We start from the raw sequence: 55,957 nt of genomic DNA, 5'->3' as shown, positions 1-55,957 counted from the left end.
GCCGGTGGGTTTCGCCCGGCACCAGAATCCCGACAGCGCCGAGCAATATCTCGACATCACTTGCGCGGCCTGCCACACCGGTGAACTGCACTTCAATGGCCAGGCAATACGCATCGACGGTGGCTCGGCTCAGCATGTGTTGCCTTCCAGCGTTCCTACATTGCGCGGCGGCAGTTTCGGACAGGCATTGGTCGCCAGTCTCACCTCCACTTACTACAACCCTTGGAAATTCGAACGGTTTGCCCGCACAGTTCTCGGCGAGGATTACGACGCGCGCCACGACCAACTGCGCAAAGACTTCAAAGACTCGTTGAACACCTTTATCAAAGTGGCGTGGAACGACACCCATCGCGGCCTCTACCCCACCGAAGAAGGTCCCGGCCGCACCGATGCGTTCGGGCGTATCGCCAACGCGACCTTCGGCGATGCGATCTCCGCGAGCAACTACCGCGTGGCCAACGCCCCGGTGGATTACCCGCAGCTGTGGGATATGTGGACCTTCGACTGGGTACAGTGGAACGGTTCGGCGCAGCAACCGATGGCACGCAATATCGGCGAGGCGCTGGGTGTCGGCGCCACCCTGAACTTCTTCGACGCCAACGGCCAGCCGTTGCAGGGTGATGACCGCTATGCCTCCAGCGTACGCGTACGTGATCTGCACAAGATCGAAGAAACCCTGCAAAAACTGCGACCGCCGGCATGGCCTGAAGAAGTCCTGGGCGTGGTCGACAAACCCTTGGCAGCCAAGGGGCGAGCCCTGTTCGCCGAGAATTGCGCCGGATGCCACGTACCGCGCCAGACCCAGGAAAGCGAGCGCTGGGTGCAGCACCTGCACATGCTCCCGGTGGACGTCATCGGCACCGACCCGAATGCTGCCAACAACATTGCCAATCACCGCTTCGACCTGACAGCGCTGCAATGGAACCCGGCAGAGCTTGAACAAATGGACGTTAAGTTGCATCCCACACCCAAGGAGCCGCTGGATCTCAGCCAACTGTCAGTGGCCAAGGGACTGGCTTACGTCACCGCCTTCGTGGAAAACCGTGCATACCGTGAAGCGGGCGTCACCGCCGCCGAAAAACCACAGCTCGATGGCTTCGGTCTGCCGATCGGCGTTCGCGAAAAAGTCGCCTACAAGGCGCGTCCGCTTGCCGGCGTATGGGCCACGGCCCCGTTCCTGCACAACGGCTCGGTGCCGAGCCTTTATCAGTTGCTGTCGCCTCAGGACGAGCGCGCCACCACCTTCTATAAAGGCACCTTCGAATACGACCCGCGCCATCTGGGCTACCGCACCGAAGCCTTCACCAACGGTTTCCTGTTCGACACCCGCATCACCGGCAACCACAACAGCGGCCACGAATTCCGCGCCGGCGAGCGCGGCAATGGCGTCATCGGCCGACTGCTGCAGCCTGAAGAACGTTGGGCGCTGCTCGAATACCTGAAAGTGCTGGGCGGCCCGCTGGAGGCGCAACTGCCATGATCTTCAATTCTTTCAAAAGACCTTCGATGCTGGCGCGTTTCTGGCTTTGGCTGGGACGGTTACTGGGCAAAACCCTGCTGATTCTGCTGGTGATCGGCCTGGTCAGCTGGGCCCTGACGACCGCGTGGTTCGCCTGGCAGCACCGTGGCCCGGTGTCGGCGCTGGAGCAGATTCCGGACGGCGAAGCCGCCATGACACAGGACGTGATCCAGACCGCCGTGCGTATCGTCGATCAGCACCGCGAAAGCACCCGCTACCTGCGCGATGCCCATGCCAAGGCCCATGGCTGCGTGAAGGCCGACGTGCAGGTGTTGCCGGATCTGGCTCAGGAACTGCGCCAGGGCGTTTTCAGCGAACCGGGCAGGCTGTGGAAAGCGACGATGCGCCTGTCCAACGGCAACGCCTATCCGCAGTTCGACAGCATCCGTGATGCCCGTGGCATGGCAATCAAATTGCACGGTGTACCGGGCAAACAGTTGCTGGGTGACCGTCAGGGACTGCACGAACAGGATTTCGTGATGTTCAGCCATCCGAATTTCTTCGTCAGCGATGTCGCTGAATATCGTCAGAATGTGGCGGCGCAGGCTGACGGCAAGAAGGTCATGGCTTTCTTTCCGGGCTGGGACCCGCGTGGCTGGCAGATCAGGCATCTGTTCATTGCACTGGCAACCCTGTCGCCACCGCCGGAGAGTCCGACACGTACGACCTACTTTTCGGTTTCGCCCTACAAATTTGGTGAGGCCAATGCGAAGTTTCGGGTGATGCCGGATCCGGACAACTGCCCGGCGTACACGCTGCCGAAGCAAAATCAGGATCTGCCGAATTTCTTGCGCAATGCGCTGAATCAGCAACTGTCCACGGACCGGGTACCCGCGTGTTTTGTGTTGCAGATACAACGCCAGGACGCGAACAAATACATGCCGATCGAAGACACCAGCATCGAATGGCGCGAACAGGACAGTCCATTTCAGACCGTAGCCAAAATCACCCTGCCCCCGCAGGACTTCGACACCCCGGCGCTAAATCTGCAATGCGACGACCTGTCGTTCAATCCGTGGTTCGGCATCGAGGCCCACCGCCCGATTGGCGGGATCAATCGCCTGCGCAAAGCAGTGTATGAAGCGGTGAGCGACTACCGGCACAGCCGCAACGCCAGCCAGTAACAAACCGCAGAAATAAAAAAAGCGACCCGCAGGTCGCTTTTTTCATGCCCGGACGAGCCAAACGCCAATCGCCAGACAGCAAAAAGCCCGCACTAGGCGGGCTTTCTGTGGTGACCTGGCGTTCAGTGTTCCAGGTTACCGAATATGGCGCAGCGGACGGGACTCGAACCCGCGACCCCCGGCGTGACAGGCCGGTATTCTAACCGACTGAACTACCGCTGCGCGAAACGCTTGAAACGAATGGTGGGTGATGACGGGATCGAACCGCCGACATTCTGCTTGTAAGGCAGACGCTCTCCCAGCTGAGCTAATCACCCTTCGCTTCGTTACGGGACGCATTATGCCACAAGTTTTCGTAAAGTGTTGATTTAATTGAAGTTTTTTTTCAAATAAATCCGAAAACCGGTGAAACGACACATTCCGCATGTACAACTCGAGGCAGAAAAAAACCCGCCTTGGCGGGTTTTTCCGTGGTGACCTGGCGTTCAGTGTTCCAGGTTACCGAATATGGCGCAGCGGACGGGACTCGAACCCGCGACCCCCGGCGTGACAGGCCGGTATTCTAACCGACTGAACTACCGCTGCGCTAAACACTTGAAACGAATGGTGGGTGATGACGGGATCGAACCGCCGACATTCTGCTTGTAAGGCAGACGCTCTCCCAGCTGAGCTAATCACCCTTCGCTTCGGTGTGGCGCGCATTCTACGGAGCGACCAAACCTCTGGCAAGCACTTTTTTAAATAATTTTCTCAGGCCTTCCAAAGGCTTAGAGAAGGGTTGGCCTATGGGGCGGCGAAGACAATAATGCCCCCCTTTGTATAAAGGAGAGACTCACCCCATGTGGTTCAAGAACCTGCTTATCTATCGCCTGACCCAAGACCTGCCTGTCGATGCCGAGGCGCTGGAAACTGCACTGGCCACCAAACTGGCGCGTCCATGTGCAAGCCAGGAGTTGACCACCTACGGTTTCGTCGCGCCGTTCGGCAAAGGCGAAGATGCACCACTGGTGCACGTCAGCGGTGATTTCCTGCTGATCTCCGCCCGCAAAGAAGAACGCATTCTGCCGGGCAGCGTCGTGCGCGATGCGGTCAAGGAAAAGGTCGAAGAGATCGAAGCCGAGCAGATGCGCAAGGTCTATAAGAAGGAACGCGACCAGATCAAGGATGAAATCATCCAGGCCTTCCTGCCGCGCGCCTTCATCCGCCGCTCGTCGACCTTCGCCGCCATCGCGCCGAAACAGGGCCTGATCCTGGTCAACTCGGCCAGCCCGAAACGCGCCGAAGACCTGCTTTCCACCCTGCGTGAAGTGATCGGTACCCTGCCGGTTCGTCCGCTGACCGTGAAGACCGCGCCGACCGCAGTGATGACCGAATGGGTCACCACCCAGCAAGCCGCCGCGGACTTCTTCGTCCTGGACGAGTGCGAACTGCGCGACACCCATGAAGATGGCGGTATCGTCCGCTGCAAGCGTCAGGACCTGACCAGCGAAGAAATCCAGCTGCACCTGAGCACGGGCAAAGTGGTGACTCAACTGTCGCTGGCCTGGCAGGACAAGCTGTCCTTCATGCTCGACGACAAAATGACCGTCAAGCGCCTGAAGTTCGAAGATCTGTTGCAGGATCAGGCAGAACAGGACGGCGGCGACGAAGCCCTCGGCCAACTGGACGCCAGCTTCACCCTGATGATGCTGACGTTCGGCGACTTCCTGCCGGCGCTGGTTGAAGCACTGGGCGGTGAAGAGACGCCGCAGGGGATCTAAGCCTCTGCGCAGTCTTTGAGTTATCTTCAAACGCCACCGCTTCGGTGGCGTTTTCACATAATAAGGAACAGGCCATGCGCGCACTGGCTGCACTGAGTCGTTTTGTCGGCAACACCTTCGCTTACTGGGTTCTGATTTTCGCCGTGGTCGCGTTCCTGCAACCCGCCTGGTTCCTCGGCCTCAAAGGCGCGATCGTACCGCTGCTCGGGCTGGTGATGTTCGGCATGGGCCTGACACTCAAACTCGACGACTTCGCCGCCGTCGCCCGCCATCCGTGGCGTGTGGCCCTGGGTGTGGTCGCGCATTTCGTGATCATGCCGGGGATGGCGTGGTTGCTGTGCCAGATCTTTCATCTGCCGCCGGAAATTGCCGTCGGGGTGATTCTGGTCGGCTGCTGCCCGAGCGGCACCTCATCGAACGTCATGACCTGGCTGGCCCGTGGCGACCTGGCGCTGTCGGTGGCCATCGCCGCCGTCACCACCCTCCTCGCCCCACTGCTGACGCCGGCGTTGATCTGGCTGCTGGCCTCGGCGTGGTTACCGGTTTCGTTCATGGAACTGTTCTGGTCGATCCTGCAAGTGGTGCTACTGCCGATCGTCCTCGGCGTGGTGGCGCAACGTGTGCTGGGGGACAAGGTTCGCCACGCAGTGGAAGTGTTGCCTCTGGTGTCGGTGGTCAGCATCGTGATCATCGTCGCCGCCGTGGTGGCCGCCAGTCAGGCGAAAATCGCCGAATCCGGCCTGCTGATCATGGCGGTTGTGATGCTGCACAACAGCTTCGGTTATCTGCTGGGTTACTTCACCGGGCGCCTGTTCGGCCTGCCGCTGCCTCAGCGCAAGTCTTTGGCGCTGGAAGTCGGCATGCAGAACTCGGGGTTGGGTGCCGCGCTGGCCAGTGCGCACTTCTCGCCGCTGGCGGCGGTGCCGAGCGCGTTGTTCAGTGTGTGGCACAACATTTCCGGGGCGCTGCTTTCGACGTACTTCCGCCGCATGAGTGAAAAGGAAGATCGTGAGGCTCTTGCTCAGCAGGCCGCCGACTGACTCATCCCCATTGATCCCCGGCGCACATTTTTAGGTACTATGTGCGCCACGCAGGGACGACCCTGCGGCTCAATCGAGTTTTCAATCTGGGGACGGCCCCGTCAATCGATGGAGGTCTTTCATGTCCTGGATCATTCTGTTTTTCGCCGGCCTGTTCGAAGTCGGCTGGGCCGTCGGTCTCAAATACACCGATGGCTTCAGCCGTCCGCTGCCCACCGTTCTTACCGTCGCCGCCATGGCAGTCAGCCTTGGTTTGCTGGGGCTGGCGATGAAGGAACTGCCGCTGGGTACGGCTTATGCGATCTGGACTGGCGTCGGTGCCGTGGGCACGGTGATTGCCGGGATCATTCTGTTTGGCGAGTCGATGGCGTTGATTCGGCTGGCCAGCGTTGCACTGATCATCACCGGATTGATCGGGCTCAAGGTCAGCGCCTGAGCCGTTGCCGCCATCCGTCAGGGATGGCGGCTTTCTAAACAACTACCTGACAGTCCCGCGCAACTCCCCTACCAGCGCCTGCAATTCGGCAGGCTGCGCCGCCTCAACTGCCACCGGCGAACCCGCCACCAACGTCACTCGCGACCACAAGCGGTGAAACAACCCTTTATTCGGATCGCGACTGAAGAAACTCCCCCACAACCCCTGCAACGCCAGCGGAATAACCGGCACCGGCGTCTCTTCGAGAATCCGCGTCAGCCCGCTCTTGAACTCGTTGATCTCACCGTCAGCGGTCAACTTGCCTTCCGGGAAGATGCACACCAGTTCACCGTCCTTCAGATACTGGGCAATCCGGGTGAAGGCCTTTTCGTAGATCTGGATGTCTTCCTGGCGTCCGGCGATAGGAATGGTCCCCGCCGTGCGGAAGATAAAGTTCAGCACCGGCAGGTTGTAGATCTTGTAGTACATGACAAAGCGAATCGGCCGACGCACCGCGCCACCAATCAGCAAGGCATCGACGAACGATACGTGGTTGCACACCAGCAACGCCGCGCCCTCATCGGGAATCGCTTCAAGGTTGCGATGCTCGACACGGTACATGGAATGGCTGAGCAGCCAGATCATGAAACGCATGCTGAACTCGGGGACGATCTTGAAGATGTAGGCGTTGACGCCGATGTTCAGCAGCGACACCGCCAGGAACAGCTGTGGAATCGACAGTTTGACCACGCTCAGCAACACGATGGAGACGATGGCCGAAATCACCATGAACAGCGCGTTGAGAATGTTGTTGGCGGCGATAACCCGCGCCCGCTCGTTCTCGGCGGTGCGCGACTGGATCAACGCATACAGCGGCACAATGTAGAAACCGCCAAAGATGCCGAGGCCGAGGATGTCGACCAGTACAGCCCAGGCGTGTCCGAAGCCCAGCACCTCAGTCCAGCTATGGCCAACGGCACTCTCCGGAATTCCGCCGGAGTGCCACCATAGCAATAGCCCGAAAACCGTCAGACCGAACGAGCCGAACGGTACCAGACCGATCTCGACCTTGCGCCCGGAAAGCTTCTCGCAAAGCATCGAACCCACGGCGATGCCGACCGAAAACACCGTGAGAATGAGGGTGACCACGGTTTCATCGCCGTGCATCCACTCCTTCGCATAAGCCGGGATCTGCGTCAGATAAATCGCCCCGACGAACCAGAACCACGAGTTGCCGACAATCGAACGCGACACCGCTGGCGTCTGCCCCAGCCCGAGTTTCAGCGTGGCCCAGGACTGGCTGAAGATGTTCCAGTTCAAGCGCATTTCCGGTGAGGCGGCCGCCGCCCGGGGAATGCCGCGACTGGCGAGGTAACCCAGAACCGCGATGCCGACAATCGCACCGGATACCAGCGGCGCATAGTGCGACGAGGACATGATGACCCCGGCGCCGATGGTGCCGGCCAGGATCGCCAGGAACGTGCCCATTTCCACCAGTCCATTACCACCGACCAGTTCATCCTCGTGCAAGGCCTGCGGCAGGATCGAGTACTTCACCGGCCCGAACAGCGCCGAGTGCGTGCCCATGGCGAACAGTGCCACCAGCATCAACGACAGGTGATCGAACAGGAAACCGACGGATCCCACGGCCATGATGGCGATTTCTGCCAGCTTGATCAGACGGATCAGCGCATCCTTGGCGAACTTTTCCCCGAACTGCCCGGCCAGCGCCGAAAACAGGAAGAACGGCAGAATAAACAGTAGCGCACACAGGTTGACCCAGATCGAGCGGTCACCTTCGATGGTCAGCCGATAGAGAATGGCGAGGATCAGCGATTGCTTGAACACGTTGTCGTTGAACGCGCCCAGCGACTGGGTGATGAAGAACGGCAGGAAGCGCCGGGTACGCAGCAGGTTGAACTGTGAGGGGTGACTCATCTTCCGTGTGTCCCTGATGTTGGGTAACGAGTGGCCTGGATACGTTTATTGGAGTGTCGATCCACGATCCAGGCCACACCTTACCTAAACTTTTCAGGTTATTTCTTCAAACCTGCAATGCACGGTGAAACAAACAGCTCGCCGCGCCATGCGCCTTGCAGTGTGCGCTTGCCGACGATCAGCCACATCACCGCCAGCAACGTCACCAGCACACAACCGGCCAAGCTGAAGAATGTCAGGTTCAACGTGCTGCCCAGTTTCAGGGTCGCCAGCGAATACACGCCCAACGGGAAGGTAAATCCCCACCAGCCAAGGTTGAACGGGATGCCGTCGCGCAGGTAGCGCACGGTGATCAACAGCGCCATCAACATCCACCACAAGCCAAAGCCCCAGAGCGTGATCCCCGCTATCAAGCCCAGGCCCGACGCGATTTCACCGATGCCCGGCAGACCATTGGCCGCGAAGATCGCTGGCGCATCACCGCCCAGCAACAACATGCCCAAGGCACCGGTGCCGATCGGCCCCAGAGCGAGCCAGCTCGAAGCCGCCATGTTTTCGTGGGGCAGTTTGTGCAGGGCCATGCGCAACAACAGGATGGTCAGAATGCTGAACGCCACCGGCAGGGAAAACGCCCAGAGCACGTAGCTGGTCGTCAGCACCACCAGTTGCGAGTGCGCGTCAGCCAGATGCGGCGCGAGCAGTCCACCGCTGGCCGCCGCCACTTCCGCCGCCACCACCGGCAACAGCCAGACGGCGGTCATCTGATCGATGCTGTGTTCCTGACGGGTAAACATCATGTAGGGAATCAGCACACCGCAGGCCAGCGACATCGCCACGTCCAGCCACCACAGCACTTCAGCCAGATGAATGACACCCTCGCCCCAGCGCGGCAGACCGAACAGCAGAAAGCCGTTGATGATGGTTGCCAGCCCCATGGGAATGGTGCCGAAGAACATCGAAACCGTAGAGTGGCCGAAGATCCGCCGCGCTTCGTCGAAGAACAGAATCCAGCGCGCGGCGTAGGCCGCGGTAAACAGCACGAACAACAGAATGTTGAACATCCACAGCCCTTCGGCCACGGTGTGCAGTCCCGGGATGGCGACGGGCAATTGCGCCAACGCCAACGCCAGCACACCGGTACCCATGGTCGCGGCGAACCAGTTCGGTGTGAATTGACGGATCACTTCACGCGGATGCTGAAGCTGGCTGAAAGGCTTGATGCCGGGTTTGACACTGTTGGGGCAAATCATCATGAACTCCTGTCCTCAGGTGAGGTTGAGTCCATGGTAGAACTGAATCGAATATCTATATAACGGGTAATTTCTCTAACTGTTATCTGTTTTGTAGATATGCAGTCAGACGCTGCCTTCGGTTTCAATCACCAGAATCCGCGCAGCACCTTGCGGATGAGCAACATGCTCCGTGCCGACGGACGCGTAGAAGATATCACCGACATCGAGCTGCACCTGCTTTTCCTCGCCTTCTTCGCGATAGTGCATGAGCACCTGCCCGTCGAGCACCACGAACACTTCCTCACCGTCGTTGACATGCCATTTATAAGGCTGATCGGTCCAGTGCAGGCGCGTGGTGATGCCGTTCATGTTCGCGATGTCGAGCGCGTCCCAGGCACGCTCGGCGGTGAAGGACTTACTGCGGATAATCTTCATGAGTCGATCCGTGAGAAGAATGGGCTGGCCAAGGCTAACCGAATCCACAGGCTTATGGCGCGCTGCAGGTCTTGGCCGCTTGCGCACGGAAACTCATCAACAGCGCGCAGACCGCCAACACGATCAGTACCGCGCCATACACATCGGTGGTCGCAAGCAAGCCAAGGCTGTGAGTGAAGTGCCCGGCCAGCAACGCCGGCAGGCAGAACGCCAGGTAACTCAGTACATAGAATGCCGACATCAATCCAGCCCGTTCATGGGGCAACGCCAGCGGCACCAGACTGCGCACCGCACCGAGAAAGCCGGAGCCAAATCCACACCCGGCGACCAGCGTGCCGAAGAAGAACAACGACAGACTGGCGCTGTGCACGCCCAGCAGCATCAACACGATGCCGGCCGGCAACAGGCTTGCGCCAAGTTGCAGCGCCCGGGAGGCTGGACGATTACGCAGTGTGAAAATCATCAGCGCACCGGTCACGGTCAACGCTGCCACGGTCGCGCCGCCGATCAGATTCGAAGTCGAACCGGTCGCCGTGCGTACCAGCGACGGAGCGAGCGAGGCATAGAAACCGCCGAGCGCCCAGGTCGCGGTGTTCAACGGCAACACGCGCCACAGTGTGGAACGCGCCTGAACCGGCACATGCAGGGTCGGCCGCAGCGACGCCCACGCTCCGGCCTGCGGCGAGACACTTTCCGGCAGGCGCCAGACATAAACGCCTTGCAACACAAACAGCACGAGCAGCAGCCAATAGGTCAGTTGCAGTGGCGCGGGCGCGAATTCCGCCAGCAAACCGCAGCCCATCGCACCGAGCGCCATGCCGAGCAGCGGCGCCACACTGTTGATCAGCGGCCCTTGCTGGCGATCGGTGTCCAGCAGCGTCGCGCTCAACACGGCAGTGGCCATGCCGGTAGCAAAACCCTGCAACACCCGCGCGCCGATCAACCAGCTCACGCTGTCGGCGTAGATAAACAGCAGCATCGCCACGGCGTTCAGGACAACGGCGGTGAAGATCACCGGTTTGCGGCCCAGATGATCCGACAGCGAACCGACCGTCAGCAGCGCGGTCAGCAGACTCAGCGCGTAAACGCCGAAAATCAGAGTCAGCACCGCTGCCGAGAAATGCAGGTGATCCTGGTACAGGTGATACAACGGCGTCGGCGCGGTGGAAGCGGCGAGAAAACTGAGTAAGGTGATCGCCAGAAACCACAGGCTGGAACGGTTGGAAGCAAGGCGGGTCATGGATACACTCCTTAAAAGCTATTTTTTTGCTTTTGCGGAGTGTGCTCCCGACTTGCGCTTAAAGCAAATTCTTTGTGTTAAGGTCTGGCACATGCCTATTAAAGAAAGTAGCCGGCCCGGCGGCCGAAGCGCCCGGGTACAGGAATCGATTCACGGCGCCGTGCGCGCCCTCCTCGAAGAGCAGGAGCGCTCCACCGTGACTGTCCCGCAAATTGCCGCACGGGCCGGGGTCACGCCCTCGACCATTTATCGGCGCTGGGGTGATCTGTCGGCGCTGCTCGCCGACGTCGCCCTCGCCCGCTTGCGCCCTGAAAGCGATCCCTTGGAAACCGGCAGCCTGCGCGGCGATATCCGCGCCTGGGCCGAGCAGTATCTGGACGAAATGAGCTCCGAACCGGGGCGCAATGTCATGCGCGATGTGCAGGCCAGTGCCACACCGGGATTCTGCATCGCGATCATTGCCGATCAGTTGCAGACCATCGTCGACCGCTTCCCGGACGAGTCACCACCGAGCGTGGATCACCTGATCAACCTGGTGGTTTCGCCAACGGTGTTCCGCATCCTGTTTGCCGTGGCACCGCTGGAAGTCGAAGAACTGCACCGGCTGATAGACATCGCGCTGCGTCAGGACTGACAGCGCAGAACCGCCCGGTTCTGCGCCTGCGACACACCGCCACGCCACGACCTTGGTCGACACTGACTAACCGCCGCGCACATGCGAGACTGTCTGGCCGGGCGCGAGTCCGGTCGTATTTTGTCGGGAGTGCTCCATGTCGTTGTCCACCGGGCTGATCGCCGCCGTCGCCCTGGCCTATATGGCCATCATGTTCGCCATCGCCTTCTACGGCGACCGTCGCAGCGCGCCATTGCCGCCGCGGATGCGTGCCTGGGTGTACAGCCTGTCGCTGGCGGTCTACTGCACCAGCTGGACATTCTTCGGCGCAGTCGGGCAAGCGGCCGAACAGCTATGGTCATTCCTGCCGATCTACCTGGGGCCGATCCTGCTGTTGCTGGGCGCGCCGTGGGTCCTGCAAAAAATGGTGATGATCAGCAAGCAGGAGAACATCACCTCCATTGCTGACTTCATCGCCGCCCGTTACGGCAAATCCCAATCGCTGGCGGTGGTGGTTGCACTGATCTGTCTGGTCGGCGTTCTGCCTTATATAGCCTTGCAACTCAAGGGCATCGTCCTCGGCGTGAACCTGCTGATCGGCGCTGGCGCCGACGCCATGGGCACCCGCGCCCAGGACACGGCGCTGATCGTGTCACTGGTGCTGGCCTTGTTCACCATCGTTTTCGGCACGCGCAACCTCGACGCCACCGAGCACCACCGGGGCATGGTGCTGGCGATTGCGTTCGAGTCGCTGGTGAAGCTGTTCGCCTTCCTCGCCGTCGGCGCCTTCGTCACCTATGGCCTGTATGACGGCTTCGACGACCTGTTCAATCAGGCAATGCTCGCCCCGCGTCTTGAGGAATACTGGAAAGAAACCATCAACTGGCCGTCGATGGTCGTGCAGACCGGCGTAGCGATGATGGCGATCATCTGCCTGCCCCGTCAGTTCCACGTCACCGTGGTGGAAAACATCGACCCGCAGGATCTGCGCCTGGCCAAGTGGGTGTTTCCGACCTATCTGGCCTTGGCCGCGCTGTTCGTAGTCCCGATCGCGCTGGCCGGTCAGATGATGTTGCCCAGCTCCGTTCTCCCGGATTCTTTCGTCATCAGCCTGCCGCTGGCCCAGGCCCACCCGGCGCTGGCGATGCTGGCATTCATTGGCGGCGCGTCGGCGGCCACCGGTATGGTGATCGTGGCGAGTGTGGCGCTGTCGACCATGGTGTCCAACGACATGCTGTTGCCGTGGCTGCTACGGCGCAACAATGCCGAGCGGCCGTTCGAAGTGTTCCGCCAGTGGATGCTCTCGGTACGCCGGGTCAGCATCGTGGTCATTCTGTTGCTGGCTTACGTCAGCTACCGCTTGCTCGGTTCTACCGCGAGCCTGGCGACCATCGGCCAGATCGCTTTCGCCGCCGTGACTCAACTGGCACCGGCAATGCTCGGTGCGCTGTACTGGAAACAGGCCAACCGCCGTGGCGTGTTCGCCGGTCTCGCCGCCGGCACGTTCCTGTGGTTCTACACTTTGATCCTGCCGATTGCGGCTCGCAGCCTCGGTGTGCCGCTGGAGACGTTCCCGGGACTTGCCTGGCTGCACAGCAACCCGCTGAATCTGCCGATCACCCCGCTGACCCAAGGCGTGGTGCTGTCGCTGGCGGGCAACTTCACCCTGTTCGCCTGGGTCTCGGTACTGTCGCGCACCCGGGTGTCGGAACACTGGCAGGCCGGACGTTTTATCGGCCAGGAAATCAGCGCCCGCCCCAGCGCACGTTCGATGCTGGCGGTGCAGATTGACGATCTGCTGCAGCTGGCGGCACGGTTTGTCGGTGAAGAGCGTGCGCGCCAGAGCTTTATCCGCTTCGCCTATCGCCAAGGCAAAGGCTTCAACCCGAACCAGAACGCCGACGGCGAATGGATCGCCCACACCGAACGATTGCTGGCCGGTGTCCTCGGTGCTTCTTCGACGCGAGCTGTAGTAAAAGCCGCCATCGAAGGTCGGGAAATGCAGTTGGAGGACGTCGTCCGGATCGCCGACGAAGCCTCGGAAGTATTGCAGTTCAACCGTGCGCTGCTGCAAGGCGCCATCGAGAACATCACACAGGGCATCAGCGTGGTAGACCAGTCGCTGAAACTGGTGGCCTGGAACCGGCGTTATCTGGAGCTGTTCAACTACCCGGACGGCTTGATCAGCGTTGGTCGGCCGATCGCCGACATCATTCGCTACAACGCCGAACGCGGCTTGTGTGGCCCCGGCGAAGCAGAGGTCCACGTCGCCCGGCGCCTGCACTGGATGCGTCAGGGCCGCGCCCATACCTCCGAGCGGCTGTTCCCCAACGGCCGGGTGATCGAGCTGATCGGCAACCCGATGCCCGGCGGCGGTTTCGTCATGAGCTTCACTGACATCACCGCATTCCGCGAGGCTGAACAGGCATTGACCGAGGCCAACGAAGGCCTGGAGCAACGGGTCAGCGAACGGACGCAAGAACTGTCGCAACTCAACGTCGCGCTGACCGAAGCCAAGGGCAATGCCGAGGCGGCCAACCAGTCGAAAACCCGCTTCCTCGCGGCGGTCAGTCACGACTTGATGCAACCCTTGAACGCCGCACGGCTGTTCTCCGCCGCCCTCTCCCATCAGGACGATGGCTTGAGCGGCGAGGCACAGAAACTGGTGCAGCATCTCGACAGCTCGTTGCGTTCAGCTGAAGACCTGATCAGCGACCTGCTGGACATTTCCCGCCTGGAAAACGGCAAGATCAACCCGGATCGCAAGCCGTTCGCGGTCAATGAGCTGTTCGACACCCTCGGTGCCGAATTCAAGGTTCTGGCACAGGAACAGGGTTTGAACTTCCGGGTGCGCGGCAGTCACCTGCGCATCGACAGCGACATCAAGTTGCTGCGACGGATCCTGCAGAACTTCCTGACCAATGCCTTCCGCTATGCAAAAGGCCCGGTCTTGCTGGGAGTGCGCCGGCGACAGGGTGAAATCTGCCTGGAAGTATGGGATCGCGGGCCGGGGATTCCGGAAGACAAGCAGCAAGTGATTTTCGAAGAGTTCAAACGCCTCGACAGCCACCAGACCCGCGCCGAGAAAGGCCTGGGCCTGGGTCTGGCGATTGCCGACGGCTTGTGCCGGGTGCTCGGGCATACCTTGAGCGTGCGTTCATGGCCGGGGCACGGCAGTGTGTTCAGTGTGCGGGTGCCGCTGGCGCGGACGCAGACTGCACAGCCGAGCGCGGCGGTCGAACTCAACGGCAAGCTGCACAGCGGCGCGCAGGTGCTGTGCATCGACAACGAAGACAGCATTCTGATCGGCATGAACAGCCTGCTCACGCGTTGGGGTTGCCAGGTGTGGACGGCGCGCAACCGCGAGGAGTGCGCGGCGCTGCTCAACGATGGCGTGCGGCCGCAACTGGCGCTGGTGGACTTCCATCTTGATCACGGCGAGACCGGCACTGATCTGATGGCCTGGTTGCGCACTCGCCTGGGCGAGCCGGTGCCGGGGGTGGTGATCAGCGCCGACGGGCATCCAGAAACCGTGGCGCAGGTGCACGCGGCGGGGCTGGATTATCTGGCCAAACCGGTGAAACCGGCGGCCTTGCGGGCCTTGTTGAGTCGCTATTTGCCGCTCTAGAAGAGCGGCTTATTCGGGCAACTCAACCAAGCCGTCGGCGTCAGTCATCGCGCGCTCCAGCAGGTCTGAGGGCAGGCTCTTGCTGGCTCGCGCGCCGAGCAGTTTGAGCTGCTCGCTGCGGCTGACAAGGTTGCCGCGCCCTTCTGTCAGTTTGTTTCGCGCTGCACTGTAGGCTTTGTCCAGTTGCTGCAGACGATTGCCGACCTCGTCCAGATCCTGAATGAACAACACGAACTTGTCGTACAGCCATCCGGCACGCTCGGCGATTTCCCGGGCGTTCTGGCTCTGGCGCTCTTGCTTCCACAGGCTGTCGATGACGCGCAGTGTGGCGAGCAGCGTGGTCGGGCTGACGATCACGATGTTGCGATCGAAAGCTTCCTGGAACAACGTCGGCTCGGCTTGCAACGCCGCGGAAAACGCCGCTTCGATCGGCACGAACAGCAAGACGAAATCGAGGCTGTGCAGGCCTTCCAGTCGCTTGTAGTCCTTACCGGCCAAGCCTTTGACGTGACTGCGCAGCGACAGCACATGCTGTTTCATGGCGATCTGGCCGATGGCATCGTCGTCGGCCGCCACGTATTGCTGATACGCCGTGAGGCTGACCTTGGAGTCGACCACCACCTGCTTGTCGCCCGGCAGGTAAATGATCACGTCCGGCTGGAAGCGCTCGCCGTCCGGGCCCTTGAGGTTGACTTGGGTCTGGTACTCGCGGCCCTTCTCCAGACCGGCATGTTCGAGGACTCGTTCGAGGATCAGTTCGCCCCAGTTGCCCTGGGTTTTCTGGCCTTTCAGGGCGCGGGTCAGGTTGGTTGCTTCATCGCTCAGACGCAGGTTCAGTTGCTGCAGGCGCTCCAGTTCCTTGGCCAGCGAGAAGCGCTCGCGGGCTTCGGCCTGATAGCTTTCCTCGACCCGTTTTTCGAAGGACTGGATGCGTTCTTTCAGCGGATCAAGCAACTGACCGAGGCGTAGCTGGCTGGTTTCGGCGAAACGCTGTTCTCTTTCATCGAAGATCTTGCCAGCCAGTTCGGCGAACTGGGCGCGCAACTCGTCTCGGGATCCTTGCAGGTCATCGAGACGCTGTTGATGGCTTTCCTGCTGCTCACGCAATTCGGCATTCAGTGAAGCGGCCTGAGCGTCCAGACGCCGCAATTCGGCTTCCTTGCTGGCGCGTTCGAGGTTCCAGGCGTGGGCGGCGTCACGGGCATCGTCGCGTTCGATCTGCAACAGTTCGACTTCCCGGCGCACGGCCGCGAGATCGGCTTGTTTAGAAGCATTGGCCTGGCCGAGATCGGCGATTTCGTCACGACAGGCTTCGAGCTGGGCATTGAGGCCGTCCTGGGCCATCTGCGCCATGGCCAGGCGCTCTTCGAGCAACGCAACTTCGGACTCGCCATGACTGGCCCGGCGCTGCAGTTGCCAGGCCAGCGCCAGCAGCGGTAACGCCGCGCCTGCCAAGCCGAGCAAGATGCTGGTCAAGTCCATCGCCATAGTGATTCCCGCCGATCCGATAAAACCTGAAGGTTAACCAAGGCATCAGGTCTTGGACAGCTCAGTCTTCGATCAGGCCGAGTTCCTGTTGCGCACGTCGATCACCCGCGCGGGCGGCCTGACGCAGCAGGTCCTGGCCGATACGGCGATCCCGGGCGTTGCCGCACTCCCGGCACATCAACTGGCCAAGGCGGCTTTGAGCCGCGACCACGCCTTCCCGGGCCGGTTGCTTGAGCAGGCGGCCGGCGAGGTGTTTGGCATTCTGGCTGTCGCCCAGGCGCGGGCTGTCGAGCAGCCATTCGGCCACGCGCACGGAAAATCGCTTGGGAGCGGTAACACGAGGGGGTAGAGAGGTAACAGAATCTGGAGCTGAGCGAAACTTCATAAAGCACTGTGGGACAGATCGGAGGGCGCGCCACTCTACTCTTTTTTTCGCACAGGTAAAGTCGAAAAAAACCCGGCACGCCCGTGCTAGAGCAAGCGCTCGGGACAATCCACAGAAGCTGTGGATAACTCAGTGGACAACCGCCCTCCACACGCCGCAAAGCCTTGTGGAATGGGGCCCGCAGTCAAACTGACGATTTTTTCACCAGTAAAAAAAAGCGATGTTTTTCATTGACTTAAACTTTCGTTACAGGCAGCCACCGGGGTCAGGATCGATGTGACAGCGTGGTTACCGTCCGCGCAACTAATGTGCACAAGTACCTGTTACTCGGTTATATCGGTGCGCTTTTTCGGGTCGTTTTGGCAGCCGGGCTGGGGATAAGCCCTTGCGCTGCGCTGGTTCGGCTTGCCCTTTGCGACGACCAGCGGTCGGAATGTGAGCCAAATCAGTGCTGGGCCGGGGCTTGAGGGACAATCTGTTGGTCCTTTTTAAAAATCAGGTTTGCCTTCCTCGAAGTGTTCCGTTAGTATCCGCGGCGTTAGTACCAAGCTGAAAGTCAATTCCGGTCGAACAAACCCCACGGTCAGCCTTCTTCCAAAGAAGCCTCCTCCGACAAAGCGGGACCGACCCCTCGATGGTTTCCAGGTAAATCTTGCGACGACACAGCCTTTGAATCGAATGCAAAGGGTGTTGCGAAGAGCACTTACTCTGACCGAACCAACCTGCAAATTGATCAGGATCTTCACCCCGGGCCCAGAACCTTTGCCCTCGATGTGTTGCCTGCCCTCCTAAGTACCTACCTGCCAGCCCAAGCGCGCCAACTTATCAGCGCTTCAAACTGGCTGCTTTGTTCCAGTCGGGTTCTTCGTTCGACCAATGGTGGTCGGCGTTACTGGAACGTTTTAACGTTGCACGGTTCTTATCCGTGTCATTTGTAGGAACACCTAATAACTATGTCTACTCAAATCCAGACTCAGGATGCCATTCGCACCCTAACCAACGCTTTTGCTCCAATGAACTGCCTGATCATGGCCGCTCGCAAAGGCTGTTTCAGCTTCACCGTGGTCAATGAACACGGGATCGCCCGCCACAGCGAGCGTCTGTACCCTGATCAGTACTCCAGCGCCGAACCGCTGCAGGCCGTGATTGATCGCACCCGTCAGGCATTGATCGCCTGAGAGGCCGAAATGGCTGCAAAAGCAAAAGCCCCGCCTGAAACGCGGGGCTTTTTATTGCCCGATGTTTCTCTTTTTACCCTCCGCGGTTAAGCACCAACCGATATAACGGTTATAACTGCCCGCCGGAAATATTTTAAAAACAGGCCTTTACGTCGCGAATATGACACTACACTTCAACTCAAGCGGCGTGATCCGCTTCCGGCGGGCCTGAGTCGATTCACAGCTGCCAAGCTCCCCTTCAGGTCTCGCCGCCCAATAACAAGATCCGAGGGTTTTATGGGTATCGCTGCCAGCGAACTGTGCCGCTATGTGATCCGTCCCACGCTGATTTATCTGGGACGTCACTGCGCCACCGCCGAATCCCTGCTGCTGGGCATCGCCGCCAGCCAGTCCGCCCTTGGTTCCGCCTTGCATGACCGCCGTGGCCACGGCCTGTACCGGATTGCCGAGCATCGCCACCAGGCGCTCTGGGATCATTATCTGGCGCTCGATCCGGAGCGCGCCAGCCTGGTTCGCGGCCTTGCCAGCCAGCATGCCTTTCTCAGCGGCCCGCACCTCGAACTGACCGTCAATCTGCGTTATGCCACAGCCATCGCCTGGCTGCTGGTGGAAGAACAAAACCCCACCCTCCCCGACCCTGACGATCTGCTGGGAATGGCGCGCATCTGGCGTCAGACCTTTCAGCCCCAGGGTCGGCTGCGTGATTTCACCTGTGCATGGCAGACCTGTGTTTCACCACTGAATCAAGTCGCGTGCTGACTTACCAGTTTCGCAAGATCGTCCAACGGGTCGCGAATCTGGTCTGATTGTCCTACAAAACCGCTCTAACTCAAGCCATACGGACTATAGCGCTGGGACGAAAATGTTGGTAATTTTCGCCCCGGTGATCACCAGGAGTTCTAATAATGAAAAAAGTAATGCTCAAAACCACCCTTAGCCTCGCCGTTTCCTTGGCATCCACGCAGATTTTCGCAGCTGGCTTTGCCATCAACGAACACAGCATCAGCGGGATGGGAACTGGGTACGCCGGGCGATCTTCTTCTGCCGACGACGCAAGCACTGTTTATGGCAACCCTGCCGGCATGTCGCGCATCACGCGCGAACAAGTGACCGGTGGTGTTGCATTCCTCGATGCCAAAACCGATATCAGCGACGCCAGCTCCAGCCCTAACGGCGGCAGCAACAAAGGCGACATGGTGCCCTTCACCTCCGTACCTATGGGCTACTACGTCAAGCCGATCGACGAGCATTGGGCATTCGGCCTGGGTGTGTACGTACCCTTCGGCCTCATCACCGACTATGAAAACGGCTTTGCCGGCCGCTACTTCGGCAGCAAGTCCGAAGTCAAGGTCATTACCTTCCAGCCGACTGTCAGCTACAAATTCAACGACGTGGTGTCGATCGGTTTCGGTCCGACCATCAACCGCATCGACGGCTCGCTGGAATCCAACCTGTCGATCACTCAGGCTGCGCCGGACGGCAAGGTCAAGATCAAGGGTGACGACACCGCACTGGGCTACAACATCGGCGTTCTGGTACAGGCTACCGACACCACTCGCCTGGGTCTGACCTACCACTCGAAAGTCGACTACAAGCTCGAAGGCAACACCAAGGTCAACTACGGTGTGCTGGGCGCGATCGGCCTGGGTGCGAACCAGAAATACGACGCTTCGCTGAAGATCACCACGCCTGAATCCGTGGACTTCTCGGTCACTCAGACGATCAACGACCGCTGGAACGTCTACGCCGGTACCACCTGGACCCGCTGGAGCCAGCTGGAAAAGATCACCGTCAAGAACTCCGGTGTACAGCCTTTGCTGGCTGGCCAGTTCGGCGAGATCACTGAAGAGCAGAACTGGCATGACACCTGGGCTTACGCCATCGGTACGTCCTACCAGCTGAACAAGGAATGGGTACTGCGTACCGGTCTGACTTTCGACCAGGCGCCGACCAACAACGTCGACCGTTCGCCACGCATCCCTACCGGCGACCGTACGATCTTCAGCATCGGTGCCGGCTGGAGCCCGACCGAAGACCTGACCATCGACGTTGCTTACTCGTACCTGCAGGAAGAAAAAGTCAGCATCCGCAACGAGAACGATCGCGGTCAGACCTACAATTCCAAGTATGAAAACTCGGCAAACGGTTTCGGTGTTGGCGCAACCTACCGCTTCTGATGCCACGCGGCGAGGCTAACCCCTCGCCCACTAAAAAGCCCCGCTCTCTCGACAGAGGCGGGGCTTTTTAGTGGGCGTCGATCAGGGTTTCAGAGGCTTCGACGCGATGGCTTTTTCAATCGCAGCCAAAAACTCCGGATCGTCAGGCTTGGTCAGGCTGGAGAAATTGGCGATCACCTTGCCTTGGCGGTCGACCACGTATTTGTAGAAATTCCACTTCGGCGCGCTGCTTTGCGCGGCCAGTACCTGGAACAGGTGGGTGGCTCCGTCACCGCGGACCTTCTGCGGTTCGGTCATGGTGAACGTCACGCCGTAGTTGGCATAGCAGACCTTGGCGGTCTCGGCGCTGTCCTTGGACTCTTGCTTGAAGTCATTGGACGGCACACCAAGCATCTCCAGCCCTTGCGCCTTGTAGCGCTGATTGAGCGCTTCGAGACCTTCGAACTGCGGGGCGAAACCACAGAAGCTGGCGGTGTTGATCACCACCAGGGGTTTGTCGGCGTAGCGCTGGCACAGGTCGATGGATTCCTTGGCCCGCAACTTGGGTAACGAGCCTTGCAGCAGTTCCGGACAGTCCGCGGCCTGGGCCAGTCCGGTCAACGCCATCAGCAACGCGGGAACAGCACACCAGCGCTTGAGCATGTCGGGCATCCTTGAGCAGTCGTCAGAACCCGACGTTACTCGCCCTCAAAGCCTACAGGCAAGCGCCCATGCCCAACTGCATCAGCGCCAGGCCGCCCTGATGCCAGCCCCACCACACCAGCGCCAGCAAGACAGCGCCGAGTGCGGTGATGGCGATTCGTGGCCAGATTCGCTTCATGCCGCGCTCGTACGGGCCTGCAGACGCTCGACCGGACGCTCGCGCACCGGCCAGTTCAGCGCGGCCGCCAACAGGCTCAAGAGAATCGCCACTTGCCAGATCAAGTCATAACTCCCGGTCCGGTCATACACCACCCCACCCAGCCAGCCGCCGAGGAATGAGCCGAGCTGGTGGAACAGGAACACGATCCCGCCGAGCATGGACAGGTTTCGCACGCCAAACAAGGTTGCCACCGTACCGTTGGTCAACGGCACCGTCGACAGCCACAGGAAACCCATCGCCATACCGAACAGATACGCCGTAGTCGTCGTCACCGGCAGCCACAGGAACAGCACGATCACCACCGCCCGCAGCAGGTACAGCCCGGTCAGCAAACGCGGCTTGGACATGCGTCCGCCGAGCCAGCCGGCGGTGTAGGTGCCGAAGATGTTGAACAGCCCGATCAACGCCAGCACGGTAGTGCCGACGGTGGCCGGCAGATGCTGGTCGACCAGATAGGCCGGCAGGTGCACACCGATGAACACCACCTGGAAACCACAGACGAAGAAACCAAACGCCAGCAGCCAGAACCCGGAGTGCGAGCAGGCTTCGCGCAGGGCTTCAGACAGCGTTTGCTCATGGCCGAGCACCGGCAGCGGCTTGTCCTTGAGCATGCTCACCAGCGGCACGATCAGCGCCACCAGCAGACCCAGCACCAGCAATGCCGCCGACCAGCCCAGCCAGCCAATCAGTCCGAGGGTGCCCGGCAGCATCGCAAATTGGCCGAAAGAACCAGCGGCGCTGGCGATACCCATGCCCATACTGCGTTTTTCCGGCGGAACGGCACGACCGACCACGCCGAGAATCACCGAGAAAGAAGTGCCGGACAGCCCGATGCCGATCAGCAAACCGGCACTCAGGGACAGGCCCAACGCCGTTTCCGACAGCCCCATGAACACCAGGCCCAAAGCGTAAAGCACACCGCCGATCAGCACCACTTTCGCTGCACCAAAACGGTCAGCCAGTGCGCCAGTGAACGGTTGCGCCAGGCCCCAGATCAGGTTCTGCAAGGCAATGGCGAAGGCGAATACCTCACGGCCCCAACCGAACTGGGCGCTCATTGGTGACAGGAAAAGCCCGAAACCGTGCCGCACGCCCAATGACAACGCCAGAATCAGCGCACTCCCCAGCAACACCCAACCGCACGTTCGCCACATTGAACTCATTGTTATTCTCCAGTCGCGGGTATATACCCGCTTAGATTCGGAAAAAACCGGCCCTCAGGCCAGTTCATCCAACAGCCGCAGCAAGGTTTCACGCTTCTCGGCACCCAGTCGGTCGATCAACCGCTGTTGCGCCGCTTCCCAGGCCGGCAAGGCTGCTTCCAGGCGTTGTGCGCCGGTTTCGGTGAGCCGGACGATGCGGTTGCGCATGTCTTCGCCCTCCGCCAGCGCCACCAGCCCTTCGCCTTCCAGCACCCGCAGATTACGCCCGAGAGTGCTGCGATCCAGCCCCATGGCCTCGGCCAGTTCGGAAATGCTCGGTTGATCCAGGCGCTGCAGATTGCACAGCAAAGAATACTGGGCGACGTTGATCCCGAAGCCGTCGAGAGCGCCGTCGTAATGCCTGCTGACGCCACGCGCGGCACGACGCAGGTTGGTGCACAAACACTGAGAAGGAAGCATGATGCGTGTATATACCCGCGAGTCCGTTAAATCAAGTTACAGATCAAAACAAGGCCAGCCCGACCAGCACTGCCGTCTCCAACAATTCCAGCAGTCCGCCCGCCGTATCGCCCGTGGTTCCGCCCAGTCGCCGCACCATCAAATGCCGCAGCCAGATGAACACCACGACCGACAGCAGCAGTGCCACAACAGCGTTGAACCCGGCGATCAGCACGCACACCGCCGCACTCACCACCAGCACCTGCCAACCCGTCTTGCGCGGTAGATGATCGGCCAGCGCCTGCCCCAACCCGCCGGCCCGTACATAGGTTGTGGTAAGGAACAGTCCGAGCAGCGCTGCCCGGCCAAGCAACGGCACGATGATCAACACCAAGCCTTGTTTTTGCTCGATCAACGCTAGCAACGCGGCGAACTTGAGCAGTAACACCAACACCAGCGTCACCACTGCTATAGGCCCGCTGCGCGGGTCTTTCATGATCGTCAGTGTGCGCTCACGATCACCGAAACCACCGAGCCAGGCATCGGCGCTGTCAGCCAGGCCATCAAGGTGCAGCGCGCCGCTTAACAGCACCCACACTGTCAGCAACAACGCTGCATGCAACAGCAATGGCGCGCCGGCCAAAGCGATGTTCAGCGCCCAGAGAATCACGCCGAACAACAAGCCCACCAGCGGATAAAACAGCAGCGAACGTCCAAGCTGTTCAGGCGCCGGCATGCCCGGCAGACGAATCGGCAGGCTGCTGAGAAATTGCAGGGCGATCCACAGGGGCAGCATGTCAGCACACTTCCTTGAGCGAACCATCGGCCTTGACGATCAGCGAAAACAGCGCGCCGTGAGCGACTTCGACATTCAGCAGTTGTTCACGGGGCAAACCACGAGCCCGCGCCAGCAACAGACGCATGACGCCACCATGACTGACCAGCAACACCCGTTCCCCCGCATGTGCCGCGTGCAAGCGCATGACCGCCGCCAGCACCCGCGCTGAAAAATCGCTGACCGCCTCACCCTGCGGCGGAGTAAACGCATAGGGATCAGCCCAGAACAGCCCAAGCGCTTCGGCATCGGTTTCCATCAACGCCGCCGCGCTCTGTCCTTCCCAGGCACCGAAATGCAGCTCTTGCAGATCCTTGTCCAGAGACACCGACAGATCCCGCTGCGCGCCCAACTCATCAGCGAATCGCGCGCAACGCTGCAACGGCGAACTGACCAGCCGATCCCACGGCCCCTGCCCGATCACAGCCTCGCGCATCTGCGCCCAGCCCTTTTCGGTCAGTGCATCGTCGAGACTGCCGCGCAGGCCGCCGCCGAGTTCGGTTTCACCGTGGCGCAGCAGGTCCAGACGCAAGATCATGCGGGGCGGTCCGCCACCGCCGCTTCGGCGAAGGTCGCCATCTGCCCGTGCAGGTCGCAGGCCAGACGCAGCAACGGCACCGCCAGCGCAGCGCCACTGCCCTCGCCCAGGCGCAGGCCCAGTTCAAGAAGCGGTTCGGCGCCCAGGGTTTCCAGCACATGGCGATGGCCCGGCTCCGCGCCGCGATGCCCGAACAGCAGCCATTCACGGCAGGCCGGATTCAGACGCACGGCCACCAACGCCGCGACCGTGCAGATGAAACCGTCCACCAGCACCGCCACACCTTCCTGAGCGCACGCCAGATACGCGCCAACCAACGCTGCAATCTCGAAGCCGCCGAGATTGAACAGGGTCTGCAACGCATCACCGCGTTGTGCCGCATGCAGCGCCAGCGCCCGCTCGATCACCTGCGCCTTGTGGCTGACGCCTTCGGCATTCAACCCCGTACCGGGGCCGGTCAGATGGGCTACCGGGCAATCGAGCAGCGCACAGGCCAGCGCACTGGCAGCCGTGGTGTTGCCGATACCCATTTCACCGCCGATGAACAATTGCGCACCCGCCGCCTTCGCGCGCAGCACGCTGTCGCGACCGCCCTGCAAGGCAAGTTCACCTTGAGCCGAAGTCATCGCCGGCCCCTTGGCGAAATTCGCCGTGCCCGGGCCTATGTTCAGGTGACGCACACCCGGCAGGTTCAACGACGGGTTCACAGTGCCCAGATCTACCACTTCAAGCTGCGCACCGAGTTGCCGCGCCAGCACACTGATCGCCGCGCCGCCGCTGACGAAGTTCAGCAGCATCTGCCCGGTAACTTCCTGCGGAAAAGCCGAAACGCCTTCGGCGACAACGCCGTGGTCACCAGCAAAAATCGTGATCCAGACCTGATCGAGTGTCGGCTTGATCCGGCCCTGCAATCCGGCCAGTTGCACCGCTACCGATTCGAGCTGCCCAAGGGAGCCGGCAGGTTTGGTCAATTGCTGCTGACGCGCCGCCGCGTTTTCAACGGCGTCCGTATCCACCGGTTTGCACGGGTTCAGCCACCAGGTTTGGGTCATAACGCAGGTCCTTTCAGAGTCAGGGGCAGGCCGGCGACCGTCAGGACGACTCGCTGACAACGCTCGGCCAGAGCTTGATGCAGCCAACCGGCTTCATCGACGTAGCGGCGAGTCAATTCGCCCAGCGGCACGACACCCATTCCGGTCTCGTTGCTGACAAAAATGATTTCACCCGGCAGCGAAGCCAGGCATTCCAGCAACGCTTCGCGTTCGGCGGCGAGACGTTCGGCGTCATCGAGCATCAGCAGATTGGTCAGCCACAGCGTCAGGCAATCCACCAACAGGCAACGCTGGGCGCTGGCGGTTTCGCGCAGCACACGGGCCAGTTCCAGCGGCTCTTCAATCAACGCCCATTCAGCGGGACGGCGGGCGCGATGATGGGCGACACGCTCATTCATTTCGCCGTCCAGCGGCTGACTGGTGGCGATGTACGTCACCGCCAGCGCGCCGTCAGCGGCGAGTTTTTCGGCCAGGCGACTTTTGCCGGAGCGGGCACCGCCGAGGATCAACTGGAGCATGGGGACATTCCACAGAGTTCACGTAACAGCCCGGTATCCAGGTGCTTCTCCACCAGATCCGCCAACCGCTCGATGTCGCGTTCGCGCAAGCCGTGGTAATCCACCTCCTGCACATCGTTCAAACCGGCCCAGCGCAACAGCGCCGCACTGGCCGCCGGCGATTCGAACAGGCCGTGCAGGTAGGTGCCGAATATCTGCCCATCGAGACTTTGTGCACCATCGCAGCGACCGTCGGCCAGATGCACAGCGGCGTTTTCCAGCGCAGCCCCGGTCGTCACACCGGCATGAATTTCATAACCGCTGACCTCGGCATCTTCCAGCGCCAGACGCCCCCGCACATTGCGCAACTGCTTCTCGGCTTCGAGCTGCGTTTCGAACGCCAGCAGGCCCAGACCGGCGCTGGAACCCGGCGCGCCTTCAAGGCCTAGCGGATCATGGACCTGCTCGCCGAGCATTTGCAGACCACCGCAGATTCCCAGTAGCTTGCCGCCGTAACGCAGATGGCGGTTGATGGCGAACTCCCAGCCATTGGCGCGCAGATACGCCAAATCGCTACGGACGCTTTTCGAGCCCGGCAGGATGATCAGGTCGGCCGGCGGAATCGCCTGCCCCGGGCCGATGAATTGCAGATCCACCTGCGGATGTAGACGCAACGGATCGAAATCGGTGTGGTTGCTGATGCGTGGCAGTACCGGCACCACCACTTTCAAGACTTGCTCGGCCTTGTCAGTCTGACGCTGGTCGATACCGTCCTCGGCCTCCAGATGCAGATCCATCACGTACGGCAACACACCCACGACGGGTTTGCCGGTGCGCTGCTCCAGCCAGTCGAGGCCCGGTTGCAGCAAGGCGATGTCGCCACGAAAACGGTTGATGATAAAGCCCTTCACCCGTGCCTGCTCGCTCGGTGACAGCAGTTCCAGCGTGCCCACAAGATGGGCAAACACGCCGCCACGATTGATGTCGGCGATCAACAGCACCGGGCAGTCCACCGCTTCGGCGAAGCCCATGTTGGCGATGTCACCGGCGCGCAGGTTGATCTCCGCCGGCGAGCCCGCGCCTTCGACCATCACCAGCGGATACGCGGCACTCAAGCGCTCATGGGAAGCGAGAACCGCCTGCATGGCGATGGCTTTGTAGTCGTGATAGGCAACGGCGTTCATGCTGGTGACCGCACGCCCGTGGATGATGACCTGGGCGCCGGTGTCGCTGTTGGGCTTGAGCAGTACCGGGTTCATGTCGGTGTGCGGTTCAAGATGCGAGGCCTGCGCCTGCACCGCTTGCGCCCGGCCGATCTCGCCGCCGTCGGCAGTCACCGCACTGTTAAGCGCCATGTTCTGCGGTTTGAATGGCACCACGGCAAGACCCTGACGGGTCGCCCAGCGGCACAGCGCTGTTACCAGCGTACTTTTGCCGGCATCGGAGGTGGTGCCTTGCACCATTAAAGTGGTCATGCGGGTGTCTTTTCCATAGAGCGGTGCACGGCGAACGCTTGCAGGGCCTGCTCAAGACGCGCCTCATCGGCCGCATTGGCCGGCAGACCGAAACGCAGGCTGCTGTTGTGCGTGAAGAGACGCAGGAGGATGCCGCGACGAGCCATGAATTCGTGAAGTGCGTGAGCATGCTCGGTGATCAGCCACTGGAACAGCGCACAGCCACCCTGAGGCTTGAAGCCGTAGCGTTCGAGCAACGCAGCCAGACGCTCGCTGGCTTCATCACTGCGGATTCGCTGACGAGTGTGGCCTTCGGTGTCTTGCAGGCAGGCCTGCCCCAGCACGCGGGTCGGCCCGCTGACAGCCCAGGGCCCCACCTGCTCGGCCAGTAAACGGAGCAACTTGCGCTCGGCCAGTACGAACCCGAGCCGCACACCGGCCAGACCGAAAAACTTGCCGAACGAACGCAACACGATCAGTCCGACCTGATGGGCATGCGGCGCCAGGCTCAATTGCGGGGTGTTGTCCATGAACGCTTCATCGACCACCAGCCAGCCGCCGCGCTGGGCCAGCCGTGCGTGCCAGTCGAGCAACTTCGCCGGAGTCAGGTTCAGGCCAGAGGGATTGTTCGGGTTGACCACCACCAGCACGTCGAGGCTGTCGAGGAAGAAATCGACTTCCTGCTCCAGCACTTCGCGGACGATGTAACCACTGCGCCGCCAGGCCTCGGCATGCTCGGCATAACACGGCGACAGCACACCGACCTTGCCGGCCCGGCGCAGTCGCGGCAGCAACTGAATGGCCATCTGCGAACCGGCTACCGGCAGCACTTGCGCGGCGCCGTAGTAGTCGCACGCTGCCTGCTCCAGGCCGTCATCGGTTTCCGGCAAGCGCGCCCACGCCCGCAGCGGGATGTCCGGGACCGGGAACGGCCACGGCGCGAGGCCGGTGGACAGGTCGAGCCAGTCTTCTTCCGCGATACCGTATTCGAGCGCCGCCCTGCGCAGCCGGCCACCGTGCTCAAGCATAGAATTCAGCCCCCACGCAGAGAATCAGCAGCCATAACCATACCCCGCGCTGGACCAATTGCCAGCCGCGATCGATGGAATCGGCGTCGGCTGGCATGCCCTCGCCCAGTTGCGGACGCTCGTGCAGCTCACCGTGGTATATCGCCGGCCCGCCCAACTGGACGCCCAAGGCACCTGCGCCGGCGGCCATCACCGGGCCTGCGTTCGGGCTGTCCCATTTCGGTGCCTGGGTGCGCCAGCATTTCAGCGCGAGTCGGGTCTTGCCCAGCAGCGCGTAGGTCAACGCCACCAAACGTGCAGGAATGTAGTTGAGGACGTCGTCGATCTTTGCCGCGGCCCAGCCGAAACGCTCGAAACGTTCGTTGCGGTAACCCCACATCGCGTCGAGGGTGTTGCTCAGGCGATAGAGCACCACGCCCGGCGCACCAGCCACGACAAACCAGAAGATCGCGGCGAACACCGCATCGCTGCCGTTCTCCAGCACCGATTCGGTGGCAGCGCGGGCGACGGCGGTACTGTCCAGTTCACTGGTCTGGCGGCTGACCAGGTAACCCACTCGCTTGCGCGCCTCCTCCAGATCATCGCTGCGCAGGGCCTTGGCGACCGGCTCGACGTGCTCACCCAGGCTGCGCATGCCGAGGGCGCAATACAGCGCAAGAATCTCGACGATCCAGCCCACATACGGCGCCCAGGAAAACGCGGTGGCCAGCAGGGTCAGCGGCAACACCGCGATCACCCACGCGGTGACACCATGGCTGCGCCAGCCGCGCCCTCCGGTATTGAAACGTTGCTCGATGCGCCCGGCAAAATTGCCGAACGCCACCAGCGGATGCCAGCGTTTCGGTTCACCCAGCAGCGCGTCCAGCGCAATTGCGGCGACACTCAGCAACGCCACACTCATTGACTCACTCCCCAGAAATTTTCATACAGCAGCTCGTTGAGCGGACGCGCCTGCGCCCACCCTTCGAGTACCAGCATCGGCGCCGGATAGAATTCCTTGACCGGCCCCAGACAAAGCACCGCCAGCGGCTTGGCCCCGGCCGGCAGTCTCAGCAGATCGGCCAGTGCCTGCGGCTCGAACAGCGACACCCAGCCCATGCCCAGGCCTTCGGCGCGCGCGGCCAGCCACAGGTTCTGGATCGCGCAGGACAATGAGGCCATGTCCATTTCCGGCAGCGTGCGACGGCCGAAAATGTATCGTTCGCGATCGTCCATCAACGCCGCGACCAACACTTCCGCGCAGTCGTTGATGCCTTCGACCTTGAGCTTCATGAACTCGTCGCTGCGCTCGCCGAGGGCTTCGGCGGTGCGCACGCGTTCTTCTTCAACAAGGTTCTGGATCTGGCCACGCAAGGCGCGGTCGCTGATACGGATGAAGCGCCACGGCTGCATCAGGCCGACGCTCGGTGCCTGATGTGCAGCCTCAAGCAATCGGCGCAACAGTTCCGGCTCGAGCGTGCCACCGCTGAAGTGGCGCATGTCGCGGCGTTCGGCGATGGCGCGGTAGACCGCTTCGCGCTCGGCGTCAGTGAAGGCGTTGTCGGTCATGGCACCAACAGTGCGGCAATCGCCGACGGATTCGACGGGAAGTAAAAATGCACGTACGAAGCGGTCATCCGACCTTCCCGATACACCGCTTCTGCGCCGCGCCCGCCATTGGGGCTGTGGCCACGGGCGATGGGTGCCAGTTCGGTGGTGGTAAGGGAATGGTGATAAGTGTGGCCGCGCAACTGGCCTTCCGGCATGTCGACCTCTTGCAAGGCCAGCGCGGCCAGACGTTTCTGCATCACGGCATCGCCACTCAGCAGGCCGACCAAGTCAGCGCGGGTGCCTTCGACATCGGTCAACGAATCCAGCAGATAGAGCATGCCGCCACATTCGGCGAGTAACGGTTTTCCGGCGGCGTGATGCGCGCGGATCGCACGGAGCATGTCGGTGTTCTGCGACAAGGCAACGTGATGCAATTCTGGATAACCGCCGGGCAAGTACAAACTGTCAGCGCCAGGCAATTGCGTATCGCGGATCGGCGAGAAGAAACTCAGCTCCGCGCCCATCGCCCGCAACAAATCGAGACTGGCGCCGTAGGTAAAGGCGAAAGCTTCATCGCGGGCGACGGCGATTCGCACGCCTTCGAGCAGCCTTTCGGTCCTGCCGATTTCAGGCGCGGCGAATTCCACGGCCGGTGGCAGCGCTACCTCGCAAGTGCCAGCCAGCGCTTCGGCGGCGGCGTCGAGGCGCACGTCGAGGTCATTGAGTTCGCTGGCCTGCACCAGACCGAGGTGGCGACTTGGCAGTTCGATCCCGGTTTCCCGGGACAACGCGCCATACCAGCGTAGGCCTTCAGTCAGACTGCCTTCGAGCAACTGCGCGTGACGCACTGTGCCAACGCGGTTGGCCAGCACGCCGGCGAACGGCAAGTCCGGCTGATAGCGCGCCAGGCCCAGCGCCAAGGCGCCGAAGGTCTGGGCCATGGCCGTGCCGTCGATCACGCCGAGTACCGGCACGCCAAAATGCCGCGCCAGATCGGCGCTCGACGGCGTGCCATCGAACAAGCCCATCACGCCTTCGATCAGGATCAGATCCGCTTCAGCGGCGGCTTCCCACAGCAGACGACGACTTTCCTGCTCGCCGACCATCCACATGTCCAATTGATAGACCGGCGCACCGCTGGCGCGCTCGAGGATCATCGGGTCAAGAAAGTCCGGGCCGCACTTGAACACGCGAACCTTGCGCCCCTGATTGCGGTGCAGACGCGCCAACGCGGCGGTGACGGTGGTCTTGCCCTGGCCGGAGGCCGGCGCGGCGATCAGTACCGCCGGGCAGTGACGTGGTTGATTCAAAGTTCGACGCCTTTCTGCGCTTTGATACCGGCCTGGAAGGCGTGCTTGATCATGCCCATTTCGGTGACGGTGTCGCCCATCTCGATCATTTCCGGCTTGGCGGCGCGACCGGTGACGATCACGTGCTGCATCGGCGGACGGGCCTGCAGATCGCTGAGCACCTGATCGAGGTCGAGGTAACCGTGCTTGAGGGCTATGTTCAGTTCATCGAGCACCACCAGACCGATTGACGGATCACGCAGCAGCTCGCGGGAGACTTCCCATGCCGCTTCGGCGGCGGCGATGTCGCGCTGGCGATCCTGGGTTTCCCAGGTAAAGCCTTCGCCCATCACATGAAAACGAACCTGCTCGGGGAAGCGGCGGAAGAACAGCTCTTCACCCGTGCTGTTGCGTCCCTTGATGAACTGCACCACGCCGCACTGCATGCCGTGGCCCATGGCGCGGGCGAGCATGCCGAACGCCGAGCTGCTTTTGCCTTTGCCGTTGCCGGTGAGCACCAGCACCAGGCCGCATTCGTCGGGCGAGTTGGCGATGCGCTCGTCGATCACGGCTTTTTTGCGCTGCATGCGCGCCAGGTGGCGCTCGTCGCGTTCAGGGGAATCAGTCATGGGGGAGCTCTCCGTTGAGGCTGGATAACGGCGGGCAGGCACAAGAATAGACGGCAACAAGCCTGGCATCGCCCACCGTGACGCCGCTGGATGGATCAGGCCGGTCTCCGGGCTCATGAGCGGCTTGCACCAGGCTGCGCGCCTTCCCGCTTTGAGCAGTGGCATCCGACGCAGCTTTCACTCATTTACCGTTGCGGGGGCAGCGCCGGGATCGTGATGGCTCTTCGCGTGAAGACCCTCCTCACCGGCTTCCCTGTTTCACTCTGTCGACAGCGGTCACAGAGCACCTGAAACAAGCCGCGAAGGTTAGAGGGTTGGGGGTGGAGCGTCAAATGAAGAGGCTCCCTGAAAGCGAATAACTGCCGTCGATCAATTATCTGACGCCAATCTTGTGCCACACTGTCAGCAGTGATATCAAAGAGCCATGCTTTTTGACTGCAGAGAGCACATCACAATAACAAGGGAGAGCACCATGCAAGGCATGATCATCAGCAATCCGCGGCTGGAATTCCTGCGCCCGGTGCTGGAACGCTGGTTTGACTGTATCGACCGCTACAACGCCGTGCGCGGCGACAATGACACGCCTTACTGGCATGACGAAAAAGCCAACCTCGGCCTGCTGTCAGCCGCCGCCTGGATGGCCGAATTGGTGACCCTGCGTGACACCGCCACCCGCAAGCAGAACGAGGAAGGCGAACGCAATGCCCGCGCCGACCTGTTCCTGGCCGGCGCCGAAGATCGCGCCTACATTCAGGCGACCCAGCGCTGGCCGCGCGTCAACAGCCTGAATCTGACTCAGGCCCTGGCCGATATCACCAGCGACGCCAAGCGCATCAGCTACGCCAGCGATCTCAAACTCGGCTGCCTGTTCGTCGCCCCACAGAAAGCCCAGCACAGCGCCAGCCCGGAAGAGTTGCAGGACATGGTCGACGACCTGCAAAAGGAACACACCTGCGCCGTCGCCTGGTACTTTCCCTACGCCTACCGCAAATTGCGCAGCGAAGCCGGCAACTATCACCCCGGCATTGCCGTGCTTTTCAAGGAAGCCCGCGGCTGAGGGTTGAACCATCGGGCTTGTGCGCTTCTCTATGACTAAGAATGCATTCATAGGGAAGATCAGTAATGCGCAAGCCCCACCTCGTTTTCGTCATCGCACTCGCCGGAGGGCTCACCGCCTGTGGTGAATCCTCCAGCCTGCAAGTCTCGGACGGCACCGGCCCGTCCCCCAAACTGCCCGAACCGAACAAGACCCTGATCCCGACTGTGAACATCGCCCCGGCGATCGGCTGGCCGGCCGGCGCGAAACCGACGCCAGCGGCAGGCACTCAGGTAGCGGCGTTTGCCGAGAATCTCGATCACCCGCGCTGGCTCTACGTGCTGCCCAACGGCGATGTGCTGGTGGCGGAAACCAATGCACCGCCGAAACCGGACGATGGCAAAGGCATACGCGGCTGGGTGATGAAAAAAGTCATGGGCCGCGCCGGTGCCGGCGTACCGAGCCCGAACCGCATCACCCTGCTGCGTGATGCCGATCATGATGGCGTGGCCGAGACCCGCACGGTGTTCCTGCAGAACCTTAACTCGCCGTTCGGCATGACTCTGGTCGGCAACGATCTGTACGTGGCCGACACCGATCGCCTGTTGCGCTTCAACTACGAGCCCGGCGCGACCGAAATCAAGAGCCAGCCGATCAAGGTCGTGGATCTGCCGGGCGGCCCGCTCAACCATCACTGGACCAAGAACGTCATCGCCAGCAAGGACGGCAGCAAGCTGTACGTCACGGTCGGCTCGAACAGCAACGTCGGCGAAAACGGCCTGGATCAGGAAGAAGGTCGCGCAGCGATCTGGGAAGTGGACCGGGCGACCGGCAATCACCGAATCTTCGCTTCGGGCATCCGCAACCCCAACGGCCTGGCCTGGGAGCCGAAAAGCGGCGCGCTATGGACGGCGGTAAACGAGCGGGACGAGATCGGCAGCGATCTGGTGCCGGACTACATCACCTCGGTCAAGGATGGCGGCTTCTATGGCTGGCCGTTCAGCTATTACGGCCAGCATGTCGATGTCCGCGCCGAGCCACAAAACCTGGATCTGGTGGCCAAGGCCATCGCTCCGGATTACGCCGTTGGGCCGCACACCGCTTCACTGGGCCTGACCTTCGCCGAGGGCGCCACACTGCCGGCCCAATTCAAGGAGGGCGCATTCATCGGCCAGCACGGCTCGTGGAACCGCAAGCCACACAGTGGCTACAAGGTGATCTTCGTGCCGTTCAGCGCCGGTAAGCCGAGCGGCACACCGGTGGATGTACTGACCGGCTTCCTCGACAAGGACGAGAACGCCCTGGGTCGCCCGGTTGGCGTGGTGATTGATCAGCAAGGTGGATTGCTGGTCGCGGACGATGTGGGAAACAAGGTGTGGCGGGTGACGGCGGCCAAATAGCCCAAACCCTGAAACAAAAAAACCGTGGGAGCCAATATGTCCCCACGGTTTTTTATTGATTCGCAGCTTTACGGGTTATGCGCCAGATGTTCCGGCTGTAGAACGCGCTTGGCACTCAGATAAGCCTTCTGCCAATACGCTTTCGAAAGGCTGTCCAGCTTCACCGTACCGCCGGTGGCCGGGGCGTGAACGAAGCGCCCTTCCCCGACATAAATTCCCGCATGACTGACCTGAGAGCCGCCATTGGTGGCGAAGAAGATCAGGTCGCCGGTTTGCAGCCCTTCCTTGCCGACATTCGGCGCCTGCATGACGATCAACTCGCGCGTGGAACGCGGCAAGCTGATGCCGGCCGCATCGCGGTAGACAAAACCGATCAGGCCGCTGCAATCGAAGCCCGAGTCCGGCGTGTTGCCGCCCCAGCGATAAGGCGTACCCACAAGCCCGAGCGCGCGGAACAGCACATCTTCGGCGGCGGGAGAAAAAGCCTGGGAGGATCCGAACACAATCGGCGCGCGAACCACAGGGGCTGGCGGCGGAGTGCGGCTGGCGCATGCGCTGAGCAGCGCTGCGAAAAACATCAGGGCAAGGCGGGCCGTCATCGTCATAAGCAGAACATCCTGATCTGGCTGCGGCTTTTACTGCCGATTCGACAGAAAACAAAACCGCCTGCGTTGGGACGCAGGCGGTTTGCCATCAATATAGATCAGGATTCTAGCGGCTACGCGGCAAACTTCAAGTAAGACTTTAACTTCACCTTGTAAAGTTTAAGCCTATTGCCCCTGAAGGACCGCTTGTCGCCACGAGCGTGGCGACAAAGGAGTGATTACTTGCGAGCGGTAACCACGGTTGGAGCGTTCGCCAAAGCGCGTTTGGCTTCGATGAAGGTCTTGCTCCAGTAGCTGTCACCCAAGCTGTCGATGCGGACACCGCCACTGCGACGACTGCTGGAGTGAATGAACTGGTTGTCGCCCAGGTAGATCCCGGCGTGGCTTACACGACCGCGACGACCATTGGTGGCGAAGAACAGCAGATCGCCCGGCTCAAGGTTGCTGCGCGATACCAGCGGAGCATCTACGTTGATCATTTCGCGGGTGGAGCGCGGCAGGTTCATGCCGGCTTCTTCGCGGAAGAGATAGCCGATGAAACCGCTGCAATCGAACCCGGCTTCAGAGGTACCGCCAAAACGATAACGGGTACCGATCAGGGACATGCCGCGTTCAAGAATGCTGTCGGCCAGAACCGGAAGCTGGTAAGGCTTCTTGCCGTTGAAAGCGGCCAGTTCCTTTTCGGTGTCCAGCTCTTCCTGGTAAATAACGGAAGACTGGGCGGTGGCAGAATTTTTAGCCTGTTGTTGCTGCTCTTGAACAGGTGAATGAGCAGCGCAACCGAACAACAGGGTGACGAGTGCGAGAGGCACGAGGGGTGCGAAGCGCTTTAGCATGGGCACGACCGTGGCTGATAGTTGTAAAGAAGCCGAGACTATGCCCGCTATCAGCCTCATTTGCAAATTCAATCGATCTTTTTGTGACTTCCCGGTTTCTCGTTTACATCTAAGCGCTTAAGCCTATTTGAATCGAGACGCGGCCCGCGCAGTGCGCAGGAAAGCGGATTTTCTGGCGCCTGAAATATGCCGAAACCCGCTGAAGGCCCCGGTTTTACCAGCCCAGGGTTTCTTTCAGGAAGGGAATGGTCAGCTTGCGCTGAGCCTGCAAAGAGGCCTGATCGAGCTGCTCGAGCAGGTCAAAAAGCGCGCTCATGCTGCGGGTCCCGCGAGTCAAAATAAAATGCCCGACTTCATCGGTCAGATGCAGACCGCGACGGGATGCACGCAATTGCAGGGCACGCAATTTGTCTTCATCGGAGAGAGGACGCATCTGGAAAATCAGCGCCAGGGTCAGGCGCGATTTCAGATCCGCCAGTTTTACTGGCAATTCACGTGGCGAGGTTGAAGCGGCGATCAACAAGCGGCGACCGCTGTCGCGCAGACGGTTGAACAGATGAAACATCGCCTCTTCCCAGTCGGGCTTGCCGGCAATCACCTGCAAGTCGTCCAGGCAGACCAGTTCGTACTGTTCGAGGTTGTCGAGAATTTCGATGCCGCGATCCATCAACTCGGCCAGCGGCAGGTACACCGCCGGTTCGCCCATCTGCTCGAAACGCAGGCACGCGGCCTGCAACAGATGCGTACGCCCTACCCCGTGCTTGCCCCACAGATAGATGAGGCTTTCGGTCCATCCGGCGTCGGCTTCGCATAGACGCTCGACATAGCCGAGTGCAGCGGCATTGGCGCCTGGGTAGTAGTTGATGAAGGTGGCGTCGTCACGCAGACGCACACCTAGGGGCAGCTGAATCGGTTTCATGCTGACTGAACAGTTCCCAAGGAACCGTTAGTGGCCTCTGTGTAAAGTGTGCGAAGTTTATACCCGTGAAGCGGAGCGCACAATGCGACAGACCCCAAGCAAAATCAAAGGTTTGCGTTAACACACTGGTTTTATGACAGTTTCTTTGGCGCATGGGCGCCAGTATTGCCTGCATGAGACGGGCCACCCGGCAATCCACCGGGCGGCCCTTCGTCTTCTTACAGCTTCGGATCATCCACTCCGCTATAAATGTCGGAGTCCTTGTACAAATCATGGACGTGACGCACCAACACCATGATCACCGCCGCTACCGGTAACGCCAGCAACACACCGGTGAAACCGAACAGCTCGCCGCCGGCCAGGATCGCAAAGATCACCGCCACCGGATGCAGGCCGATTCGATCACCGACCAGCAATGGCGTCAGCACCATCCCCTCGAGCGCCTGCCCCACCATGAATACCGCCACGATCCCGATCATCGGGTACAGATCGCCGCCGAACTGGAATAGCCCCGCAATCAGCGCCGCACCGATACCGATCACAAACCCCATATAAGGCACGATGGCCGCCAGACCAGCGATCAGGCCGATCAACAGGCCCAGTTCCAGACCGACAATCATCAGCCCTGCCGCATAGATCACGCCCAGCGCCAGCATCACCAGCAATTGCCCGCGCACGAAAGCGCCGAGCACCTCGTGACATTCACCGGCCAACGCCACCACGCGCTCTTCGCGGTCGCGTGGCAACAGGCTGCGGATCTTGGCCATCATCACGTCCCAGTCGCGCAGCAAGTAGAAACTCACCACCGGGATCAGCACCAGATTCGCCAACCAGCCGATCAGCGCCAGGCTGGAAGCCGTGGCTTGACTCAGCACCACGCCAACGATGTCAGTGGTCTGGCCCATGTGTTCGGTGATCGCCGCCTTGACCTTGTCGAATTTCCAGAACCCCTCCGACAGCCCCAGCTTCGACTGCGCCCATGGCAGTGCCGTGTGCTGCAGCCAGTCGAGCATCTGCGGTGCCAGCTCATACAGTCGCAGCAACTGCTTGGCGAGCATCGGCACCAGCACCAGCAGCAACGTGGTGAAGATCAGGGTGAACAAGGCGAATACCGCAATCACGCCCCAGGTGCGGGACAAGCCGAGCCGCTCGAGACGATCCACCAAAGGGTCGAACAGATAAGCGAGCAACAGCGCCACCAGAAACGGCGTGAGGATCGGATGCAGCAACCAGACAAACGCGCAAAGCAGGAGCACCCCACCGAGCCAGAACCAACGCCGCGTATCGGCCATGTAACACTCCATTGCTTCTATATATGAAAGAAAAACCTACCAGCGAAACCGCAACGACGGCGCCGCAGGTGTCGGTGCCGGCGCAACGACAGGCGCGCCACCTGGCACTGCGGGTTGGGAAGCCACTGGAGCCGGCACCTCGGCCGGCATTTCCTGCAATTTCGCCAGCGACAACTGCGCCCGCAATTGATCGGCACTGCCGTTGACCCGATACACAATGCGATCGGCATCGACACTCTGCAGCCGCACACCAAAGGGTTCGAGCATCCGCAGCAACGTCGCGTAATGCTCCAGATTCATGCCTTGCACTTCCAGAGTCTGCTGACCCGAAGCGCCCGGCTTGGCGACAAAACGAGGCGCCAGGCGCTCGGCGACCGCCAGCATCACGGCGTCGGCGACGGCGGCCTGATCAGCCCCCTGGACACTTCCCGCTTCCTTTTGATCGCCCAGCCACAAATGCCATTTGGCTTGCCACTGGCCACCCTCCTCACGGGCATGCACGGCGAGCAAGGCGTCAGCGTTGTAGCGTTCAGACGCCGCATGGAGCGGCGCCGGATCGGTGCCTTCGAGCGTCGGTGCGGTCGCGACCAGTTGCTCACTCAGATCCGCCAGCGGCAGGCGCAACGGCAACCCTCGGTGTTGGGCGGCACGTCGCAATGGCGCCGCACTGGCCTGACCGTCGCCCACCAGGCTCGAGCCTTCGGTGGAATCGTTCAGCCACCAGCTCAGAATCGACGGCCGGCTCGCGCCCCACAGCGACAACCCGGCACGGCGCAACGCCTGTTCGGTGGTAGCCGGATCGAAGTCGACCTTCAATACCTCCGGCGGCCCGGCATCGAAACCAAACTGGCTGATGATCTGTTGCGGATCCTTGCGAATAGGCGCCAGCCCGGGATTCTGTGGCGCCTTCGGATCGCCCGTAAGACGCAGCACCAGCGTATCCAGCGCCGCTTGCGTGGCACGATCACGCTCTTCCGGCGACTGGCCGCTGGCCGGTTCGCGCACCTGATAAAGACCTTTGACGTTTTCGGCCTGGCTCACCAGGCTGAACAGAGACAAGCAGCCCACAAACAACAATTTACACAAACGCATGGAGAATTCCCGTCGACAAGAGCGGCTGGAACAGGCCGCGTGAACCGGATTGAGCAAGCCTGTGACCACTGGCTGTTGCAAAACATTCACACGCTGGCGATAAGTTTTTGCACAGCCCTAACGATAGACGGTTCCTTATACAGGCACCCGTGATGTCACCCACAGCTTCATTTGCAAAAAATTTCGGCCGATATGCTCCTGCCCGTCGGCGTGAGGATGGCCGCTGCCCCTCAAGCCTGATAAAATCGCGCGCCTTCGCAGACCGGCAACAGCCGGGCACATCGATTTCGCGTGAGGCAATCGCCTCTGTCGCTTTCGGCGTTCCCGCTGGACTCGGTCGTTACCCCTGAATCCCCTCCCCTAAAGGCCTGGATCATGAGCAAGCAACCCTCCCTGAGCTACAAGGACGCCGGTGTAGACATCGACGCCGGTGAAGCATTGGTCGAACGCATCAAGAGCGTCGCCAAGCGCACTGCGCGCCCGGAAGTCATGGGCGGCTTGGGCGGTTTCGGCGCCCTCTGCGAAATCCCGGCCGGCTACAAGCAGCCCGTGCTGGTTTCCGGCACCGACGGCGTCGGCACCAAGCTGCGCCTGGCGCTGAACCTGAACAAGCACGACAGCATTGGCCAGGATCTGGTCGCCATGTGCGTCAACGATCTGGTGGTGTGCGGCGCCGAGCCGCTGTTCTTCCTCGACTACTACGCCACCGGCAAGCTGAACGTTGACGTTGCCGCCACCGTGGTTACCGGTATCGGTGCAGGCTGCGAACTGGCTGGCTGCTCGCTGGTCGGCGGCGAAACCGCTGAAATGCCTGGCATGTACGAAGGCGAAGACTACGACCTCGCCGGCTTCTGCGTCGGCGTCGTGGAAAAAGCCGAAATCATCGACGGTTCGAAAGTCGCAACCGGTGACGCCCTGATCGCCCTGCCATCGTCCGGCCCGCACTCCAACGGCTACTCGCTGATCCGCAAGATCATCGAAGTGTCCGGCGCCGACATCGAAACCGTGCAGCTCGACGGCAAACCGCTGACCGAACTGCTGATGGCCCCGACCCGCATCTACGTGAAGCCGCTGCTCAAGCTGATCAAGGACACCGGCGCTGTCAAAGCCATGGCCCACATCACTGGTGGTGGCCTGCTGGACAACATCCCTCGCGTCCTGCCAAAAGGCGCTCAAGCAGTGGTTGACGTGGCCAGCTGGACTCGCCCGGCCGTCTTCGACTGGCTGCAAGAGAAAGGCAACGTTGACGAGACCGAGATGCACCGCGTGCTGAACTGCGGCGTAGGCATGGTGATCTGCGTGGCTCAGGAGCACGTTGAAACTGCCCTGAACACCCTGCGTGATGCCGGCGAACAGCCTTGGGTCATCGGCCAGATCGGTGTCGCCGCCGAAGGCGCTGCCCAGGTCGAGCTGAAAAACCTCAAGGCTCACTAATGCCTAATACCTGTGATGTCGTGGTGCTGTTGTCCGGCACCGGCAGTAACTTGCAGGCCCTGATCGACAGCACGCGGACCGGCGACAGCCCGGTCCGCATCGCTGCGGTGATTTCCAACCGCGCCGACGCCTACGGCCTGCAACGCGCCAGTGACGCGGGTATCGCCACCCGCTCGCTGGATCACAAGGGTTTCGAAGGTCGTGAGGCCTTCGATACCGCCCTGATCGAACTGATCGACGAATTCAATCCGAAACTCGTGGTACTGGCCGGCTTCATGCGCATTCTCAGCGCTGACTTCGTCCGTCATTACCAGGGTCGCCTGCTCAACATCCATCCGTCGCTGCTACCCAAATACAAAGGGTTACACACTCATCAGCGCGCGCTGGAGGCCGGCGACGCCGAACACGGCTGCTCCGTGCACTTCGTCACCGAGGAACTCGATGGCGGACCACTGGTCGTACAGGCAGTAATACCGGTAGAGTTGCACGATTCGCCGCAGAGTCTGGCGCAACGGGTTCACGTTCAGGAACACCTGATCTACCCGATGGCCGTACGCTGGTTTGCCGAAGGACGGCTGACCCTCGGCGAGCAAGGTGCTTTACTGGATGGCCAGTTACTCGGGGCCAGCGGTCACTTGATTCGAAACTAGGAGATTTTATGCGTCGCGCCCTGCTCTTCGCTTGCGCTCTGCTCGCCCTGCCTTTCGCCCAGGCGGCAGACCTTCAACCGTTCTCCGCCAGCTACACCGCCGACTGGAAACAGTTGCCCATGAGCGGTACCGCCGAACGCAGCCTGACCAAGGAAGCCAACGGCGTCTGGAAGCTCAGTTTCAAGGCTTCGATGATGATCGCCAGCCTGTCCGAGGAAAGCACCCTGACCCTGGACAAGGACACCCTGCTTCCACAGTCCTACCACTTCGAACGTGGCGGCCTGGGCAAGGCGAAAAAGGCTGATCTGGACTTCGACTGGAACAACAAACTGGTCACCGGCACCGACCGTGGCGACGCGGTCAAAGTCCCGCTGAACCGTGGCATGGTCGACAAGTCCACCTACCAACTGGCGCTGCAGCATGATGTCGCCTCCGGCAAAAAGACCATGAGCTATCAGGTGGTCGATGGCGGCGATGTCGATACCTATGACTTCCGCGTCCTGGGTACCGAGAAAGTCGAGACCAAGGCCGGCAGGATCGACGCGATCAAGGTCGAGCGCGTGCGTGATCCGACACAAAGCAAGCGCACTACCGTGATGTGGTTCGCCAAGGACTGGGATTATCTGCTTGTCCGCCTGCAACAGGTAGAAACCGACGGCAAGGAGTACAACATCATGCTCTTGGACGGCACGGTCAACGGCAAAGCTGTCAAAGGCAGCTGATTCAGCGAAAAGCCCCGCACATGCGGGGCTTTTTTTCGCCTGTCATTCAGTGATCAAACCGAGAATTTGGCCACCATATTGTTCAGATCCACCGCCAGCCGCGACAACTCCTGGCTCGCGGCGCTGGTCTGATTGGCCCCGGCCGAGGTCTGCATCGCCAGATCGCGGATGTTCATCAGATTACGATCCACTTCCCGCGCCACCGCAGCCTGTTCCTCCGACGCACTGGCAATCACCAGGTTGCGCTCGTTGATCAAGGTGAACGCCGAAGCGATTTCCTCCAACGCCACCCCGGCAGCTTTCGCCAGATCCAGCGTCGAGCGCGCGCGGACATTGCTCTGTTGCATCGAACTGACCGCCGAATCCGTACCCTGCTGGATGCCGCCGATCATCTGTTCGATTTCCTGAGTCGATTGCTGGGTGCGATGGGCCAGAGCCCGCACCTCATCGGCCACCACCGCGAAACCACGCCCGGCATCACCGGCACGGGCGGCCTCGATCGCCGCATTCAGTGCCAGCAGATTGGTCTGCTCGGCAATCGACCGGATCACCTCCAGCACTTTGCTGATGCTGTAGACCTTCTGCGCCAGATCCTCCACTTGCGTGGCGTTGGCGGTAACGTCATCCGCCAGCAGCTCGATGGACGACACGGTTTGCTGCACTTGCTCACGGCCATGCTGGGCGATGCGGTCCGATTCCCGTGATGCCTCGGAAGTCGCCACGGCGTTGCTGGCAACCTCTTCAACGGCAGCGGTCATCTGATTGACCGCCGTGGCGGCCTGCTCGATTTCCAGGCTCTGCTGATGCAACCCGCGCGTCGCATCTTCGGTGACGCAGCTCAGCTCTTCCGAGGCCGAAGCCAGTTGGCTGGAAGATTCCGAGATCTGCCGGATGGTGTCGCGCAGGCTGTGCTGCATGCTTTTGAGCGCATGCAGCAACCGCGCCGGCTCATCCTTGCCGATGATGCTGATATCGCCAGTCAGATCGCCGCCGGCCACTACTTCGGCAACCCCCAGCGATTGCGAGAGCGGCACCACGATGCTGCGGGTGAGCAGCAGCGCCAGACCAATGGTGATCAGCGCAGTGATGCCGATCATCACCCCGACCCAGACCCGCGAATTGATGAACATCAATCGCGCGGCCTCGGTGGCGAGGTTGGCGTTGTGTTTGTTCAACTCAACCAGCTCTTTAAGCGTGACCGCAATATCATCGGCCAACGGACTCATCTGCGCATTGAGAATGCTCGCCGCCTCTTCCACCCGGTTCTGGGCCGACAACATCATCACCTGGGCCTGAAGCTCAAGATACTTGTGTTCGGCCACCTTGAAGCGGTCGAACAGCGCCCGCTCTTCGGGCAACACGATCAAAACGTCGTAACGCTGCTGGGCTTCGCTCAACACACCGCGCAACTCGTTGAGCTTGGCGACATTCTGATCGAGCGCCTGAGGATCGCGATTTAGCAACAGGCGCATGGTCAGGGCGCGCAGGCGCAGCATGTCCTGACTCATTTCACCGACTGCCATCACGCTGGGCAGCCAGTTGTTGTCGACCTCATCGGACTGGGCCCGCATGTTCGACATCTGCAGCAGGGCAAATGCGCCAAGGCCGAACACCATCAGCGCCAACAGGCCGAAGCCCAATCCCGCACGGGGGGCAATATTGAGACTACGGATACTCATTGCTCTGGTTCCTTCCAAAAGCGCTGCATCAACCCTGCAGCTGGCTGCTTTAGAAGGTATCGGCCCGGCGAAAATTTGCGTAAGACCAAAACGTGATATCAAAAGGCCTTAATACTTCGAACCGTCGGCATTAACGATTCAGCGCCGATTGGCTGGACTTGAACGCCGTTCGCTGCAAGATCAACGGGAAATTATTGGAAAACCCTGAAACAACCCCGAAGGTGAAACACCGACACAAGTAATCTTCGACTCAACGGCATAACCTGTCGCCCTGCCGCGCACCTGCAAGAAAGTGGAACGCGCCCCTGCGGGAATGCTCTATACCTGCAAGGTCTTATTTGATCGAATGACTTTTCCTACTGCTTGCGAGGTTCACATGACCGTCACCGTCAATACCATCTCCGCCGAAGGTTTCCGTCACACCGTACAGATCGATGAGCACGAACTGTTTACCGACGTCCCGACGACTGCCGGCGGCGAAGGCTCCGCGCCTGAACCCCACGATTATTTCGACGCCGCCCTCGGAGCGTGCAAGGCCCTGACGTTGAAGCTGTATGCAAAGAAAAAAGACATCCCGCTCACTGGTGTCGGTGTCGAAGTCAAACGCGACAACAGCCAGGAACAGAAAGGCAAATACGCCCTGCACGTGACCCTGACACTTAAAGGCGTGCTCACCGATGCCCAGCGTGAAGAGCTGCTGCGCGTCGCCGATCGCTGCCCGATTCACAAACTGATGACCACCAGCGAAGTCACCATCGAAACCCACGCCCCACAAGGCTTCGACAGCCAGTAATCACCATCACGACACCGGCGGGTTATGCTCCACGCATCACCCGCTCAGCCTGGAATGGACCATGGACACCCACCCCCTGATCATCCGCCCGCGCGCCGAAGATGTCGAAGGCCAGCCGATTCTGCGCCCGCTGCCGTCAGCCAAATGCCGCAGTGTCGGACCCTTCGTGTTTTTCGACCACATGCTTGAAACGGTTTATCCCGCTGGCAAAGGGATGAACATCCGACAGCATCCGCACATCGGCCTGTCGACCCTGACCTATCTGTTTGAGGGGCAGATCCAGCACAAGGACAGCCTCGGCTCCGATCAAGTCGTCAGCGCTGGCGATGTCAGCTGGATGACGGCGGGCAGCGCGATTGCCCATGTCGAGCGCACGCCCGAACCGCTGTGGGAACAAAGCTTCAAGATGCACGGGCTGCAGATCTGGCTCGCCTCGCCCAAGGATCACGAACAAGGTCCCGGGCATTACAGCCATCACCCGGCGTCGACATTGCCGGTCAGCGATAACCTCGGCGTGCAGATCCGCATGATTGCCGGGTCAGGCTTTTGCCTGGAATCGCCGGTGCCGGTACTTTCTCCGACGCTGTATGCAGAATTGAAGATGCAAACCGCGACCACCCTGCTGATCCCGACCGAACATGAAGAACGGGCGCTGTATGTGTTGAGTGGTGATGTGCAATTGAATGACGAAACAGTCGAACCCCATGCGCTGGTGGTGTTGCCAGCCGGGGAAGAGATGAGTCTGTTCGCCGAGAGCGACAGTCATGCCGTGGTGTTCGGCGGCGCGCCACTGGACGGGCCACGGCGGATCAACTGGAATTTCGTCGCGAGCGATCCGGCGGCTATCGATGAGGCCCGGCGCAAATGGGCGGCCGGGGATTGGCCGACAGTGCCGGGGGAAGTCGAGCGGATCGAATTGCCGAAATCCCGTAGCGAGCCGACACCGCTGTAAACGAACACTCCCACGCCAGGCGTGGGAGTGCTTTCAACCGAATCAGCCCTTGAACACTTCTTCCAGCAAGTCATGCATCGACTTGAACGCCCGCGCAGCGGTCTTCGCGTCGTACATCATTTTGCCCGGCACATTGGCGTGCGGATCGGTGAACGAGTGCACTGCGCCGCCGTAGCTCAGCAACTGCCAGTCCACGCCAGCCGCATTCATCTCGTCTTCAAATGCCGGCAGTTGCTCTTTCGGTACCAGCGGATCGGAAGCACCGTGCAACACCAGCACCGAGCCCTTGATGTTCTTCGCATCCGCCGGGTTCGGCGAATCAAGCGTGCCGTGGAACGACACGGCAGCCTTGACCGCTGCACCGGTACGGGCCAGATCCAGTGCACAGCAACCGCCGAAGCAGAAACCGAACACCGCCAGTTTCGAGGTATCGATTGCGGCTTCGCCTTGCTTCTGCAACTGTTCGAAGGCTGCCTGCATACGCTTGCGCAGCAGCGCACGGTCATTCTTCAGCGGCATCATCGCCGCGCCAGCCTGATCGCCATTCTGCGGACGCACGGCTTGCCCGTACACGTCGGCGATCAGAACGACATAACCCTTGGCCGCCACGGTTTTGGCGATCTCTTCCGCGCCAGCGCTGACGCCCATCCAGTTCGGTGCCATCAACAGACCCGGACGCGCGCCTTTGTGCTCGGCGTCGAACGCCAATCGGCCTTCATAAGGCTGGCCATCGATCTGATAGACCACGGAACGTACAGTGACTTGGCTCATTTCTGACTCCTGATGGGTTGAATACCAGAATGAAAAAACCCGCCGAAGCGGGTTTTTCTACAGTTCGATCAAGCCGACAGCTCAACCAGCAGCTTGTTCAGACGGCTCACGTAAGCGGCCGGGTCCTTCAAGCTGTCACCCGCCGCCAGGGCGGCCTGGTCGAAGAGGATGTGCGACAGGTCGCCAAAACGCTCTTCGCTGGTCTCATTGTCGAGCTTTGCGATCAACGGGTGAGTCGGGTTGAATTCGAAGATCGGCTTCGAATCCGGCACCTTCTGCCCGCTGGCCTCGAGGATCTGACGCATTTGCAGACCCAGGTCCTGCTCGCCGATGGCCAGGATGGCTGGCGAATCGGTCAGGCGATGGGAAACGCGGACTTCGGCAACGGACTCGCCCAGCGCGGTTTTCAGACGCTCGACCAGACCTTCCTTCGACTTGGCGACTTCTTCTGCGGCCTTCTTGTCCTCTTCCGAGTCCAGGTTGCCCAGATCCAGGTCACCACGGGCGACGTCGACAAAGCTCTTGCCGTCGAATTCGCTCAGGTAGCTCATCAGCCACTCGTCGATACGGTCGGTCAGCAGCAGCACTTCGATGCCTTTCTTGCGGAAGACTTCCAGGTGCGGGCTGTTCTTGACCTGCGCGTAGGTTTCGCCGGTGAGGTAGTAGATCTTGTCCTGACCTTCCTTGGCACGAGCCAGATAGTCGGCCAGACCGACGATCTGCTCGCCGTCGCCTTCGGTGGTCGATGCGAAACGCAGCAGACCGGCAATTTTTTCCTTGTTGGCGAAATCTTCTGCCGGGCCTTCTTTCATGACCTGACCGAAGTTTTTCCAGAAGCCCTTGTATTGTTCAGGCTCGTTCTTCGCCAGTTTTTCCAGCATGTCCAGCACGCGTTTGGTCAGCGCCGACTTCATCGAGTCGATGATCGGGTCTTTCTGCAGGATTTCCCGCGACACGTTCAGTGACAGGTCGTTGGAATCAACGACGCCCTTGATGAAGCGCAGGTACAGCGGCAGGAACGATTCGGCCTGATCCATCACGAACACGCGTTGCACGTACAGCTTCAGGCCTTTCGGCGCTTCACGCTGGTACAGGTCGAACGGGGCACGGGCCGGTACGTACAGCAGCGAGCTGTACTCAAGCTTGCCTTCGACCTTGTTGTGGCTCCACGACAGCGGATTTTCGAAGTCGTGGGCGATGTGTTTGTAGAACTCCTGGTATTCCTCATCCTTCACTTCGGTGCGAGGACGGGTCCACAGGGCGCTGGCGCGGTTGACGGTTTCCCATTCAACTTCAGGTTTCTCTTCGCCTTCGGCAGCGGCCACTTCTTTCGGCAGCTCGATCGGCAGCGCGATGTGGTCGGAGTATTTCTTGATGATGTTGCGCAGACGCCAGCCATCGGCGAATTCGTCTTCACCTTTTTTCAGATGCAGGACGATGCGGGTGCCACGTTCTGGTTTGTCGATGGTGGCGACTTCGAATTCGCCCTCGCCTTTCGACGACCAGTGCACGCCTTCGCTGGCAGCGGTGCCGGCTCGACGGCTGTACACGTCAACTTTGTCGGCAACGATGAACGCAGAATAGAAACCGACACCGAACTGACCGATCAGGTGCGAATCCTTCTTCTGATCGCCGGACAGGTTTTTCATGAAATCGGCGGTGCCGGATTTGGCGATGGTCCCCAGGTGGGTGATCACATCGTCACGGTTCATGCCGATACCGTTGTCTTCGAGGGTGACGGTCTTGGCGTCCTTGTCGAAGCTCACACGGATTTTCAGTTCAGCGCCATCTTCGAGCAACTCAGGCTTGGCCAGGGCTTCGAAGCGCAATTTGTCGACGGCGTCGGAGGCGTTCGAGATCAATTCGCGAAGGAAGATTTCCTTGTTGGAATACAGCGAATGGATCATGAGGTGCAGCAGTTGCTTCACCTCGGTCTGGAAGCCCAGGGTTTCCTTTTGAGTTTCCACACTCATGGTCATCAAACTCCAATCAGATGGCATTGGCCGCGACCCAAATGGCCTGCGGCGGGTTGTTCACTGAGTTGGGGGCGGTGTTCAGGATTTCAAGGGCTCGTCGATTTTGAAGTGGGCGCGGGCGGTGGCAATCGGCTCGCTCTCGGTGCTTTGCCAGGCCGTGACCGCGACATTGGCAACCCGCCGCCCCTGACGGCAGACCTGACAACGTGCCCAGGTATCGCGAAACTGCCCGGCCCGCAGGTAATCGAGGGAAAAGTCGATGATCTTCGGCACACCGGGCGCACCGGTGAAAATCAACAGATGCAGGGCAGCGGACAACTCCATGAACCCGGCAATGACTCCACCGTGAATCGCGGGCAATAAAGGGTTACCAATGTTGTCCTTGTTCGCCGGCAGCTTGAACAGCAGGTCATCCCCGACCCGAGCGCACTCGACGCCGATCAGTCCGGCATAGGGAATCAACGCCAGCAGCGGAGCGTAGTCACCCTTCTCGTGGGCTTCTTGCAGTTGCTGCTTGAAATCATCGCTCATGGGTTTTCTCCCTTGATCGCGCCACCAAAGCCTTTGGTACCTTTGAGTCCCTTGCCCATGCGCATGAACGTTCCGACGACATGGGCAATGGGGTGCTCGGGATCGTCCTGATAGGCGAAGCCCCGGGCGAAGATCACGTCGGTGGTGACCCGGTAGCACTGGGCGAAACCGTAGACATCTTTGTGCGGTTCGGCGGCGTGCATATAGTCGATGCGTAAATCCAGGGTCGGGCAGACTTCGAATTCCGGCAGCACGCACAAGGTAGCCATGCCGCAGGCGGTGTCCATCAGCGACGTGATCGCCCCGCCGTGGACCACGCCGGTCAGCGGGTTGCCAACGATTTGTGCGCTGTACGGCAAGACCACCGTCAGGCCTTCGCTGCTGGCGCTGTGCACTTTCAATCCCAGTACCTGGCAGTGGCGCAGGGCCGAGAGAAAGCGGGTCGCGCGCTCAAAAACAGGGTTTTCGGCCATTTGATCATTACTCTTGTCAGTCATTGTTCCCGGTAGTGGAAAGAACAGCAAAAGTTCCATTGCAAAACAAACTTATATATCTGAGAGAAATGAGGAACTTAACCCTTGGGGCTGCGCTCTTAAGGCCAGTAGTTATTTTCCATAAGGAGAAACACCCCATGCGTAAGACTTTAGCTATTGCCTTGATGTTGACCGCTTCCCTCGGTCTCGCAGCCTGCGATAAAAAATCCGAGGACAAAGCTCAAGATGCCAACCAACATGCTGAACAAGCTCAGCAGAAAATGAATGAAGCTCAGGATAAAGTGAACGACGCGGCGAAAGAAAACGCCGAAGCCGCCAAAGATCAGGCCGAATCGAACGCAGCCGCTGCAGACGAAGCTGCCAAGAAGCAATAAGCCGCTTCTCGATGGTAAAAAAGAAAACCCGCCAAGTGCGGGTTTTTTTTGCCTGTCATTTTTTGGTAATGCCTTGTTAGAGCATTGCGGTTCTAAAAGTCGGACTAATCATCAGCAACAATGAACATAGTAATCCGACCAGCCAGACCAGACTGCGCAGCTTGGGAATATCGGCCAGGTAGAACCACAGATAGAGAACCCGTGCGATCACAAAGATGATCGCCAATGTATCGATCAACCACCCCGCCGTTTGCGTGGTATGCGCCATCAGCACACCAACGGCAAACAGGATGAACGCTTCAATGCTGTTCTGATGTGCCGCCAGTGCCCGGGCGCCGTAGCCGGTGAGTTGCGCCTGTTGCTGACGCGGCAAGTGGTTGTTGTAACCACCCTGCTCTTTCATGGCCTTGCCCACCGGTATACGTGCCACGTAGATCAACAACGCACTGATAAACACACACCAGAACGGAATACTCATCAAGCGGCCTCTTTGATCGTTTCGGGCAATGGCGCCTCTGTAGGGGTATAGACCATTACATCAAGTACGTCGGAATGAAACTCGCGGCGATACAACACCAGCACCACGCCCGCGCTCATCAGCATGAACAGCCACGGGCTGACGAACCATGCCAGCATGCTGATGCCGAAGTAATAGGAACGCAGACCGAAGTTGAACTGGTTGGCTGCCATTGAAATCACCCGCGCCGCCCGCGAAGCGAACGCCTTGCGCTCCTGCTCGGACACGTGTCGCTCGCCGATCATCGGCGCCGAGCCGATCAGGATCGCCGCGAAGTTGTACTGGCGCATGCACCAGCTGAACGTGAAGAAGGCGTAGACGAACACCAGCGCCAGGCACAGCAACTTGATTTCCGACATGCCCTGGGAAGCCTGCTGCACCATCGGAATATCCGCCAGCAACGACACCGCACGTTCCGATGCGCCGAGCACGGTGAGAATGCCCGCCAGGATGATCAGCGTGCTGGAAGCGAAGAACGAGGCGTTGCGCTCAAGGTTGCCGATCACGCTGGTGTCGGCGATGCGGTTGTCACGCAGCAACATGCGGCGCATCCAGTCTTCGCGGTACAGGTGCAACACGCTGGCCAGGCACGCCGTGTCGCGGCCCTTCCAGGTGGCATAACGGGTGTAACCGCCCCAGCAGATGACGAACCAGAGCGCGGCAAACAAGTGGATCTGATTGGCTTGGATGAATGACATGCAATTCCCTGTGATGAAGATTTCGGCAACCCTTCGACGTTAGCTCAGAGAAAAAGACACTGCCTCACGCCCATAAAAAATGCCCCGTATCGATTGATACGGGGCATTTCTGTTTAATCGCTCGGAAGCCGCTTGTGGCGGCCGGGCAATCTTATGCCAGGGCTTCGGCGCGCTTGCCCAGCAGGCGATCGCAAACCACGGCGACCACCAGGGTCATGACCGACGGCACCAGCCACGCCAGACCCTGCTCGCTCAGCGGCAGGTGGGCCAGTTGCGATGGCATCCAGTCCGCCAGACCAGCACCTTTCAACGCATCGATGGTGCCAAATACGAACGACACCAGCATCACCGGGCCCATGATGCGGCTCTGCTCATGCCAGAACCCAGCGCAGAAACTCAGGGCCACCAGCACGATGCATGGCGGGTAGATCGCGGTCAGTACCGGGATCGAGAACGCGATCAGCTTGGTCAGGCCCAGGTTGGACACCAGCAGCGAGAACGCAGCCAGGATGATCACCAGCGTCTTGTAGGACAGTGGCAACACGCGGCTGAAGTACTCGGCACAAGCGCAGGTCAGGCCAACCGCAGTTACGAGACACGCCAGGGAGATCAGCACCGCAAGGAAACCGCTGCCCAGCGAACCGAAGGTATGCTGCACGTAAGCGTGCAGCACCGCCGCGCCGTTGGTAGCGCCAGCGGCCACTTCATGGCTGCCGGAACCCAGACGGAACAGGCTGACATACACCAGCGCCAGACCGACGCCGGCAATCAGTCCGGCGATGATCGCGTAACGGGTGATCAGCGCAGGCGACTCGACGCCACGGGAGCGGATCGCGTTGACGATGACGATGCCGAACACCAGAGCGCCCAAGGTATCCATGGTCAGGTAACCATTGATGAAGCCCTGAGAGAACGGTGCCGCGACGTATTCCGGAGTAGCCACACCGATATCACCCGCCGGCAGCGCAAACGCAGCAATGCCGAGTACCGCCAGGGCGATGATCTTCAGCGGCGCGAGGAAGCGTCCTACGGTATCCAGCAAACGACCCGGATAGAGCGAGATGAAGAACACCAGCAGGAAGTACACCGAGCTGTAGAGGAACAGCGCCAGCGGGCTTTCGCCAGTCAGCGGTGCCAGGCCTACTTCGAACGACACAGTCGCGGTACGCGGCGTTGCGAACAATGGGCCGACCGCAAGATAGCAAGCCGCAGCCAGCACGCCACCGGCAATCTTGCCGATCGGGCTGCTCAGAGAATCCATCGCTCCGCCGACCTTGGCCAGCGCGACTACGGTGATCACCGGCAGACCGACCGCCGTGATCAGGAAGCCCAGCGCCGCCATCCAGACGTTGGGGCCGGACTGCAAACCGACGATAGGCGGGAAGATGATGTTGCCGGCCCCGACGAACAGGGCGAATGTCATAAAGCCAAGTGCCAGGATGTCCTGACCTTTCAAAACTTTCATTAAGGAAATACCACACTACTGAATCGGAATTTAGAGGGGGATTTCCCTGTGGGGTTAGGGAAATGCTGTCAATCCGTATGGGACTGACCCGTTTAGCGCGTTGCATGCCTTGTGGGCGGCAGACGCAAAAATGGCTGCTAGCCTAACGAATTTGTCTGACAAACGCACTGTTTGAGGGCGAACTATCCGATACGCGACGTGTCTGTGTCGCGTTTTCGCATGTAATTGGGCAGGTGCCTATAAATCGCCATCGTCAAACCGAACATCAGAAACGACAAAGGCCACCCGAAGGTGGCCTTTGTTTGGTAAAGCGTCAGCTAAGCGCGAGGCTTACTTGACAGTCCAACCAGTCAGCTCGGCCAGGGCCTTGCCGATGTCTGCCAGCGAACGCACGGTTTTCACGCCTGCGTCTTGCAGAGCAGCAAATTTCTCGTCTGCAGTGCCTTTGCCGCCGGAGATGATTGCGCCAGCATGGCCCATGCGCTTGCCCGGAGGAGCAGTCACACCTGCGATGTAGGAAACAACCGGCTTGGTCACGTGAGCCTTGATGTAGGCAGCCGCTTCTTCTTCAGCCGAACCGCCGATCTCGCCGATCATCACGATCGCTTCGGTCTTCGGGTCTTCCTGGAACAGTTTCAGGATGTCGATGAAGTTCGAACCCGGGATCGGGTCACCACCGATGCCGACGCAAGTCGACTGACCGAAACCGGCGTCAGTAGTCTGCTTGACAGCTTCGTAGGTCAGGGTGCCGGAACGGGAAACGATACCGACCTTGCCTGGCAAGTGAATGTGACCTGGCATGATGCCGATCTTGCATTCGCCTGGGGTGATTACGCCTGGGCAGTTAGGGCCGATCAGGATTACACCCAGTTCGTCGCACTTAACTTTAGCGTCCAGCATGTCCAGAGTAGGAATGCCTTCGGTGATGCAGACGATCAGCTTGATGCCGCCGAAAGCTGCTTCCAGGATCGAGTCCTTGCAGAAAGGAGCCGGAACGTAGATCACGCTGGCGGTGGCGCCAGTGGCAGCTACGGCGTCTTTCACGGTGTTGAACACTGGCAGACCCAGGTGCTCGGTGCCGCCTTTGCCCGGAGTTACGCCGCCAACCATCTTGGTGCCGTATTCGATGGCTTGCTGGGTGTGGAAGCTACCTTGCGAACCGGTAATACCCTGGCAGATAACTTTGGTGTCTTTATTGATCAGGACGCTCATTACTTGCCCTCCGCAGCTTTAACGACTTGTTGAGCAGCGTCGGTCAGGCTGGTAGCAGCGATGATGTTCAAACCGCTCTCTGCCAGTACTTTAGCGCCCAGTTCAGCGTTGTTGCCTTCAAGACGAACAACAACCGGGATTTTCACGCCGACTTCTTTCACTGCACCGATGATGCCTTCGGCAATCATGTCGCAACGAACGATGCCGCCGAAGATGTTAACCAGTACTGCAGCGACATTGGTGTCGGACAGAATGATTTTGAATGCTTCGGTAACGCGTTCTTTGGTAGCACCGCCACCTACGTCGAGGAAGTTGGCTGGCTTGCCGCCGTGCAGGTTGACGATGTCCATGGTACCCATGGCCAGGCCGGCACCGTTCACCATGCAGCCGATGTTGCCTTCCAGCGCTACATAGTTCAGTTCGAACTTGGCAGCGTGCGCTTCGCGCGGATCGTCTTGCGACGGATCGTGGAAAGTCTTCAGCTTAGGCTGACGGTACATTGCGTTGGCGTCGATGTTGATCTTGGCGTCCAGGCAGTGCAGATCGCCGTCAGCCTTGATCACCAGCGGGTTCACTTCCAGCAGAGCCAGGTCGTGATCCTTGAACAGCTTGGCCAGACCTACGAAGATCTTGGCGAACTGGGCAACCTGCTTGCCTTCCAGACCCAGCTGGAATGCCAGCTCGCGACCCTGGAATGGCTGAGCGCCAACCAGTGGATCGATAGTGGCTTTCAGAATTTTTTCTGGAGTGTCGTGAGCGATTTTCTCGATGTCCACGCCACCTTCGGTGGAAGCCATGAACACGATGCGACGGCTCGAACGGTCAACGACAGCGCCCAGGTACAGCTCTTTAGCGATATCAGTGCACGATTCAACCAGGATTTTGGTGACTGGCTGGCCATTGGCATCAGTCTGGTAAGTCACCAGACGCTTGCCCAGCCACTGCTGTGCGAAGGCTTTGGCGTCTTCTTTGCTGCGAACCAGCTTTACGCCGCCCGCTTTACCGCGACCACCGGCGTGGACCTGGGCTTTGACAACCCACTCGTTGCCGCCGATTTTGTCGCAAGCTTCTGCTGCTGCTTCCGGGGTGTCTACTGCATAACCAGTGGAAACTGGCAGGCCGTATTCAGCGAACAGCTGCTTACCCTGATACTCGTGAAGATTCATGCTTTTTACCGTCTTCGTTAGGTACTGCGCATTCGGCGCTGCGCTCTTGATGAGTGCCGCGCCACCTGTGACTGCTGCTTGCGTAGCCTTTCCGGATACCCGGTGCAGCTACGCAAGGCTGCGTCCAGCGGACATTCCGCGGTGAGTCTTGCACGCAAGGCTCACGACGGGCCGAACCGCCGTGGTTTCTTATTGTGTCTTAACGCTTCTTGCGGTTGGCAATGTGGATGGCGCCGCCATTCACTGCCAGAGCGGCTTCGTGCAAGGCTTCAGACAGGGTCGGATGGGAGAAAACCATCATGCCCAAGTCTTCAGCGCTGGTGCCGAATTCCATACCGATCGCGCCCTGCTGAACCAGTTCTGCAGCGCTCGGGCCAATCACGTGCACGCCCAATACGCGGTCAGTCTTGGCATCGGCGATGACCTTGACGAAACCACCGGTATCGTTGGCGGCCATGGCACGGCCGGATGCTGCGAACGGGAAGGTGCCGACGTTAACTTCAACGCCTTCAGCTTTCAAGGCCTGCTCGGTTTTACCAACCCATGCGATTTCCGGGTGAGTATAAATAACCGAAGGGATCAGGTCATAGTTCATCTGAGCCTTGTGGCCCTTGATGCGCTCGACAACCATGATGCCCTCTTCCGAGGCCTTGTGAGCCAGCATCATGCCGCGAACCACGTCACCGATGGCGAAGACGCCCGGTACGGTGGTAGCGCAGTGATCGTCAACGTGCACGAAACCGCGCTCGTCCAGGGTCACGCCGCTGTCGGCAGCCAGCAGATCAGTGGTCACCGGACGGCGACCAACGGCTACGATCAGCTTGTCGAAGGTGATGGTCTGTTCGCCGTTGGCATCGGTGTAGTTCACAACGACTTCGTCGCCGTTCACTTTCGAACCGGTTACGCGAGCGCCCAGCTTGATGTCCAGACCTTGTTTGGTCAGGGTTTTCAGCGCTTCCTTGGAAACAGCGGTGTCCGCTGCCATCAGGAAGGTGTCCAGAGCTTCCAGGACAGTCACTTCTGCACCCAGACGCGACCATACCGAACCCAGTTCCAGACCGATCACGCCAGCGCCGATCACGCCCAGACGCTTAGGTACGGATTGGAATTCCAGAGCGCCAGTCGAATCGACGATGACTTTCTGATCAACCGGAGCCGGTGGAATGTCGATCGGACGCGAACCCGGAGCCAGGATGACGTTTTCAGCTTCGATGACTTCAACCGAGCCGTCCGGCTTGGTGACTTCGACTTTCTTGCCGGCCAGCAGTTTGCCGTGGCCCTGGATCGAAGTAACGCCGTTGGCCTTGAACAAGGTGGCAACGCCACCGGTCAGGTTCTTGACGATGCCAGCCTTGCGGCCAACCATCGCAGCGACGTCCATTTTGACTTCGCCGGTCGAGATACCGTGGACGTTGAAGCTCTCTTTCGCTTCCTTGTATTTCCAGGAGCTGTCCAGCAGCGCCTTGGAAGGAATGCAGCCTACGTTCAGGCAGGTGCCGCCCAGGGCTTGCTTGCCTTCAGCATCGGTGTACTTCTCGATGCAGGCAGTGCTCAGGCCGAGTTGCGCGGCCTTGATAGCTGCCACGTAGCCGCCAGGGCCCGCACCGATCACTACTACGTCAAATTTCTGCGACATTCAAAAAATCCTCTTTAGCGAAAAGCTTCAAGCCGCAAGCTGCAAGCCAGACTGCCGTTTCCGGCAGCCTGAAACCTGCAGCTCATGGCCGCTTCTATCAGATATCCAGCAACAGACGAGCCGGATCTTCCAGCAGGTTCTTGATGGTCACCAGGAAAGTCACAGCTTCTTTGCCATCGATCAAACGGTGATCGTAGGACAGTGCCAGGTACATCATCGG

55 protein-coding genes, 4 tRNA genes and 1 riboswitch (2 of these 60 running past the window's edge) are annotated in these 55,957 nt (G+C 60.3%); of the genes, 18 read left to right on the top strand and 41 right to left on the bottom strand.

Annotated elements, in window-relative coordinates; translation table 11 throughout:
* Together CAF87_RS17130 and CAF87_RS17125 are read left to right on the top strand one after the other, a co-directional pair.
* A protein-coding gene (locus CAF87_RS17130) for a di-heme-cytochrome C peroxidase (RefSeq protein ID WP_085732319.1) crosses the window boundary here: on the top strand, positions 1 to 1,480 show its 3' portion. 329 nt of this gene lie to the left of the window's left edge; 1,480 of the gene's 1,809 nt are visible here — the last part of the coding sequence; the start codon falls outside the window, past its left edge; it ends in the stop codon at positions 1,478 to 1,480.
* 26 nt (positions 1,481 to 1,506) lie between these two features.
* Positions 1,507 to 2,643: a catalase family protein gene (locus tag CAF87_RS17125; protein ID WP_170929634.1), complete on the top strand. Its 1,137-nt coding sequence runs from the start codon at positions 1,507 to 1,509 to the stop codon at positions 2,641 to 2,643.
* A 145-nt stretch (positions 2,644 to 2,788) separates the two neighbouring features.
* Here the strand turns inward: CAF87_RS17125 and CAF87_RS17120 are convergent.
* The 4 genes from CAF87_RS17120 to CAF87_RS17105 form a co-directional block, all read right to left on the bottom strand.
* Positions 2,789 to 2,865 (bottom strand) — tRNA-Asp (locus tag CAF87_RS17120).
* A 19-nt stretch (positions 2,866 to 2,884) separates the two neighbouring features.
* Positions 2,885 to 2,960 (bottom strand) — tRNA-Val (locus tag CAF87_RS17115).
* Positions 2,961 to 3,151: 191 nt separating this feature from the next.
* Positions 3,152 to 3,228 (bottom strand) — tRNA-Asp (locus CAF87_RS17110).
* A gap of 19 nt (positions 3,229 to 3,247) precedes the next feature.
* Positions 3,248 to 3,323 (bottom strand) — tRNA-Val (locus CAF87_RS17105).
* Between the two features lie 159 nt (positions 3,324 to 3,482).
* On the opposite strand from CAF87_RS17105, the gene rdgC reads away from it, so the two are divergent.
* The 3 genes from rdgC to sugE all read left to right on the top strand — a co-directional run bounded on the left by rdgC (position 3,483) and on the right by sugE (position 5,879).
* The gene (rdgC, locus tag CAF87_RS17100; protein WP_085732317.1) at positions 3,483 to 4,403 is read left to right on the top strand and encodes a recombination-associated protein RdgC; all 921 of its coding nucleotides are present in this window, start codon (positions 3,483 to 3,485) and stop codon (positions 4,401 to 4,403) included.
* Positions 4,404 to 4,477: 74 nt separating this feature from the next.
* A complete protein-coding gene (locus tag CAF87_RS17095) occupies positions 4,478 to 5,443 on the top strand; it encodes a bile acid:sodium symporter family protein (RefSeq protein WP_085732316.1) in 966 nt (321 codons plus the stop codon).
* Positions 5,444 to 5,564: 121 nt separating this feature from the next.
* Entirely contained in the window at positions 5,565 to 5,879 is a 315-nt protein-coding gene (gene sugE, locus CAF87_RS17090; RefSeq protein ID WP_085732315.1) for a quaternary ammonium compound efflux SMR transporter SugE, read from the top strand.
* Between the two features lie 42 nt (positions 5,880 to 5,921).
* On the opposite strand, the gene CAF87_RS17085 is transcribed toward sugE, so the two are convergent.
* The 4 genes from CAF87_RS17085 to CAF87_RS17070 form a co-directional block, all read right to left on the bottom strand.
* Positions 5,922 to 7,796, bottom strand: a complete 1,875-nt coding sequence (locus tag CAF87_RS17085) for an MFS transporter (RefSeq protein ID WP_085732314.1) — start codon at positions 7,794 to 7,796, stop codon at positions 5,922 to 5,924.
* Between the two features lie 98 nt (positions 7,797 to 7,894).
* Positions 7,895 to 9,046 (bottom strand): TDT family transporter, encoded by a 1,152-nt coding sequence (locus tag CAF87_RS17080; RefSeq protein WP_085732313.1) that lies wholly within the window; start codon positions 9,044 to 9,046, stop codon positions 7,895 to 7,897.
* Between the two features lie 105 nt (positions 9,047 to 9,151).
* A complete protein-coding gene (locus CAF87_RS17075; RefSeq protein WP_085732312.1) occupies positions 9,152 to 9,463 on the bottom strand; it encodes a cupin domain-containing protein in 312 nt (103 codons plus the stop codon).
* A 52-nt stretch (positions 9,464 to 9,515) separates the two neighbouring features.
* Entirely contained in the window at positions 9,516 to 10,703 is a 1,188-nt protein-coding gene (locus CAF87_RS17070; protein WP_085732311.1) for an MFS transporter, read from the bottom strand.
* Positions 10,704 to 10,794: 91 nt separating this feature from the next.
* Here CAF87_RS17070 and CAF87_RS17065 point away from each other — a divergent pair, with 91 nt between their 5' ends.
* Complete coding sequence (locus CAF87_RS17065) at positions 10,795 to 11,337, top strand: TetR/AcrR family transcriptional regulator (protein ID WP_085732310.1); 543 nt, start codon at positions 10,795 to 10,797, stop codon at positions 11,335 to 11,337.
* Positions 11,338 to 11,473: 136 nt separating this feature from the next.
* Positions 11,474 to 14,944 carry a hybrid sensor histidine kinase/response regulator gene (locus CAF87_RS17060; RefSeq protein ID WP_085732309.1) on the top strand — a complete coding sequence of 1,157 codons (3,471 nt, stop codon included), beginning with the start codon at positions 11,474 to 11,476 and terminating at the stop codon, positions 14,942 to 14,944.
* A 9-nt stretch (positions 14,945 to 14,953) separates the two neighbouring features.
* Here the strand turns inward: CAF87_RS17060 and rmuC are convergent, their stop codons facing one another.
* Complete coding sequence (gene rmuC, locus CAF87_RS17055; RefSeq protein WP_170929635.1) at positions 14,954 to 16,318, bottom strand: DNA recombination protein RmuC; 1,365 nt, start codon at positions 16,316 to 16,318, stop codon at positions 14,954 to 14,956.
* 175 nt (positions 16,319 to 16,493) lie between these two features.
* Positions 16,494 to 16,817 (bottom strand): hypothetical protein, encoded by a 324-nt coding sequence (locus CAF87_RS17050; protein WP_085732307.1) that lies wholly within the window; start codon positions 16,815 to 16,817, stop codon positions 16,494 to 16,496.
* Positions 16,818 to 17,770: 953 nt separating this feature from the next.
* Between CAF87_RS17050 and CAF87_RS17040 the strand changes: the two genes are divergently transcribed.
* The 3 genes from CAF87_RS17040 (at position 17,771) to CAF87_RS17030 (ending at position 20,172) form a co-directional block, all read left to right on the top strand.
* Positions 17,771 to 17,995 carry a hypothetical protein gene (locus CAF87_RS17040; protein WP_007950419.1) on the top strand — a complete coding sequence of 75 codons (225 nt, stop codon included), beginning with the start codon at positions 17,771 to 17,773 and terminating at the stop codon, positions 17,993 to 17,995.
* 276 nt (positions 17,996 to 18,271) lie between these two features.
* Positions 18,272 to 18,754, top strand: coding sequence for a hypothetical protein (locus CAF87_RS17035; protein ID WP_085732306.1), 483 nt, complete (start codon positions 18,272 to 18,274; stop codon positions 18,752 to 18,754).
* A 146-nt stretch (positions 18,755 to 18,900) separates the two neighbouring features.
* On the top strand, positions 18,901 to 20,172 hold the full coding sequence (locus CAF87_RS17030; RefSeq protein WP_085732305.1) for an OmpP1/FadL family transporter: 1,272 nt from the start codon (positions 18,901 to 18,903) through the stop codon (positions 20,170 to 20,172).
* A gap of 81 nt (positions 20,173 to 20,253) precedes the next feature.
* Here the strand turns inward: CAF87_RS17030 and CAF87_RS17025 are convergent, their stop codons facing one another.
* Genes CAF87_RS17025 through cobO form a run of 14 tightly spaced genes read right to left on the bottom strand, consistent with a single transcriptional unit; the run spans position 20,254 to position 31,487 of the window.
* Positions 20,254 to 20,814, bottom strand: coding sequence for a glutathione peroxidase (locus CAF87_RS17025; protein WP_085710596.1), 561 nt, complete (start codon positions 20,812 to 20,814; stop codon positions 20,254 to 20,256).
* Between the two features lie 52 nt (positions 20,815 to 20,866).
* A complete protein-coding gene (locus CAF87_RS29540) occupies positions 20,867 to 20,992 on the bottom strand; it encodes a hypothetical protein (RefSeq protein ID WP_256576024.1) in 126 nt (41 codons plus the stop codon).
* Entirely contained in the window at positions 20,989 to 22,197 is a 1,209-nt protein-coding gene (locus tag CAF87_RS17020) for an MFS transporter (protein WP_085710595.1), read from the bottom strand. The genes CAF87_RS29540 and CAF87_RS17020 overlap by 4 nt, the downstream gene beginning before the upstream one ends.
* A 54-nt stretch (positions 22,198 to 22,251) precedes the next feature.
* Complete coding sequence (locus tag CAF87_RS17015) at positions 22,252 to 22,656, bottom strand: MarR family winged helix-turn-helix transcriptional regulator (protein ID WP_085732304.1); 405 nt, start codon at positions 22,654 to 22,656, stop codon at positions 22,252 to 22,254.
* A gap of 43 nt (positions 22,657 to 22,699) precedes the next feature.
* On the bottom strand, positions 22,700 to 23,431 hold the full coding sequence (locus CAF87_RS17010) for an adenosylcobinamide-GDP ribazoletransferase (protein WP_085732303.1): 732 nt from the start codon (positions 23,429 to 23,431) through the stop codon (positions 22,700 to 22,702).
* 1 nt (position 23,432) lies between these two features.
* Complete coding sequence (cobC, locus tag CAF87_RS17005; protein ID WP_085732302.1) at positions 23,433 to 24,008, bottom strand: alpha-ribazole phosphatase family protein; 576 nt, start codon at positions 24,006 to 24,008, stop codon at positions 23,433 to 23,435.
* Entirely contained in the window at positions 24,005 to 25,060 is a 1,056-nt protein-coding gene (cobT, locus tag CAF87_RS17000) for a nicotinate-nucleotide--dimethylbenzimidazole phosphoribosyltransferase (protein WP_085732301.1), read from the bottom strand. The genes cobC and cobT overlap by 4 nt, the downstream gene beginning before the upstream one ends.
* Entirely contained in the window at positions 25,057 to 25,578 is a 522-nt protein-coding gene (gene cobU, locus CAF87_RS16995; protein WP_085732300.1) for a bifunctional adenosylcobinamide kinase/adenosylcobinamide-phosphate guanylyltransferase, read from the bottom strand. Before cobU ends, cobT begins: the two co-directional genes overlap by 4 nt.
* Positions 25,566 to 27,032: a cobyric acid synthase gene (locus CAF87_RS16990; RefSeq protein ID WP_085732299.1), complete on the bottom strand. Its 1,467-nt coding sequence runs from the start codon at positions 27,030 to 27,032 to the stop codon at positions 25,566 to 25,568. Before CAF87_RS16990 ends, cobU begins: the two co-directional genes overlap by 13 nt.
* The gene (gene cobD, locus CAF87_RS16985; RefSeq protein WP_085732298.1) at positions 27,029 to 28,039 is read right to left on the bottom strand and encodes a threonine-phosphate decarboxylase CobD; all 1,011 of its coding nucleotides are present in this window, start codon (positions 28,037 to 28,039) and stop codon (positions 27,029 to 27,031) included. Before cobD ends, CAF87_RS16990 begins: the two co-directional genes overlap by 4 nt.
* Positions 28,032 to 28,940 (bottom strand): adenosylcobinamide-phosphate synthase CbiB, encoded by a 909-nt coding sequence (gene cbiB, locus CAF87_RS16980; RefSeq protein ID WP_085732297.1) that lies wholly within the window; start codon positions 28,938 to 28,940, stop codon positions 28,032 to 28,034. Before cbiB ends, cobD begins: the two co-directional genes overlap by 8 nt.
* Positions 28,937 to 29,587 carry a 5,6-dimethylbenzimidazole synthase gene (gene bluB, locus CAF87_RS16975; RefSeq protein ID WP_085732296.1) on the bottom strand — a complete coding sequence of 217 codons (651 nt, stop codon included), beginning with the start codon at positions 29,585 to 29,587 and terminating at the stop codon, positions 28,937 to 28,939. Before bluB ends, cbiB begins: the two co-directional genes overlap by 4 nt.
* Entirely contained in the window at positions 29,584 to 30,879 is a 1,296-nt protein-coding gene (locus tag CAF87_RS16970; RefSeq protein WP_085732295.1) for a cobyrinate a,c-diamide synthase, read from the bottom strand. Before CAF87_RS16970 ends, bluB begins: the two co-directional genes overlap by 4 nt.
* Entirely contained in the window at positions 30,876 to 31,487 is a 612-nt protein-coding gene (gene cobO, locus CAF87_RS16965) for a cob(I)yrinic acid a,c-diamide adenosyltransferase (protein ID WP_007950401.1), read from the bottom strand. Before cobO ends, CAF87_RS16970 begins: the two co-directional genes overlap by 4 nt.
* A gap of 80 nt (positions 31,488 to 31,567) precedes the next feature.
* Positions 31,568 to 31,793, bottom strand: a riboswitch (cobalamin riboswitch).
* A 166-nt stretch (positions 31,794 to 31,959) separates the two neighbouring features.
* Between cobO and CAF87_RS16960 the strand changes: the two genes are divergently transcribed.
* Both CAF87_RS16960 and CAF87_RS16955 read left to right on the top strand, forming a co-directional pair.
* Positions 31,960 to 32,544, top strand: coding sequence for a hypothetical protein (locus CAF87_RS16960; RefSeq protein WP_085710581.1), 585 nt, complete (start codon positions 31,960 to 31,962; stop codon positions 32,542 to 32,544).
* Positions 32,545 to 32,609: 65 nt separating this feature from the next.
* Entirely contained in the window at positions 32,610 to 33,923 is a 1,314-nt protein-coding gene (locus CAF87_RS16955) for a sorbosone dehydrogenase family protein (protein WP_085732294.1), read from the top strand.
* Between the two features lie 68 nt (positions 33,924 to 33,991).
* Here the strand turns inward: CAF87_RS16955 and CAF87_RS16950 are convergent, their stop codons facing one another.
* The 5 genes from CAF87_RS16950 to CAF87_RS16930 all read right to left on the bottom strand — a co-directional run bounded on the left by CAF87_RS16950 (position 33,992) and on the right by CAF87_RS16930 (position 38,667).
* A complete protein-coding gene (locus tag CAF87_RS16950) occupies positions 33,992 to 34,528 on the bottom strand; it encodes a C40 family peptidase (RefSeq protein WP_085732293.1) in 537 nt (178 codons plus the stop codon).
* A gap of 218 nt (positions 34,529 to 34,746) precedes the next feature.
* On the bottom strand, positions 34,747 to 35,364 hold the full coding sequence (locus CAF87_RS16945) for a C40 family peptidase (protein WP_085732292.1): 618 nt from the start codon (positions 35,362 to 35,364) through the stop codon (positions 34,747 to 34,749).
* Positions 35,365 to 35,578: 214 nt separating this feature from the next.
* Positions 35,579 to 36,283, bottom strand: a complete 705-nt coding sequence (gene hda / locus CAF87_RS16940) for a DnaA regulatory inactivator Hda (RefSeq protein ID WP_025111852.1) — start codon at positions 36,281 to 36,283, stop codon at positions 35,579 to 35,581.
* 218 nt (positions 36,284 to 36,501) lie between these two features.
* Complete coding sequence (locus CAF87_RS16935; RefSeq protein ID WP_085732291.1) at positions 36,502 to 37,575, bottom strand: AI-2E family transporter; 1,074 nt, start codon at positions 37,573 to 37,575, stop codon at positions 36,502 to 36,504.
* Between the two features lie 36 nt (positions 37,576 to 37,611).
* Positions 37,612 to 38,667 carry a DUF2066 domain-containing protein gene (locus CAF87_RS16930; RefSeq protein WP_085732290.1) on the bottom strand — a complete coding sequence of 352 codons (1,056 nt, stop codon included), beginning with the start codon at positions 38,665 to 38,667 and terminating at the stop codon, positions 37,612 to 37,614.
* A gap of 375 nt (positions 38,668 to 39,042) precedes the next feature.
* Between CAF87_RS16930 and purM the strand changes: the two genes are divergently transcribed.
* From purM to CAF87_RS16915, 3 genes are read left to right on the top strand one after another with little or no spacing between them, the layout of a single operon-like run.
* Positions 39,043 to 40,101: a phosphoribosylformylglycinamidine cyclo-ligase gene (purM, locus tag CAF87_RS16925; protein ID WP_085732289.1), complete on the top strand. Its 1,059-nt coding sequence runs from the start codon at positions 39,043 to 39,045 to the stop codon at positions 40,099 to 40,101.
* A complete protein-coding gene (gene purN, locus CAF87_RS16920; RefSeq protein WP_085732288.1) occupies positions 40,101 to 40,751 on the top strand; it encodes a phosphoribosylglycinamide formyltransferase in 651 nt (216 codons plus the stop codon). Before purM ends, purN begins: the two co-directional genes overlap by 1 nt.
* Before the next feature lie 8 nt (positions 40,752 to 40,759).
* A complete protein-coding gene (locus CAF87_RS16915) occupies positions 40,760 to 41,473 on the top strand; it encodes a DUF3108 domain-containing protein (protein WP_085732287.1) in 714 nt (237 codons plus the stop codon).
* A gap of 53 nt (positions 41,474 to 41,526) precedes the next feature.
* Here the strand turns inward: CAF87_RS16915 and CAF87_RS16910 are convergent, their stop codons facing one another.
* Positions 41,527 to 43,152 carry a methyl-accepting chemotaxis protein gene (locus CAF87_RS16910; RefSeq protein ID WP_085732286.1) on the bottom strand — a complete coding sequence of 542 codons (1,626 nt, stop codon included), beginning with the start codon at positions 43,150 to 43,152 and terminating at the stop codon, positions 41,527 to 41,529.
* A 376-nt stretch (positions 43,153 to 43,528) separates the two neighbouring features.
* Between CAF87_RS16910 and CAF87_RS16905 the strand changes: the two genes are divergently transcribed.
* Positions 43,529 to 43,945: an OsmC family protein gene (locus CAF87_RS16905; RefSeq protein WP_085732285.1), complete on the top strand. Its 417-nt coding sequence runs from the start codon at positions 43,529 to 43,531 to the stop codon at positions 43,943 to 43,945.
* Positions 43,946 to 44,006: 61 nt separating this feature from the next.
* Complete coding sequence (locus CAF87_RS16900) at positions 44,007 to 44,897, top strand: pirin family protein (protein ID WP_085732284.1); 891 nt, start codon at positions 44,007 to 44,009, stop codon at positions 44,895 to 44,897.
* Between the two features lie 42 nt (positions 44,898 to 44,939).
* Here the strand turns inward: CAF87_RS16900 and CAF87_RS16895 are convergent, their stop codons facing one another.
* The 4 genes from CAF87_RS16895 to CAF87_RS16880 form a co-directional block, all read right to left on the bottom strand.
* Positions 44,940 to 45,668, bottom strand: coding sequence for a dienelactone hydrolase family protein (locus CAF87_RS16895; RefSeq protein WP_085732283.1), 729 nt, complete (start codon positions 45,666 to 45,668; stop codon positions 44,940 to 44,942).
* A 68-nt stretch (positions 45,669 to 45,736) separates the two neighbouring features.
* Positions 45,737 to 47,641 carry a molecular chaperone HtpG gene (htpG, locus tag CAF87_RS16890; RefSeq protein WP_085732532.1) on the bottom strand — a complete coding sequence of 635 codons (1,905 nt, stop codon included), beginning with the start codon at positions 47,639 to 47,641 and terminating at the stop codon, positions 45,737 to 45,739.
* Positions 47,642 to 47,722: 81 nt separating this feature from the next.
* Positions 47,723 to 48,175 carry a PaaI family thioesterase gene (locus tag CAF87_RS16885; protein WP_085710558.1) on the bottom strand — a complete coding sequence of 151 codons (453 nt, stop codon included), beginning with the start codon at positions 48,173 to 48,175 and terminating at the stop codon, positions 47,723 to 47,725.
* Entirely contained in the window at positions 48,172 to 48,648 is a 477-nt protein-coding gene (locus tag CAF87_RS16880) for a PaaI family thioesterase (protein ID WP_085732282.1), read from the bottom strand. Before CAF87_RS16880 ends, CAF87_RS16885 begins: the two co-directional genes overlap by 4 nt.
* Positions 48,649 to 48,806: 158 nt before the next feature.
* On the opposite strand from CAF87_RS16880, the gene CAF87_RS16875 reads away from it, so the two are divergent.
* Positions 48,807 to 49,043 (top strand): hypothetical protein, encoded by a 237-nt coding sequence (locus CAF87_RS16875; protein ID WP_085682944.1) that lies wholly within the window; start codon positions 48,807 to 48,809, stop codon positions 49,041 to 49,043.
* Positions 49,044 to 49,119: 76 nt separating this feature from the next.
* On the opposite strand, the gene CAF87_RS16870 is transcribed toward CAF87_RS16875, so the two are convergent.
* The 7 genes from CAF87_RS16870 to odhB all read right to left on the bottom strand — a co-directional run.
* A complete protein-coding gene (locus tag CAF87_RS16870) occupies positions 49,120 to 49,521 on the bottom strand; it encodes an MAPEG family protein (protein WP_085732281.1) in 402 nt (133 codons plus the stop codon).
* Entirely contained in the window at positions 49,521 to 50,258 is a 738-nt protein-coding gene (locus CAF87_RS16865) for a DUF599 domain-containing protein (RefSeq protein ID WP_085732280.1), read from the bottom strand. Before CAF87_RS16865 ends, CAF87_RS16870 begins: the two co-directional genes overlap by 1 nt.
* A gap of 151 nt (positions 50,259 to 50,409) precedes the next feature.
* A complete protein-coding gene (gene brnQ, locus CAF87_RS16860; RefSeq protein WP_085732279.1) occupies positions 50,410 to 51,723 on the bottom strand; it encodes a branched-chain amino acid transport system II carrier protein in 1,314 nt (437 codons plus the stop codon).
* Positions 51,724 to 52,053: 330 nt separating this feature from the next.
* Entirely contained in the window at positions 52,054 to 52,935 is an 882-nt protein-coding gene (gene sucD / locus CAF87_RS16855; RefSeq protein ID WP_085732278.1) for a succinate--CoA ligase subunit alpha, read from the bottom strand.
* Complete coding sequence (gene sucC / locus CAF87_RS16850) at positions 52,935 to 54,101, bottom strand: ADP-forming succinate--CoA ligase subunit beta (protein WP_085732277.1); 1,167 nt, start codon at positions 54,099 to 54,101, stop codon at positions 52,935 to 52,937. The genes sucD and sucC overlap by 1 nt, the downstream gene beginning before the upstream one ends.
* Positions 54,102 to 54,300: 199 nt before the next feature.
* On the bottom strand, positions 54,301 to 55,737 hold the full coding sequence (gene lpdA / locus CAF87_RS16845; protein ID WP_085732276.1) for a dihydrolipoyl dehydrogenase: 1,437 nt from the start codon (positions 55,735 to 55,737) through the stop codon (positions 54,301 to 54,303).
* A 97-nt stretch (positions 55,738 to 55,834) separates the two neighbouring features.
* Positions 55,835 to 55,957, bottom strand: the end of a protein-coding gene (gene odhB, locus CAF87_RS16840; protein WP_085732275.1) for a 2-oxoglutarate dehydrogenase complex dihydrolipoyllysine-residue succinyltransferase. Its footprint extends 1,098 nt past the window's final position; 123 of the gene's 1,221 nt are visible here — the last part of the coding sequence; the start codon falls outside the window, past its right edge; it ends in the stop codon at positions 55,835 to 55,837.

The sequence above is a fragment of the Pseudomonas sp. R38(2017) genome (genome assembly GCF_002112395.1).
In the GTDB taxonomy this organism is placed as follows: Bacteria; Pseudomonadota; Gammaproteobacteria; order Pseudomonadales; family Pseudomonadaceae; genus Aquipseudomonas.
This window is presented reverse-complemented; position numbering and strand designations above follow the sequence as displayed.

Bases quoted from the DNA above. Each gene is read 5' to 3' on its own strand.
- CAF87_RS17125 (WP_170929634.1), top strand. From the start codon at position 1,507: ATGCTGGCGCGTTTCTGGCTTTGGCTGGGACGGTTACTGGGCAAAACC.
- rdgC (WP_085732317.1), top strand. From the start codon at position 3,483: ATGTGGTTCAAGAACCTGCTTATCTATCGCCTGACCCAAGACCTGCCT.
- CAF87_RS17095 (WP_085732316.1), top strand. From the start codon at position 4,478: ATGCGCGCACTGGCTGCACTGAGTCGTTTTGTCGGCAACACCTTCGCT.
- sugE (WP_085732315.1), top strand. From the start codon at position 5,565: ATGTCCTGGATCATTCTGTTTTTCGCCGGCCTGTTCGAAGTCGGCTGG.
- CAF87_RS17085 (WP_085732314.1), bottom strand. From the start codon at position 7,796: ATGAGTCACCCCTCACAGTTCAACCTGCTGCGTACCCGGCGCTTCCTG.
- CAF87_RS17080 (WP_085732313.1), bottom strand. From the start codon at position 9,046: ATGATTTGCCCCAACAGTGTCAAACCCGGCATCAAGCCTTTCAGCCAG.
- CAF87_RS17075 (WP_085732312.1), bottom strand. From the start codon at position 9,463: ATGAAGATTATCCGCAGTAAGTCCTTCACCGCCGAGCGTGCCTGGGAC.
- CAF87_RS17070 (WP_085732311.1), bottom strand. From the start codon at position 10,703: ATGACCCGCCTTGCTTCCAACCGTTCCAGCCTGTGGTTTCTGGCGATC.
- CAF87_RS17065 (WP_085732310.1), top strand. From the start codon at position 10,795: ATGCCTATTAAAGAAAGTAGCCGGCCCGGCGGCCGAAGCGCCCGGGTA.
- CAF87_RS17060 (WP_085732309.1), top strand. From the start codon at position 11,474: ATGTCGTTGTCCACCGGGCTGATCGCCGCCGTCGCCCTGGCCTATATG.
- CAF87_RS17050 (WP_085732307.1), bottom strand. From the start codon at position 16,817: ATGAAGTTTCGCTCAGCTCCAGATTCTGTTACCTCTCTACCCCCTCGT.
- CAF87_RS17040 (WP_007950419.1), top strand. From the start codon at position 17,771: ATGTCTACTCAAATCCAGACTCAGGATGCCATTCGCACCCTAACCAAC.
- CAF87_RS17035 (WP_085732306.1), top strand. From the start codon at position 18,272: ATGGGTATCGCTGCCAGCGAACTGTGCCGCTATGTGATCCGTCCCACG.
- CAF87_RS17030 (WP_085732305.1), top strand. From the start codon at position 18,901: ATGAAAAAAGTAATGCTCAAAACCACCCTTAGCCTCGCCGTTTCCTTG.
- CAF87_RS17025 (WP_085710596.1), bottom strand. From the start codon at position 20,814: ATGCTCAAGCGCTGGTGTGCTGTTCCCGCGTTGCTGATGGCGTTGACC.
- CAF87_RS29540 (WP_256576024.1), bottom strand. From the start codon at position 20,992: ATGAAGCGAATCTGGCCACGAATCGCCATCACCGCACTCGGCGCTGTC.
- CAF87_RS17020 (WP_085710595.1), bottom strand. From the start codon at position 22,197: ATGAGTTCAATGTGGCGAACGTGCGGTTGGGTGTTGCTGGGGAGTGCG.
- CAF87_RS17015 (WP_085732304.1), bottom strand. From the start codon at position 22,656: ATGCTTCCTTCTCAGTGTTTGTGCACCAACCTGCGTCGTGCCGCGCGT.
- CAF87_RS17010 (WP_085732303.1), bottom strand. From the start codon at position 23,431: ATGCTGCCCCTGTGGATCGCCCTGCAATTTCTCAGCAGCCTGCCGATT.
- cobC (WP_085732302.1), bottom strand. From the start codon at position 24,008: ATGATCTTGCGTCTGGACCTGCTGCGCCACGGTGAAACCGAACTCGGC.
- cobT (WP_085732301.1), bottom strand. From the start codon at position 25,060: ATGACCCAAACCTGGTGGCTGAACCCGTGCAAACCGGTGGATACGGAC.
- cobU (WP_085732300.1), bottom strand. From the start codon at position 25,578: ATGCTCCAGTTGATCCTCGGCGGTGCCCGCTCCGGCAAAAGTCGCCTG.
- CAF87_RS16990 (WP_085732299.1), bottom strand. From the start codon at position 27,032: ATGACCACTTTAATGGTGCAAGGCACCACCTCCGATGCCGGCAAAAGT.
- cobD (WP_085732298.1), bottom strand. From the start codon at position 28,039: ATGCTTGAGCACGGTGGCCGGCTGCGCAGGGCGGCGCTCGAATACGGT.
- cbiB (WP_085732297.1), bottom strand. From the start codon at position 28,940: ATGAGTGTGGCGTTGCTGAGTGTCGCCGCAATTGCGCTGGACGCGCTG.
- bluB (WP_085732296.1), bottom strand. From the start codon at position 29,587: ATGACCGACAACGCCTTCACTGACGCCGAGCGCGAAGCGGTCTACCGC.
- cobO (WP_007950401.1), bottom strand. From the start codon at position 31,487: ATGACTGATTCCCCTGAACGCGACGAGCGCCACCTGGCGCGCATGCAG.
- CAF87_RS16960 (WP_085710581.1), top strand. From the start codon at position 31,960: ATGCAAGGCATGATCATCAGCAATCCGCGGCTGGAATTCCTGCGCCCG.
- CAF87_RS16955 (WP_085732294.1), top strand. From the start codon at position 32,610: ATGCGCAAGCCCCACCTCGTTTTCGTCATCGCACTCGCCGGAGGGCTC.
- CAF87_RS16950 (WP_085732293.1), bottom strand. From the start codon at position 34,528: ATGACGATGACGGCCCGCCTTGCCCTGATGTTTTTCGCAGCGCTGCTC.
- CAF87_RS16945 (WP_085732292.1), bottom strand. From the start codon at position 35,364: ATGCTAAAGCGCTTCGCACCCCTCGTGCCTCTCGCACTCGTCACCCTG.
- hda (WP_025111852.1), bottom strand. From the start codon at position 36,283: ATGAAACCGATTCAGCTGCCCCTAGGTGTGCGTCTGCGTGACGACGCC.
- CAF87_RS16935 (WP_085732291.1), bottom strand. From the start codon at position 37,575: ATGGCCGATACGCGGCGTTGGTTCTGGCTCGGTGGGGTGCTCCTGCTT.
- CAF87_RS16930 (WP_085732290.1), bottom strand. From the start codon at position 38,667: ATGCGTTTGTGTAAATTGTTGTTTGTGGGCTGCTTGTCTCTGTTCAGC.
- purM (WP_085732289.1), top strand. From the start codon at position 39,043: ATGAGCAAGCAACCCTCCCTGAGCTACAAGGACGCCGGTGTAGACATC.
- purN (WP_085732288.1), top strand. From the start codon at position 40,101: ATGCCTAATACCTGTGATGTCGTGGTGCTGTTGTCCGGCACCGGCAGT.
- CAF87_RS16915 (WP_085732287.1), top strand. From the start codon at position 40,760: ATGCGTCGCGCCCTGCTCTTCGCTTGCGCTCTGCTCGCCCTGCCTTTC.
- CAF87_RS16910 (WP_085732286.1), bottom strand. From the start codon at position 43,152: ATGAGTATCCGTAGTCTCAATATTGCCCCCCGTGCGGGATTGGGCTTC.
- CAF87_RS16905 (WP_085732285.1), top strand. From the start codon at position 43,529: ATGACCGTCACCGTCAATACCATCTCCGCCGAAGGTTTCCGTCACACC.
- CAF87_RS16900 (WP_085732284.1), top strand. From the start codon at position 44,007: ATGGACACCCACCCCCTGATCATCCGCCCGCGCGCCGAAGATGTCGAA.
- CAF87_RS16895 (WP_085732283.1), bottom strand. From the start codon at position 45,668: ATGAGCCAAGTCACTGTACGTTCCGTGGTCTATCAGATCGATGGCCAG.
- htpG (WP_085732532.1), bottom strand. From the start codon at position 47,641: ATGAGTGTGGAAACTCAAAAGGAAACCCTGGGCTTCCAGACCGAGGTG.
- CAF87_RS16885 (WP_085710558.1), bottom strand. From the start codon at position 48,175: ATGAGCGATGATTTCAAGCAGCAACTGCAAGAAGCCCACGAGAAGGGT.
- CAF87_RS16880 (WP_085732282.1), bottom strand. From the start codon at position 48,648: ATGGCCGAAAACCCTGTTTTTGAGCGCGCGACCCGCTTTCTCTCGGCC.
- CAF87_RS16875 (WP_085682944.1), top strand. From the start codon at position 48,807: ATGCGTAAGACTTTAGCTATTGCCTTGATGTTGACCGCTTCCCTCGGT.
- CAF87_RS16870 (WP_085732281.1), bottom strand. From the start codon at position 49,521: ATGAGTATTCCGTTCTGGTGTGTGTTTATCAGTGCGTTGTTGATCTAC.
- CAF87_RS16865 (WP_085732280.1), bottom strand. From the start codon at position 50,258: ATGTCATTCATCCAAGCCAATCAGATCCACTTGTTTGCCGCGCTCTGG.
- brnQ (WP_085732279.1), bottom strand. From the start codon at position 51,723: ATGAAAGTTTTGAAAGGTCAGGACATCCTGGCACTTGGCTTTATGACA.
- sucD (WP_085732278.1), bottom strand. From the start codon at position 52,935: ATGAGCGTCCTGATCAATAAAGACACCAAAGTTATCTGCCAGGGTATT.
- sucC (WP_085732277.1), bottom strand. From the start codon at position 54,101: ATGAATCTTCACGAGTATCAGGGTAAGCAGCTGTTCGCTGAATACGGC.
- lpdA (WP_085732276.1), bottom strand. From the start codon at position 55,737: ATGTCGCAGAAATTTGACGTAGTAGTGATCGGTGCGGGCCCTGGCGGC.